At 73.3% G+C, this 57,671-nt stretch carries 42 protein-coding genes (1 of these 42 running past the window's edge); 19 read left to right on the top strand and 23 right to left on the bottom strand.

What is annotated here, in order from left to right; all coding sequences use genetic code 11:
• Positions 1–270, bottom strand: the 5' end (the start) of a protein-coding gene (locus ACGFRG_RS35145) for a hypothetical protein (protein WP_361428302.1). The gene continues 378 nt to the left of window position 1, outside the view; only the first 270 of its 648 coding nucleotides appear in the window; its start codon is at positions 268–270; the stop codon falls past the left edge of the window.
• A 103-nt stretch (positions 271–373) separates the two neighbouring features.
• On the opposite strand from ACGFRG_RS35145, the gene ACGFRG_RS35140 reads away from it, so the two are divergent.
• Positions 374–1,873: a PLP-dependent aminotransferase family protein gene (locus tag ACGFRG_RS35140; RefSeq protein WP_361428304.1), complete on the top strand. Its 1,500-nt coding sequence runs from the start codon at positions 374–376 to the stop codon at positions 1,871–1,873.
• A 115-nt stretch (positions 1,874–1,988) separates the two neighbouring features.
• Here ACGFRG_RS35140 and ACGFRG_RS35135 read toward each other — a convergent pair whose 3' ends face one another.
• Positions 1,989–3,545, bottom strand: coding sequence for a hypothetical protein (locus ACGFRG_RS35135; RefSeq protein WP_361428306.1), 1,557 nt, complete (start codon positions 3,543–3,545; stop codon positions 1,989–1,991).
• Positions 3,546–3,582: 37 nt separating this feature from the next.
• The gene (locus tag ACGFRG_RS35130) at positions 3,583–3,777 is read right to left on the bottom strand and encodes a hypothetical protein (RefSeq protein WP_361428308.1); all 195 of its coding nucleotides are present in this window, start codon (positions 3,775–3,777) and stop codon (positions 3,583–3,585) included.
• A 323-nt stretch (positions 3,778–4,100) separates the two neighbouring features.
• Here ACGFRG_RS35130 and ACGFRG_RS35125 point away from each other — a divergent pair, with 323 nt between their 5' ends.
• The 6 genes from ACGFRG_RS35125 to ACGFRG_RS35100 all read left to right on the top strand — a co-directional run bounded on the left by ACGFRG_RS35125 (position 4,101) and on the right by ACGFRG_RS35100 (position 13,112).
• The gene (locus ACGFRG_RS35125; RefSeq protein WP_393270635.1) at positions 4,101–4,493 is read left to right on the top strand and encodes an ankyrin repeat domain-containing protein; all 393 of its coding nucleotides are present in this window, start codon (positions 4,101–4,103) and stop codon (positions 4,491–4,493) included.
• A 257-nt stretch (positions 4,494–4,750) separates the two neighbouring features.
• Positions 4,751–6,169 carry a HEAT repeat domain-containing protein gene (locus tag ACGFRG_RS35120; protein ID WP_393270632.1) on the top strand — a complete coding sequence of 473 codons (1,419 nt, stop codon included), beginning with the start codon at positions 4,751–4,753 and terminating at the stop codon, positions 6,167–6,169.
• A 91-nt stretch (positions 6,170–6,260) separates the two neighbouring features.
• Positions 6,261–7,376 (top strand): glycosyltransferase family 1 protein, encoded by a 1,116-nt coding sequence (locus ACGFRG_RS35115; protein ID WP_361428314.1) that lies wholly within the window; start codon positions 6,261–6,263, stop codon positions 7,374–7,376.
• Entirely contained in the window at positions 7,373–8,605 is a 1,233-nt protein-coding gene (locus tag ACGFRG_RS35110; RefSeq protein ID WP_393270628.1) for a glycosyltransferase, read from the top strand. Before ACGFRG_RS35115 ends, ACGFRG_RS35110 begins: the two co-directional genes overlap by 4 nt.
• Complete coding sequence (locus ACGFRG_RS35105; protein ID WP_393270625.1) at positions 8,602–9,540, top strand: SGNH/GDSL hydrolase family protein; 939 nt, start codon at positions 8,602–8,604, stop codon at positions 9,538–9,540. The genes ACGFRG_RS35110 and ACGFRG_RS35105 overlap by 4 nt, the downstream gene beginning before the upstream one ends.
• Positions 9,537–13,112 carry a hydantoinase B/oxoprolinase family protein gene (locus ACGFRG_RS35100; protein ID WP_393270622.1) on the top strand — a complete coding sequence of 1,192 codons (3,576 nt, stop codon included), beginning with the start codon at positions 9,537–9,539 and terminating at the stop codon, positions 13,110–13,112. Before ACGFRG_RS35105 ends, ACGFRG_RS35100 begins: the two co-directional genes overlap by 4 nt.
• On the opposite strand, the gene ACGFRG_RS35095 is transcribed toward ACGFRG_RS35100, so the two are convergent.
• From ACGFRG_RS35095 to ACGFRG_RS35075, 5 genes are read right to left on the bottom strand one after another with little or no spacing between them, the layout of a single operon-like run.
• A complete protein-coding gene (locus ACGFRG_RS35095; protein WP_393270619.1) occupies positions 13,100–14,005 on the bottom strand; it encodes a biotin-dependent carboxyltransferase family protein in 906 nt (301 codons plus the stop codon). The two genes, ACGFRG_RS35100 and ACGFRG_RS35095, sit on opposite strands and share 13 nt — an antisense overlap.
• Positions 14,002–14,640 carry a 5-oxoprolinase subunit PxpB gene (pxpB, locus tag ACGFRG_RS35090; protein ID WP_361428321.1) on the bottom strand — a complete coding sequence of 213 codons (639 nt, stop codon included), beginning with the start codon at positions 14,638–14,640 and terminating at the stop codon, positions 14,002–14,004. Before pxpB ends, ACGFRG_RS35095 begins: the two co-directional genes overlap by 4 nt.
• Entirely contained in the window at positions 14,637–15,401 is a 765-nt protein-coding gene (locus ACGFRG_RS35085; protein ID WP_361428323.1) for a 5-oxoprolinase subunit PxpA, read from the bottom strand. The genes pxpB and ACGFRG_RS35085 overlap by 4 nt, the downstream gene beginning before the upstream one ends.
• Positions 15,402–15,447: 46 nt before the next feature.
• Positions 15,448–16,305: a putative hydro-lyase gene (locus ACGFRG_RS35080; RefSeq protein ID WP_393270614.1), complete on the bottom strand. Its 858-nt coding sequence runs from the start codon at positions 16,303–16,305 to the stop codon at positions 15,448–15,450.
• Entirely contained in the window at positions 16,302–17,579 is a 1,278-nt protein-coding gene (locus tag ACGFRG_RS35075; protein ID WP_361428327.1) for an MFS transporter, read from the bottom strand. Before ACGFRG_RS35075 ends, ACGFRG_RS35080 begins: the two co-directional genes overlap by 4 nt.
• 198 nt (positions 17,580–17,777) lie before the next feature.
• Here ACGFRG_RS35075 and ACGFRG_RS35070 point away from each other — a divergent pair, with 198 nt between their 5' ends.
• The 4 genes from ACGFRG_RS35070 (at position 17,778) to ACGFRG_RS35055 (ending at position 26,212) form a co-directional block, all read left to right on the top strand.
• Positions 17,778–18,506: a GntR family transcriptional regulator gene (locus tag ACGFRG_RS35070; RefSeq protein ID WP_393270611.1), complete on the top strand. Its 729-nt coding sequence runs from the start codon at positions 17,778–17,780 to the stop codon at positions 18,504–18,506.
• 147 nt (positions 18,507–18,653) lie between these two features.
• A complete protein-coding gene (locus ACGFRG_RS35065; RefSeq protein WP_393270608.1) occupies positions 18,654–20,177 on the top strand; it encodes a hypothetical protein in 1,524 nt (507 codons plus the stop codon).
• A gap of 477 nt (positions 20,178–20,654) precedes the next feature.
• Positions 20,655–21,500: a hypothetical protein gene (locus ACGFRG_RS35060; RefSeq protein WP_361428393.1), complete on the top strand. Its 846-nt coding sequence runs from the start codon at positions 20,655–20,657 to the stop codon at positions 21,498–21,500.
• A 44-nt stretch (positions 21,501–21,544) separates the two neighbouring features.
• Positions 21,545–26,212, top strand: a complete 4,668-nt coding sequence (locus tag ACGFRG_RS35055; RefSeq protein ID WP_393270605.1) for a hypothetical protein — start codon at positions 21,545–21,547, stop codon at positions 26,210–26,212.
• Between the two features lie 37 nt (positions 26,213–26,249).
• Here ACGFRG_RS35055 and ACGFRG_RS35050 read toward each other — a convergent pair whose 3' ends face one another.
• From ACGFRG_RS35050 to ACGFRG_RS35020, 7 genes are all read right to left on the bottom strand, one after another.
• A complete protein-coding gene (locus ACGFRG_RS35050; RefSeq protein WP_361428335.1) occupies positions 26,250–27,836 on the bottom strand; it encodes a GMC family oxidoreductase N-terminal domain-containing protein in 1,587 nt (528 codons plus the stop codon).
• A 23-nt stretch (positions 27,837–27,859) separates the two neighbouring features.
• Entirely contained in the window at positions 27,860–29,449 is a 1,590-nt protein-coding gene (locus ACGFRG_RS35045) for an APC family permease (protein ID WP_393270601.1), read from the bottom strand.
• A 106-nt stretch (positions 29,450–29,555) separates the two neighbouring features.
• Positions 29,556–31,025: an aldehyde dehydrogenase family protein gene (locus tag ACGFRG_RS35040; RefSeq protein WP_393270599.1), complete on the bottom strand. Its 1,470-nt coding sequence runs from the start codon at positions 31,023–31,025 to the stop codon at positions 29,556–29,558.
• Positions 31,026–31,154: 129 nt separating this feature from the next.
• Positions 31,155–32,297, bottom strand: coding sequence for an aromatic ring-hydroxylating dioxygenase subunit alpha (locus tag ACGFRG_RS35035; protein ID WP_393270596.1), 1,143 nt, complete (start codon positions 32,295–32,297; stop codon positions 31,155–31,157).
• Positions 32,294–33,502, bottom strand: coding sequence for an N-methyl-L-tryptophan oxidase (solA, locus tag ACGFRG_RS35030; protein WP_393270593.1), 1,209 nt, complete (start codon positions 33,500–33,502; stop codon positions 32,294–32,296). The genes ACGFRG_RS35035 and solA overlap by 4 nt, the downstream gene beginning before the upstream one ends.
• A 50-nt stretch (positions 33,503–33,552) precedes the next feature.
• Positions 33,553–36,063: an FAD-dependent oxidoreductase gene (locus ACGFRG_RS35025; protein WP_393270590.1), complete on the bottom strand. Its 2,511-nt coding sequence runs from the start codon at positions 36,061–36,063 to the stop codon at positions 33,553–33,555.
• 195 nt (positions 36,064–36,258) lie between these two features.
• Positions 36,259–36,699, bottom strand: a complete 441-nt coding sequence (locus ACGFRG_RS35020) for a hypothetical protein (RefSeq protein ID WP_393270587.1) — start codon at positions 36,697–36,699, stop codon at positions 36,259–36,261.
• A 340-nt stretch (positions 36,700–37,039) separates the two neighbouring features.
• Between ACGFRG_RS35020 and ACGFRG_RS35015 the strand changes: the two genes are divergently transcribed.
• From ACGFRG_RS35015 to ACGFRG_RS35000, 4 genes are read left to right on the top strand one after another with little or no spacing between them, the layout of a single operon-like run.
• The gene (locus tag ACGFRG_RS35015; protein ID WP_361428349.1) at positions 37,040–39,832 is read left to right on the top strand and encodes a nitrate- and nitrite sensing domain-containing protein; all 2,793 of its coding nucleotides are present in this window, start codon (positions 37,040–37,042) and stop codon (positions 39,830–39,832) included.
• A complete protein-coding gene (locus ACGFRG_RS35010) occupies positions 39,829–40,269 on the top strand; it encodes a roadblock/LC7 domain-containing protein (RefSeq protein WP_361428351.1) in 441 nt (146 codons plus the stop codon). The genes ACGFRG_RS35015 and ACGFRG_RS35010 overlap by 4 nt, the downstream gene beginning before the upstream one ends.
• Positions 40,270–40,279: 10 nt before the next feature.
• The gene (locus ACGFRG_RS35005) at positions 40,280–40,726 is read left to right on the top strand and encodes a DUF742 domain-containing protein (RefSeq protein WP_361428353.1); all 447 of its coding nucleotides are present in this window, start codon (positions 40,280–40,282) and stop codon (positions 40,724–40,726) included.
• Positions 40,707–41,312 carry an ATP/GTP-binding protein gene (locus ACGFRG_RS35000; protein ID WP_361428355.1) on the top strand — a complete coding sequence of 202 codons (606 nt, stop codon included), beginning with the start codon at positions 40,707–40,709 and terminating at the stop codon, positions 41,310–41,312. The genes ACGFRG_RS35005 and ACGFRG_RS35000 overlap by 20 nt, the downstream gene beginning before the upstream one ends.
• Positions 41,313–41,409: 97 nt before the next feature.
• Here the strand turns inward: ACGFRG_RS35000 and glpK are convergent, their stop codons facing one another.
• The 4 genes from glpK to ACGFRG_RS34980 form a co-directional block, all read right to left on the bottom strand.
• On the bottom strand, positions 41,410–42,921 hold the full coding sequence (gene glpK / locus ACGFRG_RS34995; RefSeq protein WP_361428357.1) for a glycerol kinase GlpK: 1,512 nt from the start codon (positions 42,919–42,921) through the stop codon (positions 41,410–41,412).
• A gap of 440 nt (positions 42,922–43,361) precedes the next feature.
• Positions 43,362–44,558, bottom strand: a complete 1,197-nt coding sequence (locus ACGFRG_RS34990) for a lipid-transfer protein (protein ID WP_393270582.1) — start codon at positions 44,556–44,558, stop codon at positions 43,362–43,364.
• A complete protein-coding gene (locus ACGFRG_RS34985) occupies positions 44,555–45,016 on the bottom strand; it encodes a zinc ribbon domain-containing protein (RefSeq protein ID WP_361428361.1) in 462 nt (153 codons plus the stop codon). The genes ACGFRG_RS34990 and ACGFRG_RS34985 overlap by 4 nt, the downstream gene beginning before the upstream one ends.
• A 139-nt stretch (positions 45,017–45,155) precedes the next feature.
• Positions 45,156–45,962 (bottom strand): M15 family metallopeptidase, encoded by an 807-nt coding sequence (locus ACGFRG_RS34980; protein WP_393270579.1) that lies wholly within the window; start codon positions 45,960–45,962, stop codon positions 45,156–45,158.
• Between the two features lie 117 nt (positions 45,963–46,079).
• On the opposite strand from ACGFRG_RS34980, the gene ACGFRG_RS34975 reads away from it, so the two are divergent.
• Positions 46,080–46,652 carry an NUDIX domain-containing protein gene (locus ACGFRG_RS34975; protein ID WP_393270576.1) on the top strand — a complete coding sequence of 191 codons (573 nt, stop codon included), beginning with the start codon at positions 46,080–46,082 and terminating at the stop codon, positions 46,650–46,652.
• Here ACGFRG_RS34975 and ACGFRG_RS34970 read toward each other — a convergent pair.
• Complete coding sequence (locus tag ACGFRG_RS34970) at positions 46,603–48,960, bottom strand: TIM-barrel domain-containing protein (RefSeq protein ID WP_393270573.1); 2,358 nt, start codon at positions 48,958–48,960, stop codon at positions 46,603–46,605. The two genes, ACGFRG_RS34975 and ACGFRG_RS34970, sit on opposite strands and share 50 nt — an antisense overlap.
• 218 nt (positions 48,961–49,178) lie before the next feature.
• Between ACGFRG_RS34970 and ACGFRG_RS34965 the strand changes: the two genes are divergently transcribed.
• Positions 49,179–51,167, top strand: coding sequence for an acetoacetate--CoA ligase (locus ACGFRG_RS34965; RefSeq protein WP_393270570.1), 1,989 nt, complete (start codon positions 49,179–49,181; stop codon positions 51,165–51,167).
• Positions 51,168–51,194: 27 nt separating this feature from the next.
• Here the strand turns inward: ACGFRG_RS34965 and ACGFRG_RS34960 are convergent, their stop codons facing one another.
• Positions 51,195–52,517 carry an aminotransferase class I/II-fold pyridoxal phosphate-dependent enzyme gene (locus ACGFRG_RS34960; RefSeq protein ID WP_393270567.1) on the bottom strand — a complete coding sequence of 441 codons (1,323 nt, stop codon included), beginning with the start codon at positions 52,515–52,517 and terminating at the stop codon, positions 51,195–51,197.
• Positions 52,518–52,562: 45 nt separating this feature from the next.
• Here ACGFRG_RS34960 and ACGFRG_RS34955 point away from each other — a divergent pair, with 45 nt between their 5' ends.
• Entirely contained in the window at positions 52,563–53,837 is a 1,275-nt protein-coding gene (locus ACGFRG_RS34955; protein WP_393270564.1) for an MFS transporter, read from the top strand.
• A gap of 25 nt (positions 53,838–53,862) precedes the next feature.
• Positions 53,863–54,819: a hypothetical protein gene (locus tag ACGFRG_RS34950; protein ID WP_393270561.1), complete on the top strand. Its 957-nt coding sequence runs from the start codon at positions 53,863–53,865 to the stop codon at positions 54,817–54,819.
• Positions 54,820–54,948: 129 nt separating this feature from the next.
• Here the strand turns inward: ACGFRG_RS34950 and ptsP are convergent, their stop codons facing one another.
• Together ptsP and ACGFRG_RS34940 are read right to left on the bottom strand one after the other, a co-directional pair.
• On the bottom strand, positions 54,949–56,619 hold the full coding sequence (gene ptsP, locus ACGFRG_RS34945; RefSeq protein ID WP_393270558.1) for a phosphoenolpyruvate--protein phosphotransferase: 1,671 nt from the start codon (positions 56,617–56,619) through the stop codon (positions 54,949–54,951).
• 94 nt (positions 56,620–56,713) lie between these two features.
• Entirely contained in the window at positions 56,714–57,163 is a 450-nt protein-coding gene (locus tag ACGFRG_RS34940) for a PTS glucose transporter subunit IIA (RefSeq protein ID WP_361428377.1), read from the bottom strand.
• Positions 57,164–57,671 lie beyond the last annotated feature (508 nt).

Here is a 57,671-nt window from a genome sequence, read left to right as displayed (position 1 = left end):
GGCGTCCATCGAGAGGCCGATGGCGAACACGTTGGAGACCGTGCCGAGGCCGGGCCGCTGCCGGATCGGGATCCACAGCAGCAGCACCAGCGCGCCGATGATGATCGAGACGGTTCCCATGCTGAGCCCGGCGCGCTCGGCGACCCCCTGGTTCAGCACGCCCCACGGTTCGAGCCCGAGACCGCTGCGCACCAGCAGCGCCGCGCTGATGCCGTACAGCGCGAGGCCGATGTAGAGCTGGAGCAGCCTTCGGGTGAGTTGCGTGGACACGTGAATGCCCCCCTGTCTGGTGGTAGTGGACCGACTCGTGACACTCTGTGGCTGGGAAAGCAATCACAACCATGGCCAATTCGGGGAAGGTGGACTGACTTTCATGGCGCAGTGGACCTCGGCGGTCGGGCCGGCACAGCTCGCCCGTCAGCTCAACGCTCAGCAGCCCCGTCCGGCGGGAGCGGGCGCGCGCAAGCCGCCCGCCTATCGGGCACTCGCCGACGGGATCCGGCTCCTGGTCCTGGAAGGGCGGGTTCCGGTGGCCGCCCGGCTGCCCGCCGAGCGCGAACTCGCGCTCGCGCTCTCCGTCAGCCGCACCACCGTCGCCGCCGCCTACGAGGCGCTGCGCTCCGAGGGGTTCCTGGAGTCCCGCCGGGGCGCCGGCAGCTGGACCGCGGTCCCGGCGGGCAATCCGCTGCCCGCGCGCGGCCTGGAACCGCTGCCGCCGGAGTCACTGGGGTCCATGATCGACCTGGGCTGCGCGGCGCTGCCCGCGCCCGAGCCCTGGCTGACCCGGTCGGTCCAGGGCGCCCTGGAGGAGCTGCCGCCGTACGCGCACACGCACGGCGACTACCCGGCCGGGCTGCCCGCACTGCGCCAGATGCTCGCCGAGCGCTACACCGCGCGCGGCATCCCGACGATGCCCGAGCAGATCATGGTCACCACCGGCGCGATGGGCGCCATCGACGCCATCTGTCACCTCTTTGCCGGGCGCGGCGAGCGGATCGCCGTGGAGTCGCCCTCGTACGCCAACATCCTGCAGCTGATGCGCGAGGCCGGGGCCCGGCTGGTGCCGGTCGCCATGGCCGAGGGGCTGAGCGGCTGGGACCTGCCCCGCTGGCGGCAGGTGCTGCGGGACTCCGCGCCCCGGCTCGCCTATGTCGTCGCGGACTTCCACAACCCGACCGGGGCGCTCGCCGACGAGGACCAGCGCCGCGCGCTCGTCGACGCGGCCCGCTCGGCCGGCACGGTACTGGTCGTCGACGAGACCATGTCCGAGCTCTGGCTCGACGACGACATCGACATGCCGCGCCCGGTCTGCGCGTTCGACCCGGCGGGCTCGACCGTGCTGACCGTGGGCTCGGCGAGCAAGGCGTTCTGGGCGGGCATGCGCATCGGCTGGGTGCGCGCGGCCCCCGACGTCATCCGCTCCCTGGTCGCGGCCCGCGCCTACGCCGACCTCGGTACACCCGTCCTGGAACAGCTCGCCGTCAACTGGCTGATGGCCACGGGCGGTTGGGAGCAGGCCGTCGACCTGCGCCGCGCCCAGGCCCGGGAGAACCGTGACGCGCTGGTCGCGGCGGTGCGCCGGGAGCTGCCGGAGTGGGAGTTCGAGGTGCCGGTGGGCGGCCTCACGCTCTGGGTGCGCACGGGAGGCGTGTCGGGCTCGCGCCTGGCGGAGGTGGGGGAGCGGGTCGGCGTACGCGTCCCGTCCGGCCCCCGGTTCGGCGTCGACGGCGCCTTCGAGGGGTACGTACGGCTGCCGTTCACGGTGAGCGGCCCGGTCGCCGAGGAAGCGGCCGCGCGGCTCGCGGCGGCGGCCCGGCTGGTGGAGAAGGGCGCGAGCAACGGGGGCGAGTCGCCGCGCACGTTCGTGGCGTAGCGCTCCGCGGGCAGCGCGGTCATCGTTCGGCTGCGGACCGTGCCGGGCTGCTCGCGCCCGCGCGGCGGAGCCGCATATGTCACGGCCCCGCGCCCCGCTATGGCTCAGCTATGCCTCAGCCCTCCGCCGGTACGGCCTCCTGCTCGCGGGGGACCGCCTCCACCGGCAGCTCACGCTCCGGCAGCAGCTCCATCACGGCCTGGCGGTGTGCCTCGCTCGTCGCGTCGTCGTACGGGTCCGGGGTCGCCGGGACCTGGAGGCGCAGCACCGGGCCGGTGCCGAGGCGGGCGTAGCCGCGGCCGGGCGGTACGGCGCAGAGCGGGGTGGTGTGCGGGGGCGCGCCGAGTACCGACTCGGTGCGGTCGGTGGTGGACGGGCCGAGCACGACCCGCGCGCGCGTATGCGTGCGCACCGGCTCGGACAGCGCGTCCAGGCTGTCGAACTGCTCGGCGACCACCACCGTCACACCCGCCGCGCGCCCGTGCCGCAGCGGGGTCTGGAGCAGCTGCTGCGGGTCGGGGCGGCCGTCGGCGGCCGCGAGGTGGCCGAAGACGCTGGGCCGGTCGAGCAGGATCCACAGCGGCCGCTTGATGTCGTCGGGGGTCGGATGGCCGGCCTGGCGGGCGCGGTTGGCACAGATGAGCCGGCGCTCGGTCTCGTGCGCGGCCCACTCCAGGGTGGCGAGCGCCCCCGCGAGCCCGCACTCCACGGCGAGCACTCCTCTGCGCCCGGTCAGACAGGCGTACTCGCCGGTGCCGCTGCCCTCGACAATGAGCACATCACCGTGCTGGAGCGCCTGGAGCGCGATGGAACGCAGCAGGGTCGTGGTGCCGCTGCCCGGCTCGCCCACGGCCAGCAGATGCGGCTCGGTGGAGCGCGGGCCGGTGCGCCACACGACCGGCGGCGCGTCCCGCCCGACCTCGCCGTCGACGACCGGCACGGTCCGCTGCACCGCGTCGGCGTCGGTGAAGCCGAGGACCGTCTCGCCGGGGCCGACGACGAAGTGCTGGGCGGCGATCGAGGTGGAGAGCGCGTCCAGGACGCGCACGACCAGCTGGTTGCCCTCCTCGTCCCAGTCGAACCGGTACTCCCGGCCGCGGCCCGACTTGGCGTGCAGCAACTGCTCGATCCGGGCGCGGCACTCGGGCTCGCCGTCCATGAAGTACGCGGGGTAGCGGATGAGGAGGTGGGTGATCCGGCCCGCGTCGTCGAACGCGTACTCACTGAAGGCCGCCGTCCAGTCCCCGCCGTGGGCGAAGAGCGGACTGGGGTCTTCCGGTACCGAGAAGTAGGGCACCAGAGCCTCGTAGAGGGCCTTGAGACGGCCCAGCTCCGCGTCGTCGGGCCCCGTCTTCACCGGGGTGCGCTCGCGGCCCTGCCAGGCGGCCGCGGCCATCACCGTGATCAGGGCGAGCAGCGGCCCGTACGGGATGAGCGCGACCACCAGGACGACGGCCGCCACCAGGAACAGCGCGGGACCACGCCGTTCCTTGGGCGTGGCGGCCCACCGGCCCCGCAGTCCGGCGGCGATCCGCCGCAGGCCGCGGCTGATGGTGATGAGCGGATGGAGGACGTCGGTGGCACTGTCGGCGGCCGTGCGCGCGATCTCGCGGCTGCGGGCGATCGGGACGCTGGTGCTGCTCAGAATGCGGGGAAGCGGTCGCCGGGCCACGTCGGTCTCCTGTGGGGGTGATGGGGACTGCGGCAGGTCAGAACTTGATCCCGCCCAGCAGGCTCGCGAGGCTCGCGCCGCCGGCCTTGATGCTCGGGGCGATGGCCGTGCCCGCGAGGTAGAAGCCGAAGAGCGAGCAGACCAGGGCGTGCGACGGCTTGAGGCCGTCCTTCTTGAAGAAGAGGAAGGTGATGATGCCCAGCAGGACGACGCCGGAGATGGACAGGATCATGAGAAGTTCTCCTGGTTGATGGGGACAGTCACCATGAGTTCTTCCAGGATCACAGGAAGTATCTATGTGATAAAAGCTGCAATCGAGTGAAATTCTGCGATTTTCACTGGAGTGGCGGATACGGAACGGGGTCGGGAGCGGGACACTGTGCGGCCGCCGGACGGGCCGCCGTCACCCGCCGTGAGCTCTGCCCCCGGGCGGGCCGCCTCATGTCGCCCGACGGGCAGTACCCTGTCGATTCACTCGTACGGCGCCGGTGCCGTACGGGCCAGGTCACCGGCGTCGCGAGCGGCGCCGCAGCGGTGTGAAAGGCGGTCCGTCCGATGAGCGATGCCCTCGATCCCGAGGTGGTCGAGCTGGCGACCAAGATCTTCGATCTGGCGCGCCGGGGCGACAGCGAGGCGCTCGCCGCGTACGTCGACGCCGGGGTCTCGCCCGACCTCACCAATGAGAAGGGCGACACGCTCGTCATGCTCGCCGCCTACCACGGGCACGCGGAGACGGTGTCCGCGCTCCTCGCGCGCGGCGCCGAGGCCGACCGCCCCAACGACCGCGGCCAGACCCCGCTCGCGGGTGCGGTCTTCAAGGGCGAGCAGGCGGTGATCGAGGCGCTGCTGGCAGGCGGAGCCGATCCTTCCGCCGGGACGCCGTCCGCACTGGACACCGCACGCATGTTCGGCAAGACGGAACTGCTCGCACTCTTCGGCGAACGCTGAGGTTTGCGCCGGGTGCCCCCTGCGTACCTGGTGAGAGGGGCTCGTAAATGTGGTCGCGGTGGCGAAATGCCTGGGTCATCATGACGACGAGCCCCTTCACCAGGGGCAGGGTCCTTACATCGGGGGACACGAAGAGAGGCAGGAAGATGGCTCACAACAAGCGGAAGACGACGGACGGCCGAACATGTTGGCGCGCGGCCTACTAGGGCACGGCACGAATCCCGGTTGCGTCGACAGCTTGATGTGAGGCTATTTCCATGTTTGATCCAGTCATAGCGCCGAGCGGTACGCTGCTCGGCCTGCTGCAGAGGGGCCGCGGCGACGGCACCCTGCACGCGCTCGCCGCCCCCCGCCCAGAAGCCCTGGCGGCCCTGAACCACTGTGTACTGAGCGACCCCCGCCACGACTGGCAGGTGGAGAACCGCTCCCTGTACTACGCGCGCCTCTACCTGGATCTCGACGGCGGACTCGACGAGATCGAGGCCCATCTGTTCGGCGCCGGGGACGTCCTGGACGCCGACGAGCACCGCACCGGGCTCGCGCTCGCGGTCCTCGGCCACCTCGCCTCCTACGGCAGGGACGACGCCCTCCTGCTGCTGCGCCGCTACGCCGTGCACGGCGCCAACTGGGGCTGGGCCCTGGACGAGCTCGCGCTGCGGGACGACGACGCCGGGCTGCGCGCCCTCGCCGACTCCGTCCTCGCCCGGTTCCCCGGCACCCCCGAGGGCGACGCCGAACTCGCCGCCACCGTCCGCGACGCCTTCGAGCCCCGGCCCTGGCGGCTGTGGGCCGAGGACACCCGGGACGCGGTGGGCGCGCGCGTGCGCGCCGCCCAGGAAGCCGGGTCCTTCGACCGATGGCAGCGCCAGATGCGGCCGTCCGGGCCCCGCCCCGGCTGGAGCGTCGCGGCGGTCCTGCACTGGGCCGAGGAGGGCCGGGAGCGCGGCGCCGACCTGTCGCTTCCCGCCGCCCGCTGCCTGGGCGCGGTGGCCGGACCCGACGACCGCGCGGCGATCGTCGAGGCGGCCGCCGCAGGCTCCGACGGCGCCCGCTGCGCCGCCCTGCACTACCTCGCCGAGTCGCGTGACCCGGCCGTCCTGGATCTGGTCGAGGCCGCCGTGAGCACCGGTTCACCGACCGTCGCCGAGGCCGCCGTCCAGGCCTTCCAGCGGATGTGCGGGCCCGAGGCCGTCGACCGGGCGCGCGGCTGGGTGCACCGGCCCGACGCGCTCGGCGCCGCCGCCGCCGGTGTGCTGGCCTGCCGGGGCGAGGCCGACGACGCCCAGCTGGTGCTCGGCGCGCTGCGGGAGTGCGTGCGCTCCGAAGGGCCGGACGCGCCCCTGCTGCGCCCCCTCGTCGACGGCGCCGAGCGCCTGGGCATCAGCTGCGCCGCACCCGTACTGCGGCACGTCTACCGGGAGACGGCCTCCTCCCAGCTGCGCGGCCGCACCGCCCGCGCGCTCGCCGCCACCGACCCCTCCTTCGCCACCGGCTTCGCCGTCGAGTGCCTGTGGGACTGCGAGGAGACCACCAGGGAAGTGGCCGCCCAGCACGCCGAGCTCGTGGACGCGCGCGTGGCGGAGCGGCTGCGACGGCTGGCGGACGACCCGGCCGAGGAGGCCGAGGTACAGGACGCGATCCACAACCGGATGGGTCCGGACATGCCGGCTGTCTGAAAGACACGCTGTCCGAAACGCTCATGGGACGTTCCCCGGGCGGAAAGATCGAAGACGGCGGGGCCACCCCGGCGCCGACGAGAACACGGGTATGCGTGTCGTCATCGTCACCGAATCCTTCCCGCCCGATGTCAACGGCGTCGCCCACTGCGCCCTGCAGACCGCCCGGCACCTCGCCGCCCGCGGTCATGAACCGCTCGTCATAGCCCCGGCCGTCGCGGCCGGGGACGACAGCGCCGCCCCCTGTCCCGTGATCCGTGTCCCCTCCCTGCCGCTGCCCGGATATCCGCAGGTCAGAGTGGCTCTGCCGAGCCGTCGGGTGGCGGCCGCGATCGCCGCGCACCGGGCCGAACTCGTCCATCTGGCGAGCCCCTTCGTGCTCGGGGTGCGCGGCATGGCGGCGGCCGGCCGGCTCGGGGTGCCCGCCGTCGCCGTCTACCAGACCGACCTGGCCGGCTATGCCCGTACGTACATGGGCACCGGCGAGAACACCGCCTGGCGGCGGCTGCGGGCCGTCCACGGCGCCGCCCACCGCACCCTCGCCCCCTCCACCGCGGCCGCCCGCGACCTGGCGGAGCACGGCGTGGAGCGAGTGCGGCTGTGGCCGCGCGGCGTCGACACCGAAAGGTTCCGGCCAGAGCTGCGCGACGAGGCGCTGCGCCGCGAACTGGCGCCCGGCGGCGAGCTGATCGTCGGTTACGTGGGCCGGCTCGCGGCCGAGAAGCACGTCGAACTGCTGGCCGGGGTCTGCCGGCTGCCCGGGGTGCGGGTGGTCGTCACCGGCGACGGGCCGAGCGCGGCCGCGCTGCGCGGCGCCCTGCCCGGGGCGCTGTTCCTGGGCCGGCGCACCGGCGACGAACTCGCCCGCGTCTTCGCCTCGCTGGACGTCTTCGCGCACACCGGCCCGTACGAGACGTTCTGCCAGACCGTGCAGGAGGCCATGGCGAGCGGGGTCGCGGTGATCGCCCCGGCGGCCGGCGGGCCGCTCGATCTGGTGGCGCACGGGCGCACCGGGCTGCTCGTCGCGCCGCGCGACGCGGACGCGGTCCGCGAGGCCGTGCTGCGGCTGGCGGATCCCGAGGTGCGCGGCGCGTACGGACGGGCCGGGCGGGCGGCGGTGGCGGACCGCACCTGGGCGGCCGTCGGCGACCAACTGCTCGGCCACTACGCCGATGTGCTGGGCGACCGTACGGCGGTGGCGGCATGAGCGGGCTGCGGATCGTGCGCCTGGCGAACTTCGTGACGCCCGCGTCGGGCGGGCTGCGCACGGCGCTGCACGAGCTCGGCCGGGGCTATCTCGCCGCCGGTCATGAACCGGTGCTGATCGTGCCCGGCGCCGACGCGCGCGACGAACTCACCGAACAGGGACGGGTGATCACCCTGCCGGGCGTGGTGCTGCCCGGCACCGGCGGCTACCGGGTGCTCGCCGACCGACGCCGGGTGCGGCGCGTCCTGGAGGCGCTGGCGCCCGACCGGATCGAGGTGTCGGACCGTACGACGCTGCGCTGGACCGGGGAGTGGGCGCGGCGGGCGCGGGTGCCGTCGGTGATGGTCTCGCACGAGACGGCGGAGGGCGTGCTGCGGACGTGGGGCGTCTCGCGGGCCGTCGCGCGCGGCGCCGCCGACCGGCTCAACAGGCGCTCCGCCTGGGCGTACGCACGCATCGTGTGCACCACCGAGTGGGCCGGGCGCGAGTTCGTGCGGATCGGGGCGGGCAATGTGGTGCGGGCGCCGCTCGGCGTCGATCTGGTGCGCTGCCGGCCCGGGCGGCGCTCGCTCGCGCTGCGCGAGCGCTACGCGCGCGACGAGCGTGTCCTGCTGGTGCTCTGCTCCCGCCTCTCGGTCGAGAAGCGGCCCGGTACGGCCCTGGACGCGCTCGCCGAGCTGCGTGGCCGGGGCGTGCGGGCGGCGCTGGTGGTGGCCGGGGACGGGCCGCTGGCGGGCGGACTGGAGCGGCGGGCGCGGGCCGAGGGGCTGCCGGTCGAGTTCCTTGGTCATGTACGCGACCGGGCGCGGCTCGCCGATCTCCAGTCGGCGGCCGATGTGTGCCTGGCGCCCGGACCTGCTGAAACGTTCGGCCTGGCCGCCCTTGAGGCGCTGGCGGGCGGGACGCCGGTGGTGTGCAGCCGGTCCTCGGCGCTGCCCGAGGTGGTGGGGGCGGCGGGCGTGGCCGCGGCCGACAGCGGGGCGGCGTTCGCCGAGGCCGTCCTGGAGCTGCTGGCCCGTCCGGAGGGCGCCCGCCGGGCGGCGGCACGCGCGCGTGCCGAACTCTTCGGGTGGGAGGCGTCGGTGGCGGCGTTCCTGGGGGCGCATGACGCGGGGGTGGAGGCGCGGGGCGTGGAACGGGCGCCGGTGCAGCAGACGCTTGTGCGGCCGGATGCGGCGCGCTCTGCGGAGCGGGCTGTTGTGGTTCGGCCGCCGGGTGTGGCGGCATGAATGCCGTGCCCGCGGCGGCCCAGCCGCTCGTCGCCGTGTCCGCCGTCCGCCCCGCCCGCCCGCTGCGGTTCGCGGCGCTCGGGGACTCGCTGACCGAGGGTGTCGGCGACCCCGTGCCCGGTGGGTGGCGCGGGTGGGCCGCGCTGCTCGCCGGGGACGGGCCGGGGTGCGAGTTCCGGAACTTCGCCGTCAGCGGGGCGCTCACCCGGGACGTGGCGGCCGAACAGGCGCCACGCGCGCGGGAGTTCGCGCCCGATCTGGCGTCCGTGGTGGTCGGCGTCAACGACACCCTGCGGCGGTCCTTCGACATCCACCGGATCGCCGCCCGCCTCGACACGGTGTACGGCGACCTCGCCGAGCAAGGTGCGGTGCTGCTCACGGCCTGTCTGCCCGACCCGGGCGCGATGCTCGCCCTGCCCGGGCCGCTCGCCCGCCCGCTGGCCCGGCGCCAGCGCGCCGTCAACGCGGTCGTGCACGCGCTCTCCGCGCGGTACGGGGCCGCGCATCTGCATCTGGCCGAGCGCGCCTGGGTCGCCGACCGCACGCTGTGGAGCGCGGACCGGCTGCACCCGGGCGAGCGCGGCCACCGGCTGATCGCGGTCCGCTGCCACACCCTGCTCGCCGAGCGCGGCGTCGCGCCCGGCGGGCCGCCCTCGGCCGAGCCGGACCGCCCGCCGCCCGGCACGTCCGCCTCGCTGCTCTGGCTGGCGACGGCCGGGACGGCCTGGCTGGCGCGGCGCTCCACGGATCTGCTGCCCGAACTCCTGGGCCTGGCCGGGGCCGAGCTGCGGCACGCCGCACGCGGCACCGGCGCACACCTCGACCTGCGCGCCGCCGAAGCGTTGTCCGCGGCCCTCGCCGCGGTCGCGTGCGCTCCCCACGACCGCGCGCCAGAGCCCCCGGGAGCCGCCCGCCTTGCCAGAATGGGGGGATGACAGGGCGCTGGGAGTTCTGGATCGACCGTGGCGGCACCTTCACCGACGTGGTGGGCAGACGGCCCGACGGGCGCCTGGTCAGCCGCAAGCTCCTCTCCCACGACCCGGAGCGCCACCGGGACGCGGCCGTCGCCGGGATCAGGCTCCTGCTCGGGCTCGGCCCCGACGACCCCGTCCCCGCCGACCGGATCTCGGTGGTCAAGATGGGCACCACCGTCGCCACCAACGCCCTGCTGGAGCGGCGCGGCGAGCCGACCGTCCTGGTCGTCACCGAGGGCTTCCGGGACGCCCTGCGGATCGCGTACCAGAACCGCCCGCGCCTGTTCGAGCGGCACATCGTGCTGCCGGAGGCGGTGTACGAGCGGGTCGTCGAGGTGGCCGAGCGGGTGGACGCGCGGGGGCGGACCGTGCGCCCGCTCGACCTCGCGGACGTCACCGAACGGCTGCGCGCCGCCCACGCGGAGGGTTTCCGCAGCGCCGCCGTCGTCCTGATGCACGGCTACCGCCACCCCGCCCACGAGGAGGCCGTCGCCGAGGCCGCGCGGGCGCTCGGCTTCACCCAGGTCAGCTGCTCGCACGAGGTGAGCCCGCTGATCAAGCTGGTGCCGCGCGGCGACACCACCGTGGTCGACGCCTATCTCTCGCCGATCCTGCGTCGCTATGTCGACGAGGTGGCAAAGGAACTCGACGGCGTACGGCTGATGTTCATGCAGTCCAACGGCGGGCTGCGGGAGGCCGCGCACTTCCGGGGCAAGGACGCCGTGCTCTCCGGCCCCGCCGGAGGCGTGGTCGGCATGGCGCGCACCTCCGGGCAGGCCGGCCACGCGCGCGTGATCGGCTTCGACATGGGCGGCACCTCCACCGATGTCTCGCACTACGCGGGCGAGTTCGAGCGCGACTTCGGCACCCAGGTCGCCGGGGTGCGGATGCGCGCCCCGATGATGAACATCCACACCGTCGCGGCCGGCGGCGGCTCGGTGCTCCACTTCGACGGCCAGCGTCTGCGGGTCGGCCCCGACTCGGCGGGCGCGGTGCCGGGCCCCGCCTGCTACCGGCGCGGCGGCCCGCTCACCGTGACCGACGCCAATGTGATGCTCGGCCGCGTCCAACCCGCCCATTTCCCGGCGGTGTTCGGCCCGGCCGGGGATCAGCCGCTGGACGCGGAGGTCGTGCGGGAACGGTTCGGCGCGCTCGCCGAGGAGATCGGAGGCGGCCGCACCCCGGAGGAGGTCGCCGCCGGATTCCTGGAGATCGCGGTCCTGAACATGGCGAACGCGGTCAAGAAGATCTCCGTGCAGCGCGGCCACGACGTCACCCGGTACGCGCTCACCAGTTTCGGCGGCGCGGGCGGCCAGCACGCGTGCGCGGTCGCCGACGCGCTCGCCATCGACACCGTCCTCGTACCGCCGCTCGCCGGAGTCCTGTCCGCGTACGGCATCGGGCTCGCCGACGCCACGGCGATGCGCGAGCAGTCCGTGGAGGCGCCGCTGGACGAGGCGGCCGCCGGGCGCGTCCGCGAGCTCTGCGCCGAACTGGCCGCGCGCACCCGGGCCGAGCTGCGCGCCGACAGCGTCCCCGACGACGCGATCACCACCCACGCGCGCGTACTGCTGCGCTACGCCGGGACGGACGCGAGCCTGCCGGTCGCCCTGGCCGAGGCGCCCGCCATGAAGGCGGCGTTCGAGCGCGAGCACCGCGCGCGATACGCCTTCACCATGGACAAGCCGCTGGTCGTCGAGGCGGTGTCGGTGGAGGCCGTCGGCGCCGCCGGGCCGCACGGCGCCCACGAAGCCGACGTCTACGCGCGCGAGGGCGCCGCCGGGCCGCCCGCGCACATCGACATGTTCGTCTCGGGCCAATGGCGCCCGACGCCGCTGCACCGGCGCGCGGACCTGCGGCCCGGCGACGCCGTGGACGGGCCCGCGATCCTCGCCGAGGCCGACGCCACCACCGTGGTGGACGACGGCTGGCGGGCCACTGTCGGGGAGTTCGGCCATCTGCTGCTCACCCGGGTGCGCCCGCGCCCGGGACGCACCGCCGTCGGCACGGACGTCGACCCGGTGATGCTGGAGGTCTTCAACAACCTCTTCATGGCGATCGCCGAGCAGATGGGCGTACGCCTGGAGAACACCGCCCACTCCGTCAACATCAAGGAACGCCTCGACTTCTCCTGCGCGCTCTTCGACGCGGACGGCAATCTGATCGCCAACGCCCCGCACATCCCGGTCCACCTGGGCTCGATGGGCGACTCCATCAAGGAGGTGCTGCGCCGCAACGAGGGCGCCATGCGGCCCGGTGACGTGTACGCGATCAACGACCCGTACCACGGCGGCACCCATCTGCCCGACGTCACCGTGGTGACCCCGGTCTTCGAGGGTGAGGAGCTGCGGTTCCTGGTCGCCTCGCGCGGCCACCACGCCGAGATCGGCGGCATCACCCCCGGCTCCATGCCCGCCTTCAGCCGTACCGTCGACGAGGAGGGCGTGCTCTTCGACAACTGGCTGCTCGTGCGGGACGGACGGCTGCGCGAGGCCGAGACCCGGGAGCTGCTGACCGGCGCCGCCCACCCCTCGCGCGACCCCGACACCAACCTCGCCGACCTGCGCGCCCAGATCGCCGCCAACGAGAAGGGGATCGCCGAACTGCGCCGCATGACGGACGAGTTCGGGCTCGACGTCGTCCGCGCGTACATGGGCCATGTGCAGCGCAACGCCGAGGAGTCCGTGCGGCGGATCGTCGCCGATCTCGCGGACGGGTCGTACGCCTACGAGACGGACAGCGGCGCGGTCATCAAGGTCGCGGTCACCGTGGACCGCGAGAGCCGGAGCGCCGTACTGGACTTCGACGGCACCTCGCCCCAACAGAGCGGCAACTTCAACGCGCCCAAGTCGGTGGTGACGGCGGCGGTCCTGTACGTCTTCAGGACGCTGGTCGACGACGACATCCCGCTCAACAGCGGCTGTCTGAAGCCGCTGGACGTGCGGGTGCCCGAGGGCTCGATGCTGGCGCCCGTCCACCCGGCGGCGACCGTCGCCGGGAACGTGGAGACCTCGCAGGCCGTCACGGGCGCGCTGTACGCGGCGCTCGGGATCCAGGCCGAGGGCTCGGGCACGATGAACAACGTCACCTTCGGCAACGACCGGGTGCAGTACTACGAGACGGTGGCCAGCGGCTCGGGCGCGGGCGACGGATTCGACGGCGCGGACGCCGTGCAGACCCATATGACCAACTCGCGCCTCACCGACCCCGAAGTGCTCGAATGGCGCTACCCGGTCCGCGTCGACGCCTTCTGCGTACGCGAGGGCAGTGGCGGGCGGGGCCGGTGGACGGGCGGCCGCGGCGTGGAGCGCAGGATCCGCTTCCTGGAGCCGATGACGGTCGCCCTGCTGACCGGACACCGCCGGGTCGCGCCGTACGGCATGGCGGGTGGCGGGCCGGGGGAGTGCGGCGCCAACCTGGTGGAGCGCGCGGACGGCCGCACCGAGGAGCTGGGCGGGGTGGACACGGTGGAGGTCGGCCCCGACGACGTCCTGGTCGTCCGCACCCCCGGAGGCGGCGGCTACGGAGCCTGAGCGGGCTCCTTCCGTACGGATGCGAGGCGCCCCCGTACCGGAACGAACCGCACCGGCGTGCCCGGCGCGGCCTGCGCGGCGGCGGCGAGATCCGGCTCGGCCACCACGCCCACCACCGGATAGCCGCCGGTCGTCGGATGGTCGGCCAGGAACACCACCGGCCGTCCGTCCGGCGGCACCTGCACCGCGCCCCACACCATGCCCTCGCTGGGCAGCTCGCCGTGGACCGCACGTCGCAGCGCCGGTCCCTCGGTGCGCAGGCCGATGCGGTTGCTCGCCGACGAGACGCGGTAGCGGCCGGTGGCGAGGGTGGCGAGGGCGTCCGGCGTGAACCAGTCGAGGCGTGGCCCGGGCAGGGTCCGCAGCACCAGTTCGGACGGCGGCCCGGGGGCGGGCGCGGCGTCCACGCGCGCGTAGCGGCCGACAAGGCGGCCCAGCGGCAGTACGTGGCCATCCCCGAGCGGCGCCGGGCCGAGCCCCGAGAGCAGATCGGTGGAGCGGCTGCCGAGCACCGGCTCGACCTCGATCCCGCCGCCGAACGCCACATAGGAGCGCACGCCGCGAACCGCCGCGCCCACATTGAGCACGGCCCCCGCCGGTACCCGCACGGCCGCGCCCCACGGCACCGGCCGCCCGTCGACGGTGACCGGGCAGGGCGCCCCCGTCACCGCGACCGTCACGGCGCACCGCGGGCGCACCGCACAGCCGTTGAGGGTGGTCTCCAGGACGGCGGCGCCCGGCTGGTTGTGGGCCAACCGGTTGGCGAGGCGGCTCGCGGGCAGGTCGAGCGCCCCCGACCGTGGCACGCCGAGGTGCGCGAACCCGTGCCGCCCCTCGTCCTGGACACAGGTGAGCGCCCCGGCCCGTACGACACACAGCGCCCGGTCCGTCACGGCCGCTCCAGCGCTACGAAGCGCACCCGGGTGCCGGGCGAAAGGAGCGCGGCGGGCTCCGCGGCCGGATCCCACAGCACGGCGTCGGTGCTGCCCACGAGCTGCCAGCCGCCGGGGGACGAGCGCGGATAGACACCGGTGTACGGGCCCGCGAGCGCCACCGAGCCGGCCGGGACGGCGGTGCGCGGGGTGGCCCGGCGCGGCACCGCGTACCGCTCCGCGAGCCCCGTCAGATAGCCGAAGCCGGGCGCGAACCCGCAGAAGGCCACCCGGAACTCGGCCGCGCTGTGGATCCGTACGGCCGCCTCCGGCGAGACGTCCCACAGGGCCGCGACCTCGGCCAGATCGGGGCCGTCGTAGCGGACCGGGATCCGCACGGCCGCGCCGACGTCCGCGCGCGGCGGCGGGATCTCCCAGCCGGGCAGCACGGCCGCGAGGCGCGCGGGGTCGTCCAGGCCGTCGAGCAGGACCGTACGGGCCGCCGGGACGATCTCCCGTACGGGCGGCAGCGTTCCGGCGGCGCGGCGGCGCAGCAGTTCGGCGTGGAACGCCTGCGCCTCCTCGCCGCTGTCGAGTTCGACGAGCAGCGCGCGGTCGCCGACCGGCAGCGTCCGCAGCCGTGGTGCCGCCCTCATGCGAACGCCTCCACGCGGACACCGACGCCCTCAAGACGCTCGCGCACCCGCCGCGCCAGGCCGACCGCGCCCGGGGTGTCACCGTGCAGGCAGAGCGAACGCGCGCGTACCGCGACCGTTTCGCCGGTCCGGGCCAGGACCGTCCCGGACCGGGCCATGGCGAGGGACCGCTCGACCACCGCGTCCGGGTCGCTGACGACCGCGCCCTCGTCCCCGCGCGGCACCAGCGTGCCGCGCGCGGTGTACGCCCGGTCCGCGAACGCCTCGCCGACGACGGGAAGCCGGGCACTGTCGGCCAGTTCGAGCAGCCGGGAGCCCGGGAGCCCGAGGACGGGCAGCTTCCCGCCCGCCAGCCGCACCCCCTCGACGACGGCCGCCGCCTGCTCCTCGTCGTGGACGACACGGTTGTAGAGCGCGCCGTGCGGCTTCACGTACGCCACCCGGCTGCCGGCCGCCCGCGCGAAGACCTCCAACGCGCCGATCTGATAGGCGACTTCGGCGGCCAGCTCGTCGGGCGGCACATCCATGGCCCGCCGCCCGAACCCGGCCAGGTCGCGGTACGAGACCTGGGCGCCGATCCGCACCCCGCGTTCGGCGGCGAGGGCGCAGACGCGCCGCATGGTGACCGCGTCGCCCGCGTGGAAGCCGCAGGCCACATTGGCGCTGGTGACGACGGACAGCAGCTGCTCGTCATCGGTCAGCCGCCACCGGCCGAAGCCTTCACCGAGGTCGGCGTTGAGATCGATCGGCGCCGAGGTCATGGTCGCGGGTGTCTCCTGTTCGAACGGTCGGGCGGTACGGGGGTGTTCAGACGGCGGTGCGGTAGCGGCTGTCCGGGACGTCGGTCAGGAACATCCGGCCCGGCGCGTGGGTGAGCGCGAACGGCGGCCGGGAGGCCATCACGGCGGCCTGCGGGGTCACCCCGCACGCCCAGAACACCGGCACGTCCCCGGGCTCGGGCCGTACCGGGTCGCCGAAGTCCGGCCGGGACAGATCCGCGATGCCCAGCGCCGCCGGATCCCCGGCGTGCACGGGTGCGCCGTGCACCGCGGGCATCGCCCGGCTGATCCGGCGGGCCGTGTCCACGAGCCGCGCGGGAACGGGCCGCATCGAGACCACCAGGGGCCCGCTGAGCCGCCCGGCGGGTCGGCAGGGGCGGTTGGTGACGTACATCGAGACGTTGCTCCCCTGCTCGACATGGCGCAGCGGCACGCCCTCGGCGGCGAGTTGGGACTCGAAGGTGAAGCTGCACCCGATGAGAAAGGCGACCAGGTCGTCCCGCCAGTGGGCGCGCGTGTCGGTGGGCTCGGCGACCAGCTCGCCGTCCTCCCACACGCGATAGCGCGGCAGGTCGGTACGGAGGTCGGCGCCCTCGGCGAGCGGTGTCGTCCAGCCGCCCGCCTCGACGACGTCGAGGACCGGGCAGGGCTGCGGGTTGCGGGCGCAGAACAGCCGCACGTCCTCGGCCCAGTCGGCCGGTACCGCGATCAGGTTCGCCTGGGCGTGGCCCGGCGCCCAGCCCGCGGTCGGGCCGCCGAGTCCCGTACGGAAGTAGGCGCGCGCCTCGCGCGGGGTGACGGTGGCGGGGTCGGGGGCGTCGGCGGCCTCCACGCGCGCGTGGCCGACGGGTACGGCAGGGGGCGTCAAAGGCTCGGCTGCGGTCATGTCAGCTCCAGTCCACGCGTCTCGGGCAGTCCGAACAGGGCCACCACGGCGATCGCGTAGCCGATCGCGCCGAAGGCCAGCGCGCCGCCCACGCCCCAGCTGTCAGAGAGGTAGCCCACGAAGGTGGGCAGGAACGCGCCCACCGCGCGGCCGCTGTTGTACGTGAAGCCCTGGCCGGTGCCGCGTACCGCCGTCGGGTAGAGCTCGCTCAGGAACGAGCCGAAGCCGCTGAAGATCGCGGACATGCAGAAGCCGAGCGGGAAGCCGAGGACCAGGAGGAGGGTGTTCGCCCCGGACGGGATGTGCGTGTAGACGAGGATGCAGATCGCCGAGAGCACGGCGAAGAGCTGGATGTTGCGCTTGCGGCCGAGCCGGTCGGAGAGCACACCGCCGGTGAGATAGCCGAGGAAGGCCCCGGAGATCAGGAACGACAGATAGCCGCCGGTGCCGACGACCGTGAGCCCCCGGTCGCTCTTGAGATACGTCGGCACCCAGGTGGCCAGCGTGTAGTAGCCGCCCTGGACGCCGGTGGAGAGCAGCGTCGCGAAGAGCGTGGTGCGCAGCAGGTCCTTCTTGAAGATGGCGGTGAAGGAGCCGCGTTCGGTGCTGGCGGCCCGGCGCTCGGCGGCCTCCGGGGCGTCGCTGACGCTGCGCCGGATGTAGATCACCAGCAGGGCGGGCAGCGCGCCCGTCCAGAACATCACGCGCCAGGCGGTGTCCGCGTCCAGGTAGTGGAAGACCAGTGTGTAGACGATGACCGCGAGCGCCCAGCCCGCCGCCCACGCGCTCTGCACGGCGCCGAGGGTACGGCCGCGCTCCTTGGCCGAGGCGTACTCGGCGACCAGGATCGCGCCCACCGCCCACTCGCCGCCGAAGCCGAAGCCCTGGAGGGCGCGGAAGACCATCAACGTCTCGTACGTGGGCGCGAAGCCGCAGGCGACGGTGAACACCGCGTAGGTGATCACCGTGATCATCAGGGCCTTCACCCGGCCGATCCGGTCGGCGAGGATGCCGGCCAGCGCGCCGCCCACCGCCGAGACCACCAGCGTCACCGTGGTGAGCAGTCCGGTCTGGCCGTGGTCGAGGCCGAAGTACGCGCCGATCGCCACCATGCTCAGCGGCAGCGTGAAGTAGTCGTAGGAGTCGAGGGCGTAGCCGCCGAACGCGCCGCCGAAGGCGCGCCGGCCGCGCGGACCGAGCGCCCGCAGCCATCCGAACGGGCCGGTGCTGTCGGGGAGTTCACCCTGTTTCGGCTGTGCCTGGGTCGTGCTCATCTGCACCTCGCAGGAGAGGGGGAGGGTGCGGTCGAGAGCGGGTGGGTGCTGTGGAGGGGAGCTGTGCGGTGACGCCCAAGCTAGAGGATCGTTGAACAATCCGACAAGACTCATGTCGAGACGTTCTGCCTTCCGGGCCCGCCTTCTACGATGGGGGCCGCGTGTCGGCGGGAGCGGCCGGCGAGGGAGTGAGGTGCCGTGGCAACGACGGACTCCGAGGTCGGCGGGCTGGCGGCGGACCGCCCGCTGCTCGGCCGCACCAGTACGGCCGAGCGGGTCGCGGACATCCTGCGCAGCCGTATCGCCGAGGGCTACTTCCCGCCGGGCGAACGCCTCGCGGAGGACGCCATCGGCAAGGCGCTCGGCGTCTCGCGCAACACCCTGCGCGAGGCGTTCCGGCTGCTCACCCATGAGCGGCTGCTCGTCCATGAGCTCAACCGCGGGGTGTTCGTACGGATGCTGGCCGTCGACGACGTCGAGGACATCTACCGGACCAGACGGCTGGTCGAGTGCGCGGTCGTACAGGGCCTCGGCCGGCCGCCGTACGCGCTCGACGCGCTGGAGGCGGCGGTGGCGAGCGGGGAGCGGGCGGCCCGGCGGCACGACTGGAAGGGCGTCTCCACCGCCAACATCCACTTCCACCGCGAGCTGGTGGGCCTCGCGGGCAGCGCGCGCACGGACGAGCTGATGCGCGGCGTCCTCGCCGAACTGCGGCTCGCCTTCCATGTGGTGGACGACCCGAAACGGCTCCATCAGCCCTATCTCGTACGCAACCGGGAGATTCTGGAAGCACTGCGGGCGGGGGAGCGGACGGGTGCGGTCCGGCTGCTCGCCGACTATCTCGACGACTCCCGCACGCAGTTGGTACGGGCGTACGCGCGGCTGGTGACGGACGGGGACGAGGCGGTGGGAGGGGCGGCCGGATAGGTGGCGGGGGAGGCCGCCGGGCAGGCGCCGTACGGACCGTCGGTCAGGCGGTGGGAAGGGCCCCGGGTCGGCGGTGGCAGGTGCCGCCGGGCGGTCGTATCTGCGCCGTTTCGACCGTTGTCAGTGCGAGGACCTAATCTGTGCAGCGTGACTTCGCCTGCCTCGACGGAACCCGTTCCGCCCCAGCTCAGCGCGGGGCCGCGCCCCGCACCGGGCCCGGCCGCCGACGAGGGGCTGGCGCGCAGGCTGCGCGCGCTCGCCTGCACCGCCCCGCTGCACGACCTGGACGTGCGCAAGGCGAACCTCGCGGGTGAGTTCTCGGTGTACGCGATGGCGGAGGTCGCGCTCGCCTCGATCGACCTCGTCACGCTGAACATGGACTTCGACACGGGCGCCGACCACGAGCAGATAGTGGCCAGGCTGATCCCGCGCGTCGCGGCCCAGGCCCCCGGCCGCCCCGCCGCCGAGCACGAGCGGGTGGCCCGCTGGGTCCTGGAGAACCTGATCAACGTCGGCAGCGTGGACCGCGGCTTCCGCGCGGTGTACGGGACGTTCGGGTCGGACGGCGCGTATGTGCGCCGCGACTACGACTTCAAGCTGATCGAGGAGGTCCCCGGCTACGGGGGCAGCGTCTATCTCCGCACCACGGACGAAGCCGTCAACGTGCTGGTCGGCGCGCTCGACACCGATGTCACCAGCGCCCAGATCGCCGCCGAGGTGAAGCTGGAAGTGCTGATCAGCCGTGGTCGGCTGGCGGACGCGCAGCTCGCCGCCGAGCAGGCGCGCTACCGGACCGTGCAGTACGCGGAGACGCTGCGCCGCACCCTGGAGGCGACCCGGCGCAACGTACGCGCGGTCGACTGGCTGAACGCGGTCCCGGACATGATCGCCGAAGCGCTCGACCACGTCGCCGACCGCTACCGGCACGAGAACGCGATCCTCACCAACATCCGCAAGGCGCGGGACGAGGCCGAGGAGCCCGAGAACAAGCGGCGCGCCGCCGAGCTCGTCGACATCGTCAAGGACTGCATCCGGCGCCACACGCAGCTCCAGTCGCGGCTGCTCGAAGCCGGGCCGCTGTTCCGTGCCGAGCAGGACCGCCAGGCGTTCGCCCGCCCGGCGGCGCGCTCGGGCCTCGACCTGTACGGGCAGCTGGTCGCCCCGCTGCTGCCGCTGCCGGTCGAGTCCGCGACGCGGGTGACGGACGCGTTCTTCGCGCACGGGACGGGGTTGCGCACGCCGGTCTCGGTCCGGGTCGCGGACCTGGTCGACATACTGCTGACGCCGCCGCTGGAGCGGGAGCACCTGGGTGCGGAGATGCCCGAGCCCGATCTGATCGCCACGCCCGACGACAGCCGCTTCAGCGAGGAGCAGCTGGCGGCGGCGATGGAACTGCTCGACCTGGAGCACGACGCGCCGCGGCGCCTGTCCGGTCTGCTCGCCGAGGCCCGGGGTCTCGACCCCGACCTGCCCTACCTCGTGGCTCTGCTCGCGGTGCACGCGGCGAGCCCGCCGGTCGGTACGGCGTACCGCCAGGGCGAGGAGCGGCTGCTGTTCGCCGTCGACGACGGCACGCAGCTGGACGACCCGGAGTTCGGCGGGGCGGACCTGATCGTGGGGACGGCGCGGCTGGACGCGGCGGGCATGGCGGCGGCCCGGGAGGCGGCGTGAATCTCCCCCACCCCGCCCCTTCCCCGAACCCTCCGGGGGTGGAGGAAGTCTTCCCGGGGGCTCCGCCCCCGGACCCCTTCGCGGGGCCTGCGGCCCCTGCACCCCGCCGGGGCTTCGCCCCGAACCCCGTTCTTGCCTGCGGATCGTGCGGGGTGCTCGCTCCCCCAAGTTCTCGACTCCGCTCGAACAGGGGGGACCCCCACCGCGGCGGAGCCGCAAATGTCACAGCCCCGCGCCCCTTGGATGGGCCCTTCGGGCCCCCTTCAGGGGCGCGGGGAACTGCGCGACCAGCCCCCACCGGCCCGCAGACGAATCCCCCGGCCGCGCGCCGAGAGCTATCGGGACGGGGCGGGGTGGGGAACTCGCCCGCCGCAGGCGCAGCCGCCCGCACCGCATGTATCACCCGCACCAAGGAGACCCCCAGTGATCGACCAGCACGCCGAGCGTGAGCCCGAAGCGGGCGAGGGTGGCGTCGACGTGGCCGGGGACGCCGGCGAGCGGCGGATCACGCCCGGGGACGCCGCCGACGCCGCGCGCCTCGTCGCGTTCGGGCTGCAGCCCAAGCTGCTCCCCGCCCGCGACGCGGAGTACGCGGAACTGCTGCGCAGACACCGCGAGGACCCGGCGTTCGCCCGCCTCGCGGACGCCATCGCCGCCGGCCTCGGCCTCGTCGTGCTTGAGGTCTCCCCCCGCGCCGGCATGGCCGTGACCGCCGCCGAGGACTCCGTCTTCGCCGTCCGCATGGGCGACTACGCCCGCCGCGCCGCCACCGACGCGGCGGACCGGTTCCTGCACGGCCTCGCCCACCTCGCCGTCGCCGCCATGGCCTTCCCGCGCCCGGAGGACCTGGCCGACGACGGCTACATCGGCAGGATCACGGTCAACGGCGTGGACGCCTTCGTACGGCAGGCCTGCCGTCGGCTCGAAGAGCGCGCCGCCGAGCAGGGCGAGAACACCGACCCCGAGACCGACGCGCCCGGCCTGGAGGCCGCCTGGCGGATCTACGCCCGGCGCAGCTCCACCGGCGCCACCAAGGACGCCCGGCGCCTGGCCGGATCGACGACCGGCATCGTCGCCAAGGCCGTCGCGTTCCTCACCGACTCCGGCTTCCTCCAGCGGACCGGCGACGACGCGGGCGGCGCGTACCGTACGACCGCGCGCTATCAGCTCCAGGTCCGCGACATGGCCGGCAGCGCCGCGCTCACCGAGCTCCTGGAGCTGGGGGTCGTCGCGGTCAGCGACGGCAGCGCGACCCTGTTGCCGCCGCCCGACGCCGACGACCTGGAACTGGCCGCCGACGCCGGGCTCCCCTTCCACGCCTGACCGGCACCCCCCACTCACCCCCGCCACATCTACGAGAGTCCGCCATGTACGAGCTGTCCCGGGTCCGCCTCTACTCCATCGGTCCGGCCGGCGCGCGTTACGCCGACACCGTGCTGGACCTGCGCGGTGTCGGCGCGCCCGTGCCCCAGCCGGCGCCGACGCAGGCGGAGTTCTTCGAGGACGAGCCGGTCGGCCCGCCGCGCCGCCCCGCACCCGCCGGCGTGCTCTTCCTGGAGAACGGCGGCGGCAAGTCCGTCCTGCTCAAGCTGATCTTCTCGGTGATGCTGCCCGGCCACCGCAACACCCTCGGCGGCGCCAGCTCCGGCGTGCTGCGCAAGTTCCTGCTCGCCGACGACTGCGGCCATGTCGCCCTGGAGTGGCAGCACACGCTCACCGGCGAGCTGGTCGTGGTCGGCAAGGTGAGCGAGTGGCGCGGGCGCCAGGTCTCCAACGACCCGCGCAAGTTCGCCGAGGCCTGGTACTCGTTCCGGCCCGGCCCGGGGCTCAGCCTGGACTCGCTGCCGGTCGCCGAGTCCTCCGCCGTCCGCCCGCCCGTCGAGGGCGCCTCCGGCGCCCAGGGCAGGCGCCGCACCATGAAGGGCTTCCGGGACGCGGTCACCGAGGCGGGCAAGGCGTATCCGCATCTCGACGTGGTCTGGGAGGAGATCCACGACCGCTGGAACGAGCACCTGGGCGACCTGGGCCTGGATCCCGAACTCTTCCGCTACCAGCGCGAGATGAACGCCGACGAGGGCGAGGCGGCCGGCCTCTTCGCGGTCAAGAAGGACTCCGACTTCACCGACCTGCTGCTGCGCGCCGTCACCGACACCCGGGACACGGACGGCCTCGCCGACCTGGTCAGCGGCTTCGGCAACAAGCTGGGCCGGCGCGCCGAGCTCACCGCCGAGCGGGACTTCACGGCGGGTTCGGTGGATCTGCTGACCCGGATCGTGGAGGCCGCCGAGACCCGCTCCCGTACCCGCGACATCCACGCCGCCGCCGAGCGCCGCACCCGTACGCTGGCGCGTCGCCTCTCCGCGCGCGCCGCCGAGGAGCGCGGCCGCGCCGGTGATCTCGCGAGCCGGGTCACCGCCGCCGCGCACACCGTCACCGAGGCCGAGCAGGCGCGCGGCCGCAGCGCCCTGATCGCCTCCGAACTGGCCTACCGGCACGCCTCGCTGGCGCTCGCGGTGGCCGAGAAGGCCGCCACCGCGCAGCGCCGCGAGCTGGCCGACGCCCGTACGCTGCACTCGGCCTGGCAGGCCGCCGAGGCGGTGCTGCGGCACAAGGCGGCCGCCGACCGCTCCGCGCGCGTGGCCGTCGCGATCCGCGAGGCCGAGCGCGACGCCGCCCCGGCGCTCGCCGCCCGGGCCACCGCCGCGGCCGATCTCGTACGGGCGCTGCACACGGCCGCCGAGGACGGCGAGCGGGTCGCGGCCGAGGAGGAGGAGCGCTCCGCCGCGCTCCAGGAGGCCGGCGAAGCCGCCCACCGCGACGCCACGGCCGCCGCCACCGAGGCCCAGCGCGCCCGCAGCGAGGCCGGGCATCTGCGCCAGCGCCTGGCCGAGGTCGAGCAGGAGACGGCCGAGGCGGTACGGGCGGGCTGGCTGGACGACAGCGCGCCGGACGCCGACCCGGCCAGGGCGGCGCTGGCCGCCAGCGACGCCGAGAAGACGGCGGTCGCGGCCTGGGACGCGGCCCGCGAGCGCGCCCGCGCCACCGCCGACCACGCGCGCGAGCGCGCCGCCGCCGAGGCCCGCGCCGAACTGGCCGCCGCCCGCGCCGAGGACGCGGCCGAGGCCGCCGGGAACGCGTACGACGCCGAGCACCGCGCCGCCGAGTCGATCGCCGCCGACGAACGCCTCGCCGAGCTCCTGGGCCTTCCCTCGGCCCCGGTGGCGGGCGTCCCGCTGCCGCGCCAGGCAACGATGTACGCGGCCGAGGCGGTCCGCGCCGCCGTGCACGGCGGCGACGCCGCGCCCCTGTCGGGCCCGCGCGAAACCCACCTGACCGCCGAGGAGTTGGACCGCCAGGCCGACGACCTGCGGCAGCTGCTCGACCAGAACATCACCTCGGCCGAGCGGCAGCTCTTCGAGCTGCGGACCGCCGCCGCCGACGACGCGCGCATCCTCGGCGCGCTCGGCGACGGCGGCCTGCTGCCGCCCGGCCCCGATGTGCTCGCCACCGTCGAGTACCTGGGCGAGCACGGCATTCCGGCGCTGCCCGGCTGGCGCTATCTCGCCCAGGCCGTCGACCCCGCCGACCACGCCTCGGTGCTCGCGGCCCGGCCCGAGCTCGTCGACGGTGTGGTCATCACCGATCCCGCCTCGCACGTACGGGCCCGCGAGGTGCTGGCCGGGGCGGCGCTGCTGCCCCGCTCCGCCGTCGCCGTCGGCACGGCCGCCGCGCTGCTCGCTCCGGTGCCGCGCCAGGGCGGCGAGGGCGAGGACAGCGGCGTCTTCCTGGTACCGCCGAACCCGGCCATGCACGACGAGCACGCCGCCGACGAGGAGCGCCACGCGCTGCGCGCCCGCGCGGGCGCGCGTGACGAGGAGATCCGTACGCTCGCCGCGCGCCTGGCGGGCGACCGGGGGCTCGCCGCGCGCATCGGGTCGTGGCGCGCCGACTGCCCGCCCGGGATGCTCGCCGAGCTGGCCACGGCCGCGCGGGCCGCGCGCGAGGCCGCCACGGCCGCGGCCGCCGAGCTCGCCGAGGCCCGTACCGCGCGGGCGGAGGCCGACGAGGCTGCCGCCGACGCGGCCCGGGTGCGCGACGAGCGCCAGGACGCGGCCCAGCGCGCGCGGCGGGCCGCCGACGCGCTCGCCGGGCTCGCCTTCCGGCTGCGCGAGCGCGCCGGCTGGCAGGCCAAGCTGCGCGAACTCACGGACGAGGCGGCCGAGTCCGAGGCCCGTGCGCAGACCCTGCTCGACCGTGCGCGGGCCGCCGACGAGGACCGCCGCGCCGCCCAGCGCGCCGCCGACGATGCCCACCGCACCGCCCGCGCGCTGCGGGCCGAGCGCGCCGAGATCGCGGGCGCGCCGGAGAACCTGCCGGAGCCGGACGGCGCCGCCCCCAAGGCCGCGCTGCCCGCCCTGCGCGAGGCCTACCGGGCCGCCTCGCAGCTCTACGAGAAGGTCGGCGTCGGCGCCGATCTGCGCGCCGAGCAGGCGCGTGCGGAGAGCGACGAGAGCGCGGCCCTCGCCGAGCTCGACCGGCTCACCAACAAGGTCCGCACCCGCGCCGCCCAGCTCCTGGAGGGCACGGACGGCGCCGACGGCCCGTCCCGGCAGGCGGCGGCGGCCCGCGCCGAATCCCTCGTACAGCTGCTTGAGACGCGCGCGTCCACGGCGAGCGAGCAGCTGGGGCGGCTGCGCGGCGAGGCCGAGCGGCTGGCCCCCGAGGACGGCGAGGCGCACACCGAGCTGCCCGCGGACCAGGTGCCCGGCGACGCCGAGCAGGCGCAGGCCCTGCTGCGCACCGCGACCGGCGAACTGGCGGCGCGCACCGAGGCGTTGGAGACCTCGCGCGCCGCGCACGCCGAGCTCCTGGCGGCCCACCGGGCCGCCGAGGACGCGGCGGGCGGCTTCGACGAGACGGCGGCCCTGCTGCGCGATCTGCTGCGCGACCACCAGCAGGACGAGGAGGAGCAGGCGCCCGAGCCGTTCCCGGGCGACCTCGCCGAGGCGCGTCAGTCGGCCGCCGAGGCCCGCCGCTCGCTGCGCGGCTGCGCGGCCGATCTGTCGGGTGCCGAGGCCGCCGTGCGCGAGGCCTCGGACGTGCTCGTACGCCATGCCAACGCCACCCGGTACGAGCAGGTGCGCACCCCCGCCCGCCAGCAGATCCGGGAGCTTCCCGCGGCCGCGCTGCCGGAGCACGCGGCGGCGTGGGCGGCGGCGTTCGCGCCCCGGCTGCGGGTGCTGACCGACGAGCTGGCGCAGCTGGAGCGCAACCGGGACTCGATCGTCGACCGGCTGCGCGGGCTCGTCGAGTCGGCGCTGACCACGCTGCGCTCGGCCCAGCGGCTCTCGCAGCTGCCGGAGGGTCTGGGCGAGTGGTCCGGCCAGGAGTTCCTGCGGATCCGCTTCGAGGAGCCCGACCAGGCCACGCTCACCGAACGCCTCGGCGAGGTCGTCGACGAGGCGACGCGCGCGGCCCTGAAGAAGAACTCCGACCTGCGCCGGGACGGAATGTCCCTGCTGCTGCGCGGAGTTCAGGCCGCGCTGGAGCCGCGCGGGATCGCGGTGGAGATCCTGAAGCCCGACGCGGTGCTGCGGGCCGAGCGCGTCCCCGTCGGGCAGATGGGCGACGTGTTCTCCGGCGGCCAGCTGCTCACCGCCGCGATCGCGCTGTACTGCACGATGGCCGCGCTGCGCAGCAACGACCGGGGCCGCGACAAGCACCGCCACGCGGGCACGCTCTTCCTCGACAACCCGATCGGCCGCGCCAACGCCACGTATCTCCTGGAGCTCCAGCGGGCCGTCTCGGACGCGCTCGGCGTCCAGCTCCTTTACACCACGGGCCTGTTCGACACGACGGCGCTCGCGGAGTTCCCGCTGGTCATCCGGTTGCGCAATGACGCGGACCTGCGGGCCGGGCTGAAGTACATCAGCGTCGAGGAGCACCTGCGGCCGGGTCTGCCGCAGCAGGACCCGGCCGGGGAGGCCGTGCACGGCGAGATCACCGCGACGAGGATGTTCAAGAAGCCCGCGTGAGGTGGTGAGGGGGCGCGCTCAGCGCCCCCTCACCCCGTCAGCTCGCGTCCGCCTTGATCATGTCGGCGCACTTCTCGCCGATCATCATCGTGGTGATGCACGGGTTGACGGTGACCAGCTCCGGCATCACCGAACCGTCGGCGACGCGCAGCCCGCGTACGCCCTTGACGCGCAGCCGGGCGTCAAGCGGCGCCATGGCGTCGTCGTCGGCGCCCATCTTCACCGTGCAGGCCGGGTGGTAGACGGTGTTGTGCGTGGTGCGGATGTACTCGAACAGCTCGTCGTCGGTGCGGACGTCCGGGCCGGGCGCCAGCTCCGCGCCCGCCCAGTCGGCCAGCGCGGGCTGCGCCGCGATCTCGCGGGCCAGCTTCAGGCCGTACGTCATCACCCGTACGTCGTGCTCATGGGTGAAGTAGCGCGGGTCGACCATCGGCTTGTCGCGGTAGTCGCGGGTGCGCAGCCGGACCGTGCCGCGCGACTTGGCGCGCGTGACGTTCGGCGTCAGACAGAACGCGTTCTCGCTGGTCGGGTAGCCGTGCCGGGCCGTGTTCATGTCGAACGGCACCGACCCGTAGTGGAACATCAGGTCCGGCCGGTCCAGGCCCGGCTCGGTGTCCGCGAAGATCCCGATCTCCCACCACTGGTTGGAGCGGGTCGGCATGGGCCGCTTCGCGTCCCACATGATCACGCCCTCGGGGTGGTCCTGAAGGTTCTCGCCGACGCCCGGGGAGTGCACCACCGGGTGCACGCCCACCTCGCGCAGATGGTCCGCCGGGCCGATCCCGGAGAGCATGAGCAGCTTGGGGGTGTCGATCGAGCCGCAGCTGACGACGACCTCGCGGCGCGCGGAGACGGTACGGCTGTGGATCAGGTCCGGGTCCAGGTACTCGACGCCGGTGCAGCGCCGGTCCTCGCCGATCACCAGCTTCTTGGCCCGGATCCCGGTCCGTACCACCAGGTTGGGGCGCTTGCCGAGGATCGGGTGGAGATAGGCGACCGAGGACGACTGGCGGATGTTGTTCTCGTCCGAGTTGATCTGGAACCAGTTGGCTCCCCGGATCACCGTACGGCCGGTGTTGAACGGCGTGGTGGGGATGCCGTTCTGCGCACAGGCGTCGAGCAGCGCGCTGCCGCACGGGTCCTCGCCCTTGATGGTGCGCAGCTTCACCGGGCCGCTGCGGCCGTGGTGCTCGCCGGGCGCGTCGTTGTTCTCCAGGCGCTGGTACAGCGGGAAGGTGTCCTCGGCGCCCCAGCCCGTACAGCCCGCCTGCGCCCAGCCGTTCAGGTCCTCGGCGGGCGCCCAGAAGGCTATGCAGGAGTTGTGCGAGGAGCAGCCGCCGAGCACCTTGGCGCGCGCGTGGCGCATCATGCTGTTGCCGCGCTCCTGCGGCTCGACCGGGTAGTCCCAGTCGTAGCCGGACTCAAGGAGCCCCATCCACCGCTCCAGGCGCAGGACGTTGTCGTCGCCGACGTCGGAGGGACCGGCCTCCAGGACGCAGACGGTCACCGACGGGTCCTCGCTGAGCCGGGCCGCGACAACGTTTCCCGCCGTGCCGCCGCCCACGACCACATAGTCGAACTCGTCGGTGTTCTCGATGGCGTTGACCGTATTGGCCTCGTTCATGAGTGTTCTGCTCCTTGTGACGTTCAGCCGGTGGCGGCGGCGGTGTTGCCGGTGGTGCTGGTGGGATCGGTGTTCTTCTGCTCGGCGGCGTGGTCGGCGAGCACACCCGTGCGGTGGCGCTGGACGAACCAGTAGTAGGCGAAGCCGCCCACGGTGACGGCGCCGACGAACAGCACTCCGCCCCAGCGCAGATACCAGTGGTACGGGGCCGCCGCGTTGTAGACGGCGGCGCGCGGCCACAGCAGGTTGACGGTCATGCCCAGACCCCACAGGACCGCGAGGATGTTGACGGGGAGCCCGAAGCGGCCGAGCGAGAAGCGTCCGGGCGCGGGCTGCCAGGTGCCGCGCAGCCGGCGTACCAGCATGGGCATCGTGACCAGCAGATACGCGACGTAGATCATGATGATCGCGATGCTGGTGACCACCGAGAAGATCTGCGGCTGCTTGATGTTGACCAGCAGGATCCCGATGGCGACGAGCCCGCACACCACGGCGGGCGCGATCGGGGTCTGGAAGCGCGGGCTGATCTTGGCGAGCCGGCTGCCGCCGGGCAGGTTGTTGTCGCGGGCCATCGCGAACATCAGCCGGATGCCCGCGGTGTGCACGGCGAGCTCGCAGACGACGACCGCGATCACCACGCACCACAGCAGCGCCTGGCCCATGGTGTGGCCGAGGGTGCTCAGGACCACGTACTGGAGCCCGTCGACGGAGAGTTCGGGGGCGTTCAGATCGGGCGTCGCGAGCAGCGCGCACAGCAGGATGAGCCCGCCGATGACGAACGAGGCGATCAGGGCCCGCAGGATGGCGCGCGGCGCGTTGCGGCTCGGGTCGAGCGCTTCCTCGCCGAGCGAGGAGGCGGTGTCGAAGCCGTACATGACGTACGCGGAGGCGAGCGAGGCGGTGAGGAACGCGCCGAAGTAGCCCAGGTTCTGGCCGGCCCCGATGCCGTGCGTCTCCACGATGGCGCTCGGGCCGCGGGTGATGTGCGCGGCCAGCAGGATCACCAGGATCACCGCGGCGACCAGCTCGATGAAGACGCCCGCCGTGTTGATACGGGCCATCAGTTTGACGCCGAAGGCGTTGACCAGGGTGGTGAAGAGGATGAGCACACAGGCGAGCACGACGGCGTTGGCGGCCGCGTCGTACTTGCCGGTGCCGTCGCCCACGAACTGGAACCACGACGAGATCTGAGGCAGCGTCAGCTGGAGTGCCAGGGCGACGGCGGCCAGCGAGACCATGCTCGCCAGCGTCATCATCCAGCCGGCCAGCCAGCCGACGTGCGGACCGCCCAGGTTCTTGGCCCAGTTGTAGACGGAACCGGCGACCGGATAGCGGGCGGCGAGCTCGCAGAAGCAGAGCGCCACCATCAGCTGGCCGATGAACACCATCGGCCAGGACCACCAGTACGCGGGTCCGCCGAGGCTGACGCCGAAGTAGAACATCTGGAACGTGCCGGTCAGGATCGAGATGTAGCTGATCCCGGCGGCGAAGGTGTGGAAGTTGCCGAGGGTGCGCTTGAGGCCCGGCTTGTACCCGAGTTCGGCGAGCGCGGCGTCATCAGCGTCGGCGCCCGCCGGGGCTGGGGAGGGGGACGGGGGTGTGGTAGCGGTCACGGGGGATCACTCCTCGTACAGGGTCGCGTAGAGGGGAGGGCAGGGATGCGGTCCGGCGAGCGAGGTGAACGGCCGCCGGGGCGGCGGCCGTTCAGCCGGAGTCCGGTCAGTCGAACCAGCGCTGCGGGCGCGGATCGGTGTTGCGCCAGATGTGCTTGATCTCCTGGTACTCGGCGAGCCCGGCCAGCCCGAGCTCGCGGCCCGTACCGGACTGCTTCATCCCGCCCCACTCGGCCTGGGGGACGTACGGGTGGTAGTCGTTGATCCACACCGTGCCCGCACGCAGCCGGGCGGCGACGCGTCGCGCGCGTGCCTCGTCGGTCGTCCACACGGCGCCGGCCAGGCCGTACACCGTGTCGTTGGCCAGCCGAAGGGCCTCGGTCTCGTCCCGGAAACGCTCCACGGTCAGCACCGGTCCGAACGACTCGTCGCGTACGACGGACATCGCGGCCGTGCACTCGTCGAGGACGGTCGGCAGGTAGTAGTGGCCGTTCGCGAGCTCCGGGTCGTCCGGGCGGGCGCCGCCGCAGCGCAGCACCGCGCCCTCGGTGATCCCGGCCGTCACATACGCCTCGACCTTGGCCAGATGGGCCGCCGAGATCAGCGGGCCGGTCCGGGCGTGGTCGTCGAACGGGCCGCCCAGTCTGATCTGGCGGGCCCGGCGCACCACTTCGTCGACGAAGCGGTCGTGCAGCGAGTCCTCGACCAGGAGCCGGGCGCCCGCCGAGCAGACCTGCCCGGAGTGCAGGAACACCGCGGTCAGGGCATAGTCGACAGCCGCCTCGAAGTCGGCGTCGGCGAAGACGATGTTGGGGTTCTTGCCGCCGAGCTCCAGCGCGGTCCGCTTCACGGTGCCCGCCGCCGACGCCATCACGCGCCGCCCGGTGGCCAGTCCGCCGGTGAACGACACCAGGTCCACGCGCGCGTCCTCGGTGAGGGGCGCGCCGACCTCGGGGCCGCTGCCGAGGACGAGATTGCCCACCCCGTCCGGCAGTCCGGCCTCGGTGAGCAGCCGCATCAGCATGATCGCGGTGTGCGGGGTCAGCTCGCTGGGCTTGAGCACGAAGGTGTTGCCCGCGCCGATCGCGGGCGCGACCTTCCACGCGGTCTGCAGCAGCGGGTAGTTCCACGGCGTGATCAGCGCACAGACCCCGACCGGCTCGACGACCGTACGGCTGTCGGTCTCCGGGTTGCCGGTGTCGACGACCCGGCCGGGGTCCTGCGAGGCGACCAGATGGCCGAAGTGGCGGAAGCAGTTGGCGATGTCGGCCATGTCGTACTCCGACTCGACCAGCCGCTTGCCGGTGTCCAGCGACTCCGCGCGGGCCAGTGCGACCGCGTCGCGCTCCAAGAGATCGGCGACGCGCAGCAGCAGCGCGGCCCGCTCGGCGACCGTCGACCGGGGCCAGGGGCCATGGTCGAAGGCCTCGCGGGCGGCGAGCACCGCGGCCGCCGCGTCCTTGGGACCACCCTCGTCGACCACGGCGACCGGCGAGCCGTCCGCGGGACAGCGGATCTCGCGGGTCTCCCCGTCGACGGCGGCGCTCCACCGGCCGCCGATGAACAGTTCAGGCATGACGCTCCTTGACTTCCGATCACGGACAGTTGCGCCGCTACCCAGGGATTCACACTTCAGACATGTGACGATTCCGACAGTGAAGGAACAGTGCAGCTCAGGACCCGTGCAGGTCAGGACGTAGGCAGGTCAGGACCGGGGCAGCCCGGGGCCCAGGCGCTGGAGGACCCAGTCGTGGAAGGCGCGGATGTGGTGCTCGCTGGGGACCAGGACGCCGCCGTGCCGGTAGGCCCGGGAGTCCATGGCGGGCTGGGTGCGCTCGCACGCGTCGAAGTCCTGGAGGTTGACGCGGTGGAACAGCTCGACGGACCGGGAGAGGTCCGCGCCGGACGCGACGACCTCGGGCGCATACAGCCAGTCACATTCGATCACCGTGTGGTCGACAGCGGTCGGGAACATCCGCAGGACGATCACATGGTCAGGCACCAGATTCACAAAGACCTGTGGTTTCACGGTGATCGCGTAGTAGCGCCGGTCCTGCGCGTCCACGAGGCCGGACAGGCGCCCGAAACCCGCGCCGCCGTCGACGGTGAAGCCCTCGGCCCCGTCGGCGAAGGCGGCGCCGTGCCCCACGAAGTACTGCGCGGCGAACCCCTTCGCGAACTCCGGCAGCACATGGGTGAGTTCGGGATGGATGGTCGCGCAGTGGTAGCACTCCATGAAGTTCTCGACGATCAGCTTCCAGTTGGCCCGCACGTCGTACGAGATCCGGCGGCCCAGCGCCAGTTCACCGGTCCGGTAGCGCTCCACGGCCTCCGGGTCGCCCAGGCGCTCGGTGGCCGCGCCGATCACCGTGTCCTCGAACGACGGCGGCTCCTCGGCCAGGCACACCCAGGCGTAGCCCAGCCATTCGCGCAGCGCCACCCGCAGCAGCCCGCGCTCCTCGCGGTCCACGTCCGGCATCCGCACCAGATTCGGCGCCGCGACCAGGCGGCCCTCCAGGTCGTACGTCCACGCGTGGTACGGGCACTGGAAGCTGCGCCGCACCGTGCCGCTCTCCTCGGCGCACACCCGGGCACCCCGGTGGCGGCACACATTGAGGAACGCCCGCAGCGCGCCCTGGCGGGTGCGCACCACCAGCACGCTTTCGCGGCCCACCCGGACCGTGCGGAAGGCTCCCGGCCGCTCCAGCTCGGCGGCGCGCACCGCGCAGAACCACAGCGACTCGAAGACGTGCTCCTGCTCGCGGGCGAAGACGGCGGGGTCGCAGTAGTAGCGGCCGGGCAGGGTGCGCAGCAGGCTGGTGCCGATCTCGGTGGCCTCGGAGGTCATCGCACCGCTCCTCTCCGCTCAGGCCGCACCGCGCCCGCGGGCGTCGTTGCGTCGGCGCCGAACCTGCGCGGGTCGAAGAGCTCGATGGGATGAGGCGTGGTGCCCTCCAGCGCCAGATCGGCGGCGATCTCGCCGACCACGGGCACGAACTTGAAACCATGGCCCGAGAAGCCGCAGGCCACCGTGACCGTCTCCGGGTGCGCGGGGTGCCGCGCGATGACGAAGTGCTCGTCCTCAGTGGTGGAGTACATGCAGGTCACGGCCCGCAGGAACGTTCCCGGCAGCGAGGGCGTCACGGTGCGCATCGCCGCGGCCATCGCCTCCACCTCGGCCGCCGAGACCGTACGGTCGATGCTCTCGGGCGTGCAGGGCACACCGCCCTCGCGGAAGAACGCGACCTTGACCCCGCCGTCCGGCCCGTCGATGGCCGGGAACCCGTACACCTGCACCCCGTCGCTGTCCTCCCGGATGAAGACCGGATGCCGGTCCGGCAGAAACGGCTCGACGCCGCCGTTCGGCCCGAACCAGTACGTGACCTGCCGCTCGACCGTGATCGGCACCCCCAGATCGCTCAGCAGGCCGGGTGCCCAGGCGCCCGGGCAGATGACCAACTGGCCGCCGGTGTAGGTGTTCTCGGCCGTGTGCACCCGTACGCCCCGGCCGCCCGGCAGCTCCTCCCAGCGGGTCACCGGCTCCTCGAAACGCAGCTCGGCGCCCGCCTCGGCGGCGAGTTGGAGGTGGGCCGCCACCGTGTTCTCCGGCCGCAGCAGCCCGGCCCGTGCCTCGTAGAGCGCGACCTCGTCGTCGCCCGGGTCCATGGTCGGGAAGCGGCGCCGGATCTCACGGGCGTCCAGCATCTCGTGCGGCAGGTCCCAGCGGCGCGCCGAGCGCAGCGCCCCGGCGACCGTACGGCACTCGGGGCGGCCCATCATCATCCCGCCGCACAGCAGCGCGATCTCGCGCCCGGTGTCCCGCTCCAGCCGCTCGTACAACTCGTACGCCCGCAACAGCAGCGGGACATACGCGGGATCCTCGAAATAGGACTGCCGGGTGATCCGGGAACCGCCGTGGCTGGAGCCATGGGCATGGACCGGGCCGAACCGCTCAAGGCCCAGTACGCGCACCCCGCGCGCGGCGAGCTGGTCGGCGGTGGCCGAGCCCATGCCGCCGAGGCCGAGGACGATCACGTCGTACGTCGCAGCCATGCTTCCTCCCGGGAGGGTCGATACCGGCCGGGCTCATCCCATGACGCCGGTCATCGCATGAGGTGAGCCATGCGCGGGTCGAACAGCGGCTCCTCGGCGACGGTCGCCGCGACCTTCTCGCCGAAGTACTCGATGTGGACCGGGGTGCCCGGCGTGAGCACGGGCAGCCAGGCATAGGCGACGCACCGGCCGATCGTGTAGCCGTACGCGGCGCTGGTGACGTATCCGGCGGGCGCGCCGTCGACCAGCACCGGCTCGCTGCCGAGGACCACCGCCGAGCGGGAGTCGAGGGTCAGACAGGTGAGCCTGCGCCGCACCGCGCCGGGCTCGCCCAGCGCGTCCCGTCCGATGAACTCGCCCTTGCCGGGCCGCACCGCGAAACCGAGCCCCGCCTCGTACGGGGTGTGCTCGGCCGTCATGTCCCGGCCCCAGGCGCGATAGCCCTTCTCCAGGCGCAGCGACTCGAAGGCGCTGCGGCCCGCCGCGATCACATCGAGCCGCCGCCCCGCCTCCCAGAGCGTGTCCCACAAGCGAAGGCCCAGGTCGGCGCTGGTGTAGAGCTCCCAGCCGAGCTCGCCGACGTAACTCAGGCGCAGCGCGGTGACCGGGACGTGCCCGATCACACTCTCCTTCGCCCGGAAGTAGCCGAAGGCGGTGTGCGAGAAGTCGTCCCTGGTCAGCGGCTGAACCAGGGCCCGGGCGAGCGGGCCCCAGACGCCGACGCAGCAGGTGCCCGAGGTGATGTCCCGGACCGTGACCGAGTCCGGCGCGTGCTCGCGCAGCCAGTCGAGGTCGGCGGGGGAGTTGGCGCCGATCCGGAAGCGGTCCGGGGCCAGGCGCGCCACGGTCAGGTCGGAGCGGATCCCGCCCGCCTCGTCCAGCAGCAGCGTGTACGTCACCGAACCCGGCTTGCGGTCCAGCTGGTTGGTGGTCATCCGCTGGAGGAAGGCGAGCGCGCCGGTGCCGGTCACCTCCAGGCGCCGCAGCGGCGTCATGTCGTACAGCGCGACCCGCTCGCGCGTCGCCTTCGCCTCCGCCGCCGCGATCGGCGACCAGTACCGCGCCGACCAGGCGTCGCGCACGGGTATGTCGAGGCCGTCGACCAGCGGCGCGTTCGCCTCGTACCAGTGCGGCCGCTCCCAGCCGCCGCCTTCGAGGAAGTACGCCCCGAGCTCCTGCTGGCGCGGATGGAAGGGGCTGGTCCGCAGCGGGCGGTGGATCGGCTGGAGCGGATGGACGACGTCGTACACCTCGACGAAACTGCGGGCCGCGCGTTCCTCGACGTAGCCCGGGGTGAGCTGGACGTCCTCGAAGCGCCGGATGTCGCAGGCGTGCACATCGATGCCCGGCCGTCCGTCCGTCATCCACTGGGCGAGCGCCCGCGCGACCCCCGCCGAGTGCGTCACCCACACCGCCTCCGCCAGCCAGAACCCGCGCAACCGCGGCGACTCGCCCAGCAGCGGCATCCCGTCCGGCGTGAACGAGAAGACCCCGTTGAAGCCGTCCGCCACCGCACCCCGGTCCAGCCCCGGCAACAGGGCCACCGCGTCCGCCCAGCTCGGCGCGAAGTCGTCCGGGGTGAACGCGAGCGACGACGGCATCACGGGCGCGTCGTCGTACGCCGGCACCGTGAACGGATCGACCGGCAGCGGCCGATGGGCGTACGAGCCGATGCCCAGCCGGACGCCGTCCGCGTCCCGGTGCGTACGGAAGTACAGGTCGCGGTCCTGATGGCGCAGGATCGGCAGCGCGGCGGCGGACCGTGCGTCGAGAGCGGGCAGCACGCTGGTGGTCGCGTACTGGTGGGCGAGCGGCAGCAGCGGCACGGCCACCCCGGCGAGCCGCCCGATGACCGGGCCCCAGAACCCGGCCGCCGAGACCACGAGATCGGCCGGGAAGGTGCCCCGGTCGGTGACGACGGCCGTGACCCGGCCGTCGGCCCGCTCGATGCCCGTGACGGTGTGCCGCGCCAGGAACCGTGCGCCCCGCGCCTCGGCGCGTGCCTGCAGCGCCCGTGAGGCGCCCGCCGCGTCGGCGAGACCGTCGTCGGGGGTGTGGAAGCCGCCCAGCACTTTGTCCTCGGCGAGCAGCGGCCACAGCGCCGCGCACTGGCGCGCCGTGAGCAGTTCGCCCCGTACGCCCCAGGAGGCGGCCAGCCCCACCTTGCGGTGCAGGTCGGCCCAGCGCTCCGGTGTGGTGGCGACCTCCAGGCCGCCCACCGGCCGGAAGCACGGCTCGCCCGCCACGGCGAGCTCGCGGAAGGTGCCCACCGTGTACGCCGCGAACCGGGTCATCGTCCTGGACGCGTTGGTCTGGAAGACCAGACCGGGTGCGTGCGAGGTGGAGCCGCCCGGCGCGGGCAGCGGACCCTGCTCCAGGACGGTGACGTGCGACCAGCCCCGCGCGGTGAGCTCATCGGCGAGCGCGCACCCCACGATTCCGGCGCCGATGACGACCACGCGCGCATGACCGGGGTCGGGTGCCGGGGTGGTGCGGACCTCCTGGGACACGGCCTCACCCTCCTGTTGCGCTGCACTGCCCGGTGGCGCGGTGTGAGACATCCTGGGGACGCCTCTCAGGAGCGTCAAGAGGGTCGGATCAGTCGCGCACGAGGGCGCTTATGGCATACGAACTCCTTTGGCTTGAAGGTGTCGTGATGGCATGTCAGGGGCGCGGAAAGCGCCTGCGGGGCACTCATGAGGAGCCGCGCGCGAGGCCCCGCGCGTCCCGGGCGCGATCCACCGGACAGGCGGGCCCTACGCCCGGGAGAGGCCGCCCGGCTCGCGGCGGCCTATTCGCCCGGTCCCGCCGCTCTCGGCGGCCGTGGTGGTGCGCCGCATCCGGCGGCGCTCACGGCGCAGTTGGCGCGCGGTGCTGCTCGGCACCGACACCACGCCGTTGCGCTGGTTCCACACCTGGCGGGTGACCCATACGTCGAGCACCGCCCAGGTCGCCACCACCGTGCTCGCCACGCTGCTCAGGACCATCGGAAAGGCGAGCCAGGAGTCGGCCAGCGTGCTGAGGAACGCGATCACGGCCTGGACCAGGGTGACCGCGACGATCAGCACCGCACGCACCGCGGCGGTCCTGATCGGGTCGGGCAGTCGCGGCCGGACCGCGGGCTCCTCCACCCACAGCGGCGCCGGCTCGTCGACGCCCGCCCGTCCGCCCTTCGCACTCATGCCTTCAGTGCCCATGGATACTCATCTCCCCACCCCCGGCGCCTCGGATGCGTACCAACCGCGCGCGGGTCCGAACATCCCCGTAACAACCCCCGCACAGAAGGACGAACGGAACTCCCGGAAGATTCCCCGGATTTGCCTGGAACACATAATTCCAGCCATCTGGGCCGGTGGGCGAAGTGCGGCCGGGACGGGCGTCTTCGGCCACACCGGGTGGGCCATTACACGGAATAGCTGGACAACCCGTGATCAACTCCGGTGAGGGCGGCCGAAAATCGTCCGGACGTGCCTTCGAGTTGTCTGTGTGGCAGTAGTAGGCTCGCGCCGTTTGTTGACGGTTGATCTGGGGGAGGCCATGCGCTTTCGCGGGAAGTCCATCCGCAGGAAGATCGTGGCGTTGCTGCTGGTGCCGCTCGTCTCCCTCACCGCCCTGTGGGGATTCACCACCTACATCACCGGCCGCGAGGCCAACGAGCTGCTGAACGTCTCGTACATCGTGGACAAGGTCGGCTCCCCGATGGAGGACACGGTCCAGGTCATCCAGCAGGAGCGCCGGCAGACGATGGTCTACCTGGCGGACCAGCGCGCCTCGGACGCGCTCGCCGCGCTGCAGAGCCGCCGCCGGGACACCGACGCGGCCGTGGAGAAGATCCGTTCCGCCGCCAACGACTCCCAGGTGCGCGGCGATCTGCGCTCGGCGGCCAAGGCGCGGCTGAAGAACGTGATCGAGGAGTTCGACGGCATCGGCGCGCTGCGCCAGTCCGTCGACCGGGGGACCGTCAACCGCGCCCAGGCGCTGGAGGCATACAGCGCCGTCATCGACCCCTGCTACACCTTCCTGACCAATCTCCACGCGCTGGAGAACGTGGACATGGACAAGCAGGGCCGCGCCGTGGTGGGCCTGGCCCGGGCGCGCGAGATGGTGGCGCGCGAGGACGCGCTGGTCGCCTCCTCGCTGGTCGCCCCGCCCCAGTTCACCTGGAACGAACTGCGCCAGGTGGTCAACCTGGTGGCCAACCGCACCCTGCTGTACGAGATAAGCCTGGAGAACCTGCCCGCGGGCGAGGGCGAGATCTTCGCGCGGCTGTGGCACGACGCCGGCGCCGAACAGCTGGTCGCCGCCGAGCAGAGCATCATCACCGCGGGCCCCACCAAGAACCCGCGCGTCGACCTGGCCCGCTGGCAGTCGATCGCCACCCCGATGCTCAGCCGGCTCACCAAGGCCGTCTCGGACGCCGACGACCGCTACCGCGACCGCGTCCACCCGGTCGCCTTCAACGTCCTGATCAAGGCGGGCGTCGCGGGTGTCCTCGGCTTCCTCGCACTGGTCTTCTCGCTCTTCCTCTCCGTGCGCATCGGCCGTGAGCTGGTCCGCGACCTCACCCGGCTCCGCAAGGAGGCGCACGAGGTGTCCGGGGTGCGCCTGCCGAGCGTGATGCGCCGTCTGGCCGCCGGGGAACAGGTCGACGTCGAGACCGAGGCACCGCGCCACGACTACGAGAAGGACGAGGTCGGGCAGGTCGGCCAGGCCCTCAACACCCTTCAGCGCGCCGCCGTCGAAGCCGCCGTCAAACAGGCCGACATGCGGCGCGGGGTCGCCGAGGTCTTCGTCAACCTCGCCCGCCGCAACCAGGTCCTGCTCCACCGCCAGCTCACGCTCCTGGACACCATGGAGCGCCGCACCGAGGACACCGACGAGCTCGCCGACCTGTTCCGGCTCGACCACCTGACCACCCGCATGCGCCGCCACGCCGAGGGCCTGGTGATCCTCTCCGGCGCCGCCCCCTCCCGCCAGTGGCGCAAGCCGGTCCAGCTGATGGACGTGGTGCGGGCGGCGGTCGCCGAGGTCGAGGACTACGAGCGCATCGAGGTCCGCAGGCTGCCCCGGCTCGGCGTGGGCGGCCCGGCCGTCGCCGACCTGACCCACCTGGTGGCCGAACTCCTGGAGAACGCCACGGTGTTCTCGCCGCCGCACACCGCGGTCCAGGTGCACGGCGAGCGGGTCGCCAACGGCTTCACCCTGGAGATCCACGACCGGGGCCTCGGCATGGCCCCCGAAGCGCTCCTCGACGCCAATCTGCGGCTCGCCGAGACCCCCGAGTTCGAGCTCTCCGACACCGACCGGCTCGGCCTGTTCGTGGTCAGCCGGCTCGCCCAGCGCCAGAACGTGCGCGTATCGCTCCAGCAGTCCCCGTACGGCGGCACCACGGCGGTCGTCTTCATCCCGGCGGCCCTGCTCACCGACGCGCCCGACACCAACGGCACCGGCTTCCGCCTCGACCGCAAGGCGGCCCAGGGCGACGGCTCCGGGCGCCGCGAGCGGGACGGCGGACCCCGTGCGCTCTCCCCGCTCCCGGCGGGCGTCCCCGACCGCGCGGTGCTCGACGGACCGGTCGAACTGGAGGCCCCCGTCGACCCGTCGGAGATCGGCGCCCCGGCCGGTTTCGCCGTCGACGAGCGCTCCGACGGGCGCGACGACGTCCGTACCGGTCTGTCGGGCGGCCCGCGCCGGTTCCCGGCCGACGCCGTCCACCGGCCGCACGAGCCGCACCAGCGGTACGAGCAGCACCAGCAGAGCGCCGACGAGAGCGCCGCGCCCCCGGCCCGCCCCGGCGGCCCGGTCCCGCTGCCGCGCCGCCGTCCGTCCGCGCCGACCCTGGTCAGCGACCACGGACGCCGGGTCGACGACCAGGACGGCCGGGCCCACCCGGCCCCGGCGGCGGAGCCCGTACGCCCGACCGGCCTGGTGCCGGGGCACAACCGTGCGGACGCACTGCGGGCCAGCGGCCTCGTCCCGGCGCCGGCACCCGGGCCGCTGCGTCGCCCGGCCCCCGACCCGGCCGCGAGCGCGGACGGCGGCCTCCAGAACGCCCTGCCCCGGCGGGTGCGGCAGGCCAGCCTGGCACCCCAGCTGAAAGAGAACACCGCCGCTCCCGCGGCCCGGCCCGGGCAGAGCGCCCCGGGTGCTCCACCGCAGCCCGAGCGCGATGCGGAACAAGTGCGCAACCGTATGGCGTCGATGCAGCGCGGCTGGCAGCGCGGGCGTCGACAGAACGCGTTGACCGGCGCGGAGACCACAGCCGAGCGGCCCGAGACGGCCCACGGCGACTCAGTACGACGCAACACACCGGAGGGGGACGGTCGATGACCGCACCGAAGTCCGCAGCACACGACGTCATGGGGAAGGGCGCCGGGGAGCTCAACTGGCTGCTCGACGAGTTGGTCGACCGGGTCGGCTCCATCCGCAAGGCGCTCGTGCTCTCCAGCGACGGCCTGCCCACCGGCACCTCGCGGGATCTGACGCGCGAGGACGGCGAGCACCTGGCGGCCGTCGCCTCCGGATTCCACAGCCTGGCCAAGGGAGTCGGCCGCCACTTCGAGGTGGGCTCGGTCCGCCAGACGGTCGTGGAGCTCGACGAGGCGTTCCTCTTCGTCACGGCGGCGGGCGACGGCAGCTGTCTGGCGGTCCTCTCCGACGCCGACTCCGACGTCGGCCAGGTGGCGTACGAGATGACCCTGATGGTCAAGCGCGTAGGGGTCCACCTCACCACGGCACCACGGACCGGCCTGCCCACCGCCGGGTGAGCGGGACGGCATGAGCGAAGCAGACCAGCGGGGTGCGGACCCGCAGCAGCCCGACCGGCTGCCCCAGCAGTCGCCGCCCGCGCCGCACCACTGGTTCGACGACGACGCCGGACCGGTGGTGCGTCCGTACGCGATGACCCGCGGCCGGACCAGCAGCGCCGGGCAGCACCGCCTCGACCTGATCGCGGTGGTGGTGCCCGAACCGGCCGCCGACGATCCCCGGCGCGACCACTCGCTGTCGCCCGAGCACGTCGAGATCGTCGACCGCTGCGTCGGCACCCCGCAGTCCATCGCCGAGCTCGCCGCCGGACTCGACCTCCCCGTGGGGGTCGTACGCGTCCTGGTCGGCGATCTCGTCCAGGACCAGCTGGTGCACGTCTCCCGACCCGTCCCGCCGGCCGAGCTGCCGGACGAGTCCCTTCTCCGCGAGGTGATCAATGGCCTTCGGGCGCTCTAGCCGCAGAAAGCGGCCCGTCGATCCGGTGACGCTCAAGATCCTGGTGGCGGGCGGCTTCGGCGTCGGAAAGACGACTCTGGTGGGCGCGGTCAGCGAGATCCGGCCGTTGCGCACCGAGGAGCGGCTCAGCGAGGCCGGGCGGCCCGTCGACGACGTCGCGGGCGTGGAGGCCAAGAGCACCACGACCGTGGCGATGGACTTCGGGCGCATCACGCTCCGCGAGGACCTGGTCCTCTACCTCTTCGGCACGCCCGGCCAGGACCGCTTCTGGTTCCTCTGGGACGAGCTGGCGCAGGGCGCGCTGGGTGCCGTCGTGCTCGCGGACACCCGGCGCCTGGAGGACAGCTTCGCCGCGATCGACTACTTCGAGCGGCGGCAGCTGCCGTTCACGGTCGCCGTCAACTGTTTCGACGACGCGGATCGTTACCCCGCCGACGCGGTCCGCTCCGCGCTCGACCTCGACCCCGACGTCCCGCTGATGATGACGGACGCGCGCGACCGCGAGGCCGTCAAGGACGTCCTGGTCGCGGTCGTCGAGCACGCGATGGTCCACTCGGAGCGCCGGCGCCGGCCGGTCCCGATCTGATGCGCGCCCTTGTCGGTCGAGACACGGCCCGTACCCCCACCGACTGGGGTACGGGCCGTGCGCCTTGGGGGAGCGGCCGCTCCGCTCGGGGCAGCGGCTAGCGCGCGTCCTCCTCGTGCCAGCCGAGGCTGCGCTCCACCGCCTTGCGCCAGTTGCCGTACTCGCGCTCGCGCAGCTGCGGATCCAGCGCGGGCACCCACTGGACGTCCTGCTGCCAGTGCGCCTTGAGCTCGTCGAGGTCCGACCAGACGCCGGTGGCGAGCCCGGCCGCGTAGGCGGCGCCGAGGCAGGTCGTCTCGGACACCTTCGGGCGGATCACCGGTACGCCGAGGACATCCGCCTGATGCTGCATCAGCAGCCGGTTGACCGTCATGCCGCCGTCGACCTTGAGCGTGGTGATGCGCACCCCGGAGTCCTGGTACATCGCGTCCACCACCTCGCGCGTCTGCCAGCTCGTCGCCTCCAGGACCGCGCGGGCCAGATGCGCCTTGGTGACATAGCGGGTCAGGCCCGTGATGACACCGCGCGCGTCGGAGCGCCAATAGGGCGCGTACAGGCCGGAGAAGGCGGGCACGATGTACGCGCCGCCGTTGTCGTCGACGCTCGCCGCCAGGGTCTCGATCTCGGCCGCGCTGCGGATGATGCCGAGCTGGTCCCGGAACCACTGGACCAGGGCTCCGGTGATCGCGATCGAGCCTTCGAGGCAGTAGACCGGGGCCTGTTCGCCGATCTTGTAGCCGACCGTGGTGATGAGCCCGTTCTTGGAGGGTACGGGCCGGTTGCCGGTGTTGAGCAGCAGGAAACTACCGGTTCCGTAGGTGTTCTTGGCCGTGCCGGTGTCGTAGCAGGCCTGCCCGAAGACCGCCGCCTGCTGGTCGCCGAGCGCGGACGCCACCGGCACCCCGGCGAGTTGTCCGACGGCGCTTCCGTACACCTCGGCCGACGACCTGATCTGCGGAAGCATGACCTCCGGCACGTTCATCGCCGCCAGGATCGAGGCGTCCCACCGCAGGGTTTCCAGGTCCATCAGCATGGTCCGGGAGGCGTTGGTGACGTCGGTGACGTGCACCCCGCCGTCCGTGCCGCCGGTCAGGTTCCAGATCAGCCAGGAGTCGATGGTGCCGAACGCGATCTCGCCGCGCTCGGCGCGGGCCCGCAGACCGGGTACGTTGTCGAGCAGCCAGGCCGCCTTGGGGCCGGAGAAGTAGCTGGCCAGCGGCAGTCCGGTGGTGTCGCGGAAGCGGTCCTGGCCGTCCGTGCCGCCCAGTTGGGCGCAGAGCGCGGAGGTCCGGGTGTCCTGCCAGACGATCGCGTTGTGCACCGGCTTGCCGGTGGCCCGGTCCCACAGCACGGTCGTCTCGCGCTGGTTGGTGATGCCGAGCGCGCTGAGCTGCTGCGCCCGCATCCCGGCCTTGGCGAGCGCGCCCGCCACGACCGCCTGCACCTTGGACCAGATCTCGGTGGCGTCGTGCTCGACCCAGCCGGGCCTGGGAAAGATCTGGCGGTGCTCGCGCTGGTCGACCGCGACGATCGCGCCCCCCTGGTCGAAGATGATGCAGCGGCTGGAAGTGGTGCCCTGGTCGATCGCTGCGACGAACTTGTCCGTCATGGCTGACTCCTGGATCGATGGCCGCATCAGCAGCCGTCACCGAGAACGATGTCCACGTTGCGCATGGCTGCTCCTATGCCCTCGCCCGGGGCAGGACCCCGGTCCGCCGTGCAGGGTGCGTGCTCTCCCATGGCTACGAAGCCGGGGGCGGGGTACGCGGCCCCGCCCGGCATCCGTGACGAGCGTGCTCGTCTGGCGGAATCGCCCGTGGGGGAGTGGCCCGGCGGCCGCGCGCGGCGGCGCGACCGGGAGCCGCGGAGCGGCGATGCCGAGAGACAACGGGAAGTGTTCACCGACTGTGATGGAGCGTCAAGGTCGCCGACAGCAACGGGTGGTGGGGTACGCGACCGCAGGGCGCGGGCGGTCGCGGGATGAGCTCGGGCAGGGCCCGGCGGGCGGCCCGCTCCGCGAAGGCGACGGGCCCGCCCGCCCGCCCCCGCTCAGCGCACCGCGATCACCGACGAGCCGTGCCCGAACAGGCCCTGGTTGGCGGTGATCCCGGTCCGCGCCCCCTCGATCTGCCGCTCGCCCGCCGTGCCGCGCAGCTGCCGGGTGAGCTCGCAGACCTGGGCGATGGCCTGCGCGGGGACCGCCTCGCCAAACGATGCGAGCCCCCCGCTCGTGTTGACCGGAACGCGACCGCCGAGCGCGGTCGCGCCCTCGCGTACCAGCTTCGCGCCCTCACCGGCGCCGCACAGCCCGAGATCCTCGTACCACTCCAGCTCAAGGGCGGTCGACAGGTCGTACACCTCCGCCAGCGACAGGTCCTCGGGCCCGATGCCCGCCTCCTCGTAGGCGGCGCGCGCGATGGAGGCGCGGAAGGAGTACGGCGAGGGGTCCACCGCGACGGCCGAGTCGGTGGCGATGTCGGGCAGGTCGAGCACCGTGTTCGGGTAGCTGGGGGTGACCGTCGAGACCGCCCGGATCCGGACCGGATCGGCGATCCCGCGCCGGCGCGCGTACGCCATGTCGCACAGCACCAGCGCGGCCGCCCCGTCGGAGGTGGCGCAGATGTCGAGCAGCCGCAGCGGATCGGCCACCACGGCCGAGGCGGCGACGTCCTCGACAGTGACCGCCGTGCGGAAACGGGCGTACGGATTGAGCGCCCCCGCCGCCGCGTTCTTCACCTTGACCTGCGCGAAGTCGTCGAGCGTGTCCCCGTGCAGGGCCATGCGGCGGCGCGCGTAGAGGCCGAAGTAGGCCGGGTTGGTGGCGCCCAGGATCCGGAAGCGCTGCCAGTCCGGGTCGTCCGGCCGGTCGCCTCCGGCCGGGGCGAAGAAACCTTTGGGCGCGGCGTCCGCCCCCACGACCAGGACCACTTCGGCCAGCCCCGCGAGGATCTGGGCGCGGGCCGCGTTGATCGCCTGCGCCCCCGACGCGCAGGCCGCGTACACGCTCGTCACGCGCGCGCCCTGCCAGCCGAGCGCCCGCGCGAAGGTCGCCCCGGCGACATACCCGGGGTAGCCGCCGCGCACGGTGTCGGCGCCGACCACGGACTGGATGTCGCTCCAGTCGAGCCCGGCGTCGTCGAGCGCGGCCCGGGCGGCGACCGTCCCGTACTCGACGAAGGAGCGGCCCCACTTGCCCCAGGGGTGCATTCCGGCGCCGAGCACCGCGATGTCCCGCGCGCCGCTCATTCGGCCGCCTCCACGGGCCGCCAGTGCCAGGTGGTCCAGGTGGTGTCGGCGTCCTCGTCGAGCACGCCCGGCACCACCTCGACCTCCATCCCCACCGCGAGATCGGCGGGGGTGACGCCGGGCACGGCCTGCCCGAGGACGACCATGCGCTCGGCCGCCAGTTCCACGGCGACCAGGGTGTACGGCTGCCAGACCGCCTCGGGGTCGGACGCATAGGGCGCGGGCGGCCGGTAGCGGCCGTCGGTGTACGACCAGACGCGTCCGCGCGGCGAGAGCGGCACCTCGGTCAGCTCGCCGCAGGAACAGGCGGGGTTGCGGCACAGGACGTGCTCGGGCGGGAAGAACACCGAGGCGCAGGCGGAGCACCGGGTGCCGAGCAACCGGAACTCCTGCTCCCGCGCCCCGTCCCGCGTCTCGGTGAACCAGCCCGCCACCACGGGTGTGCGCGTGCGCGTCAAGGCCCCTCCCGGCGCTCGTATCTGACGGAACGTCAGAAGTGTGGCACGGACGGCCGCGCTCCGGCAGGGGTCGTCGTTCAGTGGCCTCTTTCGGTGACGTCGCTCAACGGCTCACGCGGTGGCTCGCTCGGCGGCTCGCTCAGTGGTGTCCGGCCACCGAGCGCCATGCCACGGGGAAGTCGAAGTAGGTGTCCGGGAACGGCTCCGGCTGGAAGGTGAAGTGCCACCACTCCTGGGGAATGCCCACGAATCCCTGGGCCTGGAGCGCGCCCTTGAGGAACTGGCGGTTGGCTCGCTGGATGCCCTGGATGCGCGGGTCGTCGGTGTGCGAGAGGGTGTCGAAGCAGTCGAAGCCGGTGCCCATGTCGACCGAGTTGTCCGGGAAGCGCTCGCCCTTCGGCGCGAAGCACGGCGCGAGCGGCTGGCCGGGGCGGTACGGCAGCGTCGGCCACGCGGGCAGCTTGACGACCGTGACGTCCACGGAACTGCCCCGACTGTGCCCGGACTTGGCCGCGATGTACCCGTCGTCGAACAGTCGCGACTTGTCGACAAGGGGATAGAACTCGGCCTTCATTCTGTGGTCGTCGAGATCCTTCGCCCAGGCGACGAACTGGTCGACGGCGCGCTGCGGCCGGTAGCAGTCGTACATCTTCAGGGAGTAGCCCTCGGTGAGCAGCTTCAGCTGCGCCCGGTGCAGCGCCTGTGCCGCCGCGCGGGTCAGGATGCAGACGGGCTGGCGGTAGCCGTTGATCGGCTCGCCCACGAAGTTGTGCGGGGTGATGTACCGCAACTCCTGGATGATCGTCGGGTCGACGGTGGACAGCGCCACGAACTCGGCGGGCGCCTTGGGTGCGGATGCCGCGTGCGAGAGCGGGGCCGGAACGGTCACGGCGAGCAGGGCGACGGCAGCGGCGACCAGGCCGCGCACGGTCGTACGAAGTGTCATGCGCACACCATTCAGTAGTCAACAGGAGGGAGGAAAGGTGGTGTTGGGGCAATGCGATCAATGGCCGAAGAGCGTCGGTGACGGTTCGCGCGCGAGGCCGTCCGTTAGAGTCCGCGCGTGACCGGGACCTCGAAACAGCCTGTCAGGGACTCGCACTGCGCCGCGTGCGGATCGCCGTATCCCGTGCTGTCCGCGGCCTGGCCCCGCACCTGCACGGCCTGCGGCGACACCGCGTACCGCAATCCGCTGCCGGTCGCCCTGGCCCTGCAACCCGTGACGGACGCGCGCGGTACGGGACTTGTCGTCATCACGCGCGCGACAGCGCCCCATGTCGGCGAGCTCGCCCTGCCCGGCGGCTTCGTGGACGACGGCGAGCTGTGGCAGGACGCGGTCGTGCGCGAGCTCCGCGAAGAGACCGGAATCGAGGCGTCCGCCGCCGACGTCCGCCTCGCCGACGCGCTCAGTTCCCCGCACCACGTACTCCTCTTCGGCCTGCTGCCGGTACGGGACGCGGCCGGTCTCCCGCCCGACGCGCCGACCGACGAGACCTACGGCCGCCGGGTGCTGCACGAGCCCGTGGAGCTCGCCTTCCCGCTGCACACCCAGGCCGTACGGGACTGGTTCGCGGGCCGCCACCCGCTCAGCGCGTACGACCGCGCACCCGCACCGCATAGCCAAGATCCCGGGTGACGCCGCCGCCGGTGATCCGCTCCACCACCACCCGGTCGCCCGCCGCCCGGGTGGTGAAACGCTCCACCACCGGCTGCGCCCAGCCGTCGCCCGCGTCCCCTACGACGGTGCCGCCGCCGCTCCGGCCCACCGCCGGGGCCCAGACCTCCAGCTCCACCGCACCGCCCTCGCCCCGCACGGGGATCACCGAACCCGCCCGGGCCAGCACCGGGATACGCGACAGCGGCGCGTCGAGGAGGACCTGGCCGGGGCCTTCATGGGCCTCTTCGGTCGCCGTGTCGTACCAGCGGCCACGTGGCAGCCGTACCGCCCGCCGGTCCGTGCCGCGCTCGAACACCGGCGCCACCAGTAGCGCGTCCCCCAGCAGAAACGCGTCCTCGCAGTCCCGCAGCGCCCGGTCGCCCGGCGTGCCCCACCACACCGGGCGGGCGTAGGGCGCCCCGGTCAGCCGGGCCAGCTGCGCCAGCGTCACGAAGTACGGATGCAGCCTCTCCCGTTCGGCGAGCGCCACGCGCGCGTGCTCCAGGACCTGCGGACCGAACTCCCACGGCTCCCGGCGCCCCGCCGAGATCGCCGAGTGCGTACGGAAGAACGGCAGCCGGGCCGCCAGCTGGAACCAGCGCAGATACAGCTCGGGCGACGGGCTCCCGGTGAACCCGCCCACGTCCGGTCCCGAGTACGGCACCCCGCACAGCCCGAGTCCGATCACGAGTGAGAGCGAGGCCCGCAGCCCCGGCCAGCCCGTCGTCACATCGCCGGACCAGGTACCGCCGTAGCGCTGCATCCCGGCCCAGCCGGAGCGGCTGAACAAGAACGGCCGTTCGTCGGGGCGCAGTCCGCGCAGTCCCTCGTAGCCGGCCCGCGCCATGGTGAGGCCGTACACGTTGTGCGCCTCGCGGTGGTCGCCGCCCCGGCCCTCCAGGGCGTGCCGCGCCGAGCGGGGCAGGGTCGGGTCGCCGAAGGGCGCGAACGACGTCGGTTCGTTCATGTCGTGCCACACCCCGGCGAAGCCCTGGTCGAGCCGCTCCTGGTAGAGCCCGCCCCACCACTTGCGCGCACGGGGATCCGTGAAGTCGGGATACGCGCACTCGCCCGGCCACACCACCCCGCGCACCTCCTGACCGCGCGCGTCCTTCACGAAGGCCCCGGCCGCGAGGCCGCTCTCGTACACCGTGTTGCCCCGCTCCGCCTTCACCGCGGGGTCCACGATCGACACCAGCCGCACGCCGTCCTCGGCGAGGTCCTTGGCCAGGCGCGGAAGCTCAGGGAAGTTCTGGCGGTCGACGGTGAACACCTGGTGCGCGTCGTAGTGGTCGATGTCCAGATGGAGCGCGGAGAGCGGCAGGTCGCGCTCGCGGTACCCGGCCACGACCCGCCGGACCTCGGCCTCGCTGCCGAAGCCCCAGCGGGCGTGCTGCGGGCCGAGCGCCCAGGACGGCGGCAGCGCGGGCGCGCCCGTGAGCGCCGTCCAGCCCCGGAGCACGCGCGCGGGGGTGCCGACCACCACCCAGCAGCGCAGCGGCCCGCCCTCCATGCGCACCTCACCGGTGCCGAGCCGGTCGTGCCCGGAACCCGCCCCCTCCTCGCCCTCGCGCAACTGGACCCGGCCGTCCCAGGTGTTGTCGTAAAACGCCAGGTGGGTCCCGGCGTCGGCGACCACCAGCTGCACCGGCATGGTGATGTACAGCGGATCGTCACCGGGCGCGAAGCCGCCGCGCGGATCGGTGTTCCACAGCCGGTACGACCCGTCGCCCAGCCGGGGGCCGTCGGCGCGCCCGCCGAGCCCGAACACGCGCGCGTCCGGGGCGACTTCGAAGCGCTGCGACCAGCGCGCCGGCCCGCCCGCCACCGGCTCCCACCAGCGCGGCGGCAGCTCGCGGCGCAGCACGACCCCGCCCGGCGTACGGATCTCCACGGCCCCGTGCCGGGACACCACCACCATGACCCGCTCGGAGATCACCCGCCAGCCGCCGTCCTTGTCGGGCTCCAGGACCGCGCGGGCATCGGGCTCGGGCGGTGGTCCCGCCAGCGCGTACGAGGGCTCGGGTCCGGCGCCGTCCCAGCCCCAGAACACGGCCCCGCCCGCCGCCACCCGCACCTCCAGCTCGGCGCGCGCGAACCGCACCACCCCGCCGCCCGGCCGCGGCTCCGCGTCGCGGACCTGGCCGGGCACCCTGGCCCGCTCGGGACCGCGCGCGGGCAGCCCCTGGGCGTCCGCCCGGCGGCGCCGCAGCGCCGAGCGGACCGCCCGCCGTCCCTGCGCCGTGCCGACCGCCTTCACCGAGCGCACCAGGTCATTGCCGTCCATGCGGCTCACCTTGCCATTCGGCCGACGACCTGTGTGCTCCGTTCAACTTCCGTTCACCCGTGGTGGCGCCACATGGTCAGCCGCCGGACTATGGGTGGCACACCCTGGTGCGGAAGAGGATCACGTGGCATCGTCCCTGTGAGCCGCCGCATGCGCACACCCCTACGCGTGTGTGCGCGGCGCACGCACACGACGCGTACCAGCCCGGGAGCCGACCCATGACCTCACCAGCGAACGCCGCGCCGCAGCCCGAGCCCCTGTGGCAGCCGGGCCCCGACCGCATCGCCGGCGCGCGGATCACCGCCTTCCAGACCTGGGCGGCCGAGCGCTACGGCGCACCCGCCGAGGGCGGCTACGAGGCGCTGCACCGCTGGTCCGTCGCCGAACTCGACACCTTCTGGAAGGCCGTCGCCGACTGGTTCGACGTGCGCTTCTCGACCCCGTACGAGACGGTCCTCGCCGACCGCTCGATGCCCGGCGCCCAGTGGTTCCCCGGCGCGAGCCTCAACTACGCCGAACACGCCCTGCGCACCGCCGAGGACCCGGCCCGCGCCGATGACGCGGCCCTCCTGTACGTCGACGAGTCGCATGAACCGGTCGCCGTCAGCTGGGCGCGGCTGCGCCGCGAGGTCGGCTCGCTCGCCGCCGAACTGCGCGCCCTGGGCGTACGGCCCGGCGACCGCGTCAGCGGCTATCTGCCCAACATCCCGCAGGCCGTCACCGCGCTGCTCGCCACCGCCGCCGTCGGCGCCGTCTGGACCTCCTGCGCACCCGACTTCGGCGCGCGCAGCGTCCTGGACCGCTTCCAGCAGGTCGAACCGGTCGTCCTGTTCACCGTCGACGGCTATCGCTACGGCGGCAAGGAGCACGACCGCACCGACGTCGTCGCGGAACTGCGCCGCGAACTGCCCACCCTGCGCGCCGTCGTCCACATTCCGTTGCTCGGCACCGCTGCCCCCCAGGGAACTCTCGAATGGTCTTCGCTCACTGAGAGTGACAACGAGCCGGTCTTCGAGCAAGTTCCCTTCGACCACCCGCTCTGGGTTCTCTATTCCTCGGGCACCACGGGCCTGCCCAAGGCGATCGTCCAGTCCCAGGGCGGCATCCTCCTGGAGCACTTCAAGCAGCTCGGCCTCCACTGCGACCTCGGCCCCGAGGACCGGTTCTTCTGGTACACCTCGACCGGCTGGATGATGTGGAACTTCCTCGTCTCCGGCCTGCTCACCGGAACGACGGTCGTCCTGTACGACGGCAGCCCGGGCTACCCGGAGACCGGCGCCCAGTGGGGCATCGCGGAGCGGACCGGCGCCACGCTGTTCGGGACGTCGGCCGCCTATGTGATGGCCTGCCGCAAGGCCGGGGTGCACCCGGCCCGCGACTACGACCTCGCGCGCGTGAAGTGCGTCGCCACCACTGGCTCCCCGCTCCCGCCGGACGGCTTCCGCTGGCTCCACGACGAGGTCCGCGACGACCTGTGGATCGCCTCCGTGAGCGGCGGCACCGATGTGTGCTCCTGCTTCGCGGGCGCGGTGCCCACCCTGCCCGTGCACATCGGCGAGCTCCAGGCCGCCTGTCTGGGCACGGACCTCCAGGCCTGGGACCCCCAGGGCAAGCCGGTCGTCGGCGAGGTCGGCGAACTCGTCGTGGTGAACCCCATGCCCTCCATGCCGATCCGTTTCTGGAACGACCCGGACGGCAGCCGCTACCGCGACAGCTACTTCGAGATGTTCCCCGGCGTCTGGCGCCACGGCGACTGGATCACGATCACCGACCACGGCTCGGTGATCATCCACGGCCGCTCCGACTCCACGCTCAACCGCCAGGGCGTACGCATGGGTTCAGCCGACATCTACGAAGTCGTCGAACGCCTCCCCGAGATCCGTGAATCCCTGGTCATCGGCCTGGAGGAGCCGGAAGGCGGCTACTGGATGCCGCTCTTCGTCCACCTGGCCGAAGGGGCCGTACTGGACGACGCCCTGCGAACGAAGATCAAGCAGGCGATCCGGGAAGAGCTCTCGCCGCGCCATGTCCCGGACGAGATCATCGAGGCCCCGGGTGTCCCGCACACCCTGACCGGCAAGCGCATCGAGGTCCCGGTCAAGCGCCTGCTCCAGGGCACGCCGCTGGAGAAGGCGGTCAACCCCGGGTCGGTCGACAACCTCGACCTCCTCCGCTTCTACGAAGCGGTGGCCCGCAAGCGCGGCTGAGGCCCGCCCGCCGCCCGTACACGCCCCTCAGCCCCCGTAGGTGGCCTCGGACTCGCCCAGCGTGTCCGCGAAGTCCGAGGCCAGCAGCGCCGCTTCCGTCGTCTTCAGCTCGGCCGCCGTGATCCGGACGCCCGGTTGCGCATCGATGCGGAAGCGGGCCCCTGCGGCCACCCACCAGCCGCGTGAGCGCAGCCCGTTGACGACCGCGGACTCGTCCCGCACCGGCACCCACACGTTCATCCCGCTGGCCCCGTGCGCGGCGATCCCGCGCCGCCCGAGCTCGTCCACCAGAGCGCGGCGCCGCTGCGCATAGGTCTCACGCGCGCGTGCCACCAGTTCCTGGGCGATCCGGTCGGTCAGCAGGCCGAGCACCGTGCCCTGGAGCAGATGGCTGACCCACCCCGAGGTCAGCAGCAGCCGCCCGTCGTGCCGGGCCAGCGTCGCCGGATCGCACGCCGCGGCCGCCCATCGAAGGTCCGTCCCCAGGTACTTCGTCACGGTCCGCACATGCGCCCAGCGCGTCAGATGCCCACCGGCCGTCAGCGAGTGCAACGGCGCCCCCGCGATGTCCGCCGCGTGGTCGTTCTCGATCACGAGCACATCGGGCGCCTGTGCCAGGACCTCCACCAGATCGTCCCGGCGCCGCTCCGAGAAGCAGCCGCCGTACGGATTCTGCGCGCGGGGGCTGCACACGACGGCCCGGGCCCCCGCTCGCAGCGCCTCGCGCAGAGCGGCGGGCCGCATCCCCTCGTCGTCGACGGCGACCGGCACCGTACGCAGCCCCATCACCTGCACCAGGTCGAGCAGATGGTGATATCCGGGGTCCTCCATGGCCACCGCGTCCCCGGGGCGCAGCTCGGTGGTGAGCAGCCGCGCCACACAGTCGAGCGAGCCATGGGCGAACGTCACCGACTCGGCGGGCACCTCGTCGGCGCCCAGCCACTCCTGTACGCGCTGCTCAAGCAGCGGCAGCCGGGGCGTCGAGCGGTGCGAGCGGGCCCCCGCCGACATCCGTACCGGCGCGGGCAGTTCGGGCAGGAAGGCCGGGTCGGGGTGGCCGCCCGCCAGATCCCGCAGCCCCTCCGGCACCTTCGGCGGACGCCGCGAGGCGACCGAAGGCGCGGCGGCGACCACGGTCCCGCCCCGCCCCCGCGTGACGATCACCCCGCGCTGCCGCAGCTCCTTGTACGCGGTCGCGACCGTTCCCGGGCTCACCCCGAGGTCGTCGGCGAGCCGGCGAACCGGAGGGAGCGCGTCCCCCGGGGCCAACCCGCCGTCGGCGACGCCTCGTTCGACGGACGCGGCAATTCCCTTGGCTGATGTACCCGAGATCGCATATTGTTCTGCCACGTACTGAATTATGTATCAATACATAAATGACGTCAAGGGGGAGCAGTGACATTGCGCAGCCGACGTGCGGCCCTGTGGGAACGCGTACCGGGAGGCCGCGACGGCCGCCTGATGCTCTGGGTCGCGTTCGTCGACCGGACCGGCAGCGGTCTGTGGGCAGCTGTCTCGGTCCTGTACTTCACCTATGTGGCAGGGCTGTCCGTCGCCCAGGTCGGCACGCTGGTCGCGGCGGCCGGCGCCGTCGGCATCGCGGGCGCCCCCATCGGAGGTCGCCTCGCCGACCGCCTGCCCCTCTCCCGCGTACTGATCGTCTTCCAACTCCTGCGGGCCGTCGCCTCCGCCGCGCTGCTCACCACCGACAACTACGCACTCCTGCTGGTGTACTCGGCCGTCGGCAGCTTCGGCGACCGCTCCGCCAATGTGCTCACCAAGCTGTACGCGGCCCGCGTCGCCGGTCCCGACCGCGTCCGCTACCAGGCCGTCAGCCGCACCCTCGCCAACGCCGGCTGGGCGGTCGGCGGCCTCGCCGCCGCGGCCGCACTCGCCCTGGGCACCACCGCCGTGTACCAGTGGCTGCTCGCCGGAGACGCCCTCTCCTTCGTCGGCGCCGCGCTGATCACCGCGCGCTGCGCCGAACCGCCCGCGCCGTCCCGCACCGTCGCGAAGTCCGGCGATCCGGCGCCCCAGGCGCGACCCGCCGGACCGTGGCGGGACCGCACCTACCTCGCGTACGTGGCCACCGAGGCGATCCTCTTCATGGACGACGCCGTCTTCAAGGTCGGCCTGCCCCTGTGGACCGTGCACGCCACGGACGCGCCGCACGGTCTCGTACCGCTCCTGATGGTGCTCAACAACGTGATGGTGGTCGGCCTCCAGGTGCCCCTGGCCAGGTTCGCCGCGACCACCCGGGCGGCACACCGCCAGCTCTTCCCGCTCTCCGCCGTCTTCGCCGGGGCAGGCGTCGCCATGGCGGCGTCGACAGTCGGCGGAGCCGTGCCAGCGAGCGTCTTCCTCATCGTGGCCACGGCCGCCTTCACCCTGGCCGAGATCATCCACGCCACCATCTCGTGGGAACTCTCGATCGCCCTCGCCCCCGGCGACGCCCAGGGCACCTACCTCGGCGTGCACGGCCTGGCCCAGTCCGCGCAGCGCAGCCTCGGCCCCCTCGCCGTCACCGCCGCGATCGCCACCGGCCCGCTCGGCTGGACCGCCTTCGGCGCCGTCATCGCCGTGACCTGCGGAATTCAGCACCGCCTGGTGCGCGACCGGCTGCCCCGACCGGCGTTGTCAGTGCCCCCGGTTACGGTGAGTGAGTACTGATCGACAGCGCGCAGGGGGAAACATCATGGCGCACAAGCACAACTCCGGTAATTCCGGCGGCCCGACGACCTCGACCCGCTCCAGGACACCCCACGGCTCCCGCCCGCCCCGCACGGCCAGAGCCATGCGGCGGACGCTGCGCCGGGAGGCACCGAGCACCATCGGACTGCTCGCCGACGCATACGACTTCGCGGCGATGACCCGGTACCGGTCCTTCGCCTTCGACGACCACACCGCCTATCTCGACCAGGTCGAGGGCCTGCTCAGAGCCCGAGCCGCCCAGGGCCTGCACACCACGGTCGCCCTCTTCGACCCGGACGAGTTCACCGAGTTCTGCGCCCTGACCGGCCTCGACCTGGACAGCGCCGACAGCCGTACGCGCTTCACCGCCGAGATCGCGACCGGCGGCGCCCGCGTCCGCTACGAAGGCCAGCCGATCGCCCGCCTGGTCCCGGAGCTCATCAACAAAGCGGTCCGCCAGGCGACTTGGGACTACGCGACGCTGCTGCTCAGCGAGCTGGGGGAGTGCGCGCAGTGCGGGCAGGACATCGGCCGCTCCGCCTTCGAGCGGGCCTCGGCGCTCCTGACGAACCTGCTCCAGGCCGCCGGACCCGGCCTCCACCACCTGGTGTGCAGCGTTCAGGCCGAGCAGGAACAGCTCATCGCGGTGCTCCACGCGGAACACCGCGACGGCGGCCCGGCGCTGCTCGACGAGTCGGACGTCGCCGAGTTCGTCACCGTCCTCGCCGCGGGCATCGCACGGCACAGCCCAGGCGGCCTCGTCCTGCGGACGACCGCACCCGAAGCCCGCGACCGCGTCCACGGCTGGCGGCTCCACGAGGGCAGCCTGCTCCCGCTGACCGCCGGGGAGGTGTTCAGCGCCTACTGCACCGACGCCGACACCGGCGACCCGGTGTCACCCGAGCCGGGCGTGGACTACCGCCCGGGCTTCTCCTTCGACCAACCGGACACCCACCACTGACGGGACACCGGGGCGCGGGGGCGTGGTCGGGCAGGGCCCCGCCGTCCCGGTACACGAAAGGGGCTCCCCGCCGCACCAGCGACGGGAAGCCCCTCTCACCCGGACACCGCACTCAGGCGGCGGACCGGGTCACTCCCCGGACAGCACCGCCTGCGCCGCCACCCGGGCCTCCTCGGCCGTGTCGGCGGCACGCGCGGCGGCGGCCGCACGCTCGCACTGCGCCAGCGTGTACTTCGCCAGCGTCGCGCGCACGTAAGGAATGGACGCGGCACCCATCGACAGGCTGGTCACACCGAGACCGGTCAGCACACAGGCGAGCAGCGGATCGGAGGCGGCCTCACCACAGACACCACAGCTCTTGCCCTCGGCCTTGGCGGCCTCGGCGGACAGGGCGACCAGGTCGAGCAGCGCAGGCTGCCACGGGTCCTGGAGCCGCGACACCGCACCGACCTGCCGGTCGGCCGCGAAGGTGTACTGGGCCAGGTCATTGGTGCCCAGCGACAGGAACTCGACCTCCTGGAGAATCGAGCGCGCGCGCAGCGCGGCGGACGGAATCTCCACCATCGCGCCGAACTTCGCCCGCAGCCCGGCCTCCCGGCACGCGTCCGCGAACGCCTTCGCGTCCGTACGGTCGGCGACCATCGGCGCCATGACCTCCAGATACACCGGAAGTCCCTCGGCGGCCTTGGCCAGCGCGGTCAGCTGCGTACGCAGCACCTGCGGGTGGTCGAGCAGCGACCGCAGGCCGCGCACGCCCAGCGCCGGGTTCGGCTCGTCGGCCGGCGTCAGGAAGTCGAGCGGCTTGTCCGCGCCCGCGTCCAGCACCCGCACCACGACACGGCCCTCGGGGAACGCCTCCAGGACCTTGCGGTATGCCTCGATCTGCTTCTCCTCCGACGGCGCCTTCGCGGAGTCGTCGAGGAAGAGGAACTCGGTACGGAACAGACCGACGCCCTCGGCGCCAGCCTCCACCGCCGCCGGCACGTCGGCCGGACCGCCGACGTTGGCGAGCAGCGGCACCTTGTGCCCGTCCGAGGTGGCACCCGGCCCGGAAGAAGCGGCCAGCGCGGCCTTGCGCTCGACGGCGGCCCGTTCCAACTCGGCACGCTTCTCGTCGCTGGGGTCGACGAAGATCTCGCCGGTGCTGCCGTCGACGGCGACCAGCGTGCCCTCGGCGAGCTCACCGGCGCCCGGCAGGGCCACGATCGCGGGAACGCCGAGCGCCCGCGCCAGGATCGCGCTGTGGCTGGTCGGCCCGCCCTCCTCGGTCACGAACCCGAGCACCAGCGCGGGGTCGAGCAGCGCGGTGTCGGCGGGGGCGAGGTCGCGCGCGATCAGTACATACGGCTCGTCGCTGTCCGGAACGCCCGGCATCGGGACGCCCAGCAGGCGCGCCACGATGCGGTTCCGCACGTCGTCGAGGTCCGCCACACGCCCGGCCATGTACTCGCCGGCGCCCGCCAGGAGCTCGCGGTAGTGCGAGAACGCGTCGTAGATGCCCCGCTCGGCGGTGCTGCCGACGGCGATGCGCCGGTCGACGTCGGCGATCAGCTCGGGGTCCTGGGCGATCATCGCCTGGGCCTCAAGGACGGCCTGCGCCTCGCCGCCCGCCAGGTTCCCGCGCGCGTTCAGGTCGGCGGCCACAGCCTCGACGGCCTTGCGGGCACGCCCCTGTTCGCGCTCCGCCTCCTCCGCCGGGATCTGCTTGGCCGGCGGCTCCAGGACCGCCGTGCCCATGTGCCGGACCTGGCCGATGGCCACCCCGTGGCTCACGCCGACGCCTCGCAGCGTTGTCTCCATTTCACCCGTCTCCGATTGGCGCGGCGGTCTCTCCGCCGCGGTGGATGTCCGACGCGCCGCCCTCACGACGGCGCCGTCACTGCCTCCGGCTGAACTACTGCCAGGTGAAGAGGGCGTCGTCGGCCTTCACGTCGCCGTCCTCCACGAGGTCGGAGAGGGATTCGGCCGTGGCCTCCAGAGCCACGATCGGGCACACGGGGGACTTGCCGGCCTCTTCCACGGCGGCCGGGTTCCAGCGCACGACGGCCTGACCGCGCGTCACGGTGTCGCCCTTGTTGACGAGCAGCTCGAAGCCCTCGCCGTTGAGCTGAACGGTGTCGATACCGAGGTGCGTCAGCACACCGTGGCCCTCGCCGTCGACGACCACGAAGGCGTGCGGGTGCAGGGAGACGATGACACCGTCGACGGGGGATACCGCCTCGGAGGGCTCACGCACGGGGTCGATGGCGGTACCGGGGCCCACCATCGCGCCGGAGAAGACCGGATCGGGCACTGCCGCGAGTCCGATGGCACGTCCGGCGAGCGGGGACGTCACGGTGGTCATGGATGGCCTCCCAGGGGTGGGGCTTCTTCGTGTCGCCGCCACTACCTGCAGTGACACGGCGTACTGTTCAGAAGGGTAAGTCATAGGAAGTCCGGTTTCGCCTGGTGTGAACCCAGCCCGGGCTTCCCTCGGACGGAGACTACTGGACTAGACCGGTGCGGTAGTGGACTAGACCATAGACCCTGCGCCGATTTGCCCGGACCACGCCGGGGCCTGTAGTGTCCTAAGTCCCGCTCAGCCGCCTCACGTGAACTTCACGTGAATGCGGATCGGCGGGCAGGCTCCCCATCTTCTTGATCTTCATTGCTGAACCGATCTTGACCTGAGCGTCGTTTGCTGTGCCGGTACTGCCGTGCGTCGCAAATCGAAGTGGTCAGGGAGACGGAAAAGCACTGATAGAGTCGGAGCCGCCGGAAAGGGAAAGCGCGAAAGCGAAAACCCCGGAAAGCAAATCCCGCCGACACGGGAATCGGACACGAAAGAGTCTGATAGAGTCGGAAACGAAGGA

The organism is Streptomyces sp. NPDC048696 (genome assembly GCF_043198895.1).
Lineage (GTDB): Bacteria > Actinomycetota > Actinomycetes > Streptomycetales > Streptomycetaceae > Streptomyces.
Note: the sequence above shows the minus strand (reverse complement) of the source record. Positions and strands in the feature narration are given on the sequence as shown.

Excerpts from the sequence above, each read along its gene's own strand:
- ACGFRG_RS34950 (WP_393270561.1), top strand. The coding sequence starts at position 53,863 with ATGGCGCACAAGCACAACTCCGGTAATTCCGGCGGCCCGACGACCTCG.
- ACGFRG_RS35105 (WP_393270625.1), top strand. The coding sequence starts at position 8,602 with ATGAATGCCGTGCCCGCGGCGGCCCAGCCGCTCGTCGCCGTGTCCGCC.
- ACGFRG_RS35015 (WP_361428349.1), top strand. The coding sequence starts at position 37,040 with ATGCGCTTTCGCGGGAAGTCCATCCGCAGGAAGATCGTGGCGTTGCTG.
- ACGFRG_RS34965 (WP_393270570.1), top strand. The coding sequence starts at position 49,179 with ATGACCTCACCAGCGAACGCCGCGCCGCAGCCCGAGCCCCTGTGGCAG.
- ACGFRG_RS35010 (WP_361428351.1), top strand. The coding sequence starts at position 39,829 with ATGACCGCACCGAAGTCCGCAGCACACGACGTCATGGGGAAGGGCGCC.
- ACGFRG_RS35080 (WP_393270614.1), bottom strand. The coding sequence starts at position 16,305 with ATGACCGCAGCCGAGCCTTTGACGCCCCCTGCCGTACCCGTCGGCCAC.
- ACGFRG_RS34990 (WP_393270582.1), bottom strand. The coding sequence starts at position 44,558 with ATGAGCGGCGCGCGGGACATCGCGGTGCTCGGCGCCGGAATGCACCCC.
- ACGFRG_RS35050 (WP_361428335.1), bottom strand. The coding sequence starts at position 27,836 with ATGAACGAGGCCAATACGGTCAACGCCATCGAGAACACCGACGAGTTC.
- ACGFRG_RS35115 (WP_361428314.1), top strand. The coding sequence starts at position 6,261 with ATGCGTGTCGTCATCGTCACCGAATCCTTCCCGCCCGATGTCAACGGC.
- solA (WP_393270593.1), bottom strand. The coding sequence starts at position 33,502 with ATGGCTGCGACGTACGACGTGATCGTCCTCGGCCTCGGCGGCATGGGC.
- glpK (WP_361428357.1), bottom strand. The coding sequence starts at position 42,921 with ATGACGGACAAGTTCGTCGCAGCGATCGACCAGGGCACCACTTCCAGC.
- ACGFRG_RS34940 (WP_361428377.1), bottom strand. The coding sequence starts at position 57,163 with ATGACCACCGTGACGTCCCCGCTCGCCGGACGTGCCATCGGACTCGCG.
- ACGFRG_RS35025 (WP_393270590.1), bottom strand. The coding sequence starts at position 36,063 with ATGTCTCACACCGCGCCACCGGGCAGTGCAGCGCAACAGGAGGGTGAG.
- ACGFRG_RS35100 (WP_393270622.1), top strand. The coding sequence starts at position 9,537 with ATGACAGGGCGCTGGGAGTTCTGGATCGACCGTGGCGGCACCTTCACC.
- ACGFRG_RS35040 (WP_393270599.1), bottom strand. The coding sequence starts at position 31,025 with ATGCCTGAACTGTTCATCGGCGGCCGGTGGAGCGCCGCCGTCGACGGG.
- ACGFRG_RS35085 (WP_361428323.1), bottom strand. The coding sequence starts at position 15,401 with ATGACCTCGGCGCCGATCGATCTCAACGCCGACCTCGGTGAAGGCTTC.
- ACGFRG_RS35005 (WP_361428353.1), top strand. The coding sequence starts at position 40,280 with ATGAGCGAAGCAGACCAGCGGGGTGCGGACCCGCAGCAGCCCGACCGG.
- ptsP (WP_393270558.1), bottom strand. The coding sequence starts at position 56,619 with ATGGAGACAACGCTGCGAGGCGTCGGCGTGAGCCACGGGGTGGCCATC.
- ACGFRG_RS35000 (WP_361428355.1), top strand. The coding sequence starts at position 40,707 with ATGGCCTTCGGGCGCTCTAGCCGCAGAAAGCGGCCCGTCGATCCGGTG.
- ACGFRG_RS35140 (WP_361428304.1), top strand. The coding sequence starts at position 374 with ATGGCGCAGTGGACCTCGGCGGTCGGGCCGGCACAGCTCGCCCGTCAG.
- ACGFRG_RS35055 (WP_393270605.1), top strand. The coding sequence starts at position 21,545 with ATGTACGAGCTGTCCCGGGTCCGCCTCTACTCCATCGGTCCGGCCGGC.
- ACGFRG_RS34980 (WP_393270579.1), bottom strand. The coding sequence starts at position 45,962 with ATGACACTTCGTACGACCGTGCGCGGCCTGGTCGCCGCTGCCGTCGCC.
- ACGFRG_RS35035 (WP_393270596.1), bottom strand. The coding sequence starts at position 32,297 with ATGACCTCCGAGGCCACCGAGATCGGCACCAGCCTGCTGCGCACCCTG.
- ACGFRG_RS35020 (WP_393270587.1), bottom strand. The coding sequence starts at position 36,699 with ATGGGCACTGAAGGCATGAGTGCGAAGGGCGGACGGGCGGGCGTCGAC.
- ACGFRG_RS35120 (WP_393270632.1), top strand. The coding sequence starts at position 4,751 with ATGTTTGATCCAGTCATAGCGCCGAGCGGTACGCTGCTCGGCCTGCTG.
- ACGFRG_RS35125 (WP_393270635.1), top strand. The coding sequence starts at position 4,101 with ATGAGCGATGCCCTCGATCCCGAGGTGGTCGAGCTGGCGACCAAGATC.
- ACGFRG_RS34970 (WP_393270573.1), bottom strand. The coding sequence starts at position 48,960 with ATGGACGGCAATGACCTGGTGCGCTCGGTGAAGGCGGTCGGCACGGCG.
- ACGFRG_RS35075 (WP_361428327.1), bottom strand. The coding sequence starts at position 17,579 with ATGAGCACGACCCAGGCACAGCCGAAACAGGGTGAACTCCCCGACAGC.
- ACGFRG_RS35110 (WP_393270628.1), top strand. The coding sequence starts at position 7,373 with ATGAGCGGGCTGCGGATCGTGCGCCTGGCGAACTTCGTGACGCCCGCG.
- ACGFRG_RS35130 (WP_361428308.1), bottom strand. The coding sequence starts at position 3,777 with ATGATCCTGTCCATCTCCGGCGTCGTCCTGCTGGGCATCATCACCTTC.
- pxpB (WP_361428321.1), bottom strand. The coding sequence starts at position 14,640 with ATGAGGGCGGCACCACGGCTGCGGACGCTGCCGGTCGGCGACCGCGCG.